Source organism: Micromonospora sp. CNZ297, assembly GCF_007827625.1.
The window spans coordinates 224,739-280,231 of sequence record NZ_VISU01000006.1 but is presented as its reverse complement, the minus strand read 5'-3'; the positions used below and the strand labels follow the sequence as shown (position 1 = coordinate 280,231).

At 73.7% G+C, this 55,493-nt stretch carries 51 protein-coding genes, 3 tRNA genes and 2 pseudogenes (1 of these 56 only partly in view); 19 read left to right on the top strand and 37 right to left on the bottom strand.

The features are described 5' to 3' along the window. Window positions 1-111: 111 nt before the first annotated feature. From FB454_RS14340 to FB454_RS14305, 9 genes are all read right to left on the bottom strand, one after another. Window positions 112-184: transfer RNA gene (locus FB454_RS14340), tRNA-Met, on the bottom strand. Between the two features lie 25 nt (window positions 185-209). Next, window positions 210-282 (bottom strand) — tRNA-Thr (locus FB454_RS14335). 96 nt (window positions 283-378) lie between these two features. Next, complete coding sequence (locus FB454_RS14330; RefSeq protein ID WP_013288653.1) at window positions 379-2,901, bottom strand: putative bifunctional diguanylate cyclase/phosphodiesterase; 2,523 nt, start codon at window positions 2,899-2,901, stop codon at window positions 379-381. 50 nt (window positions 2,902-2,951) lie between these two features. Next, the gene (locus tag FB454_RS34865; RefSeq protein WP_013288654.1) at window positions 2,952-3,089 is read right to left on the bottom strand and encodes a hypothetical protein; all 138 of its coding nucleotides are present in this window, start codon (window positions 3,087-3,089) and stop codon (window positions 2,952-2,954) included. A 422-nt stretch (window positions 3,090-3,511) separates the two neighbouring features. After that, the gene (locus FB454_RS14325; protein WP_235437432.1) at window positions 3,512-3,769 is read right to left on the bottom strand and encodes a hypothetical protein; all 258 of its coding nucleotides are present in this window, start codon (window positions 3,767-3,769) and stop codon (window positions 3,512-3,514) included. Between the two features lie 63 nt (window positions 3,770-3,832). After that, window positions 3,833-4,192 carry a hypothetical protein gene (locus tag FB454_RS14320; RefSeq protein ID WP_013288656.1) on the bottom strand — a complete coding sequence of 120 codons (360 nt, stop codon included), beginning with the start codon at window positions 4,190-4,192 and terminating at the stop codon, window positions 3,833-3,835. A 310-nt stretch (window positions 4,193-4,502) separates the two neighbouring features. Beyond that, window positions 4,503-5,072, bottom strand: a complete 570-nt coding sequence (locus FB454_RS14315; protein WP_145823054.1) for a hypothetical protein — start codon at window positions 5,070-5,072, stop codon at window positions 4,503-4,505. Further along, window positions 5,069-5,257, bottom strand: coding sequence for a site-specific integrase (locus FB454_RS14310; protein WP_486485417.1), 189 nt, complete (start codon window positions 5,255-5,257; stop codon window positions 5,069-5,071). Before FB454_RS14310 ends, FB454_RS14315 begins: the two co-directional genes overlap by 4 nt. Before the next feature lie 222 nt (window positions 5,258-5,479). Next, window positions 5,480-5,563, bottom strand: a tRNA-Tyr gene (locus FB454_RS14305). A 147-nt stretch (window positions 5,564-5,710) separates the two neighbouring features. On the opposite strand from FB454_RS14305, the gene FB454_RS14300 reads away from it, so the two are divergent. From FB454_RS14300 to FB454_RS14285, 4 genes are all read left to right on the top strand, one after another. Then, window positions 5,711-6,205, top strand: coding sequence for a YajQ family cyclic di-GMP-binding protein (locus FB454_RS14300; RefSeq protein ID WP_013288657.1), 495 nt, complete (start codon window positions 5,711-5,713; stop codon window positions 6,203-6,205). Window positions 6,206-6,383: 178 nt separating this feature from the next. Beyond that, window positions 6,384-7,799, top strand: coding sequence for an MFS transporter (locus FB454_RS14295; RefSeq protein ID WP_047894110.1), 1,416 nt, complete (start codon window positions 6,384-6,386; stop codon window positions 7,797-7,799). 65 nt (window positions 7,800-7,864) lie between these two features. Further along, the gene (locus FB454_RS14290; RefSeq protein ID WP_013473722.1) at window positions 7,865-8,371 is read left to right on the top strand and encodes a SigE family RNA polymerase sigma factor; all 507 of its coding nucleotides are present in this window, start codon (window positions 7,865-7,867) and stop codon (window positions 8,369-8,371) included. Then, window positions 8,352-8,867, top strand: a complete 516-nt coding sequence (locus tag FB454_RS14285) for a hypothetical protein (protein ID WP_145753933.1) — start codon at window positions 8,352-8,354, stop codon at window positions 8,865-8,867. The genes FB454_RS14290 and FB454_RS14285 overlap by 20 nt, the downstream gene beginning before the upstream one ends. Window positions 8,868-8,871: 4 nt before the next feature. Here the strand turns inward: FB454_RS14285 and FB454_RS14280 are convergent, their stop codons facing one another. The 9 genes from FB454_RS14280 to FB454_RS14240 form a co-directional block, all read right to left on the bottom strand. Further along, entirely contained in the window at window positions 8,872-10,131 is a 1,260-nt protein-coding gene (locus FB454_RS14280) for an MFS transporter (RefSeq protein ID WP_013288661.1), read from the bottom strand. Window positions 10,132-10,268: 137 nt separating this feature from the next. Further along, window positions 10,269-11,147: a zinc metalloprotease HtpX gene (htpX, locus tag FB454_RS14275; protein WP_030269305.1), complete on the bottom strand. Its 879-nt coding sequence runs from the start codon at window positions 11,145-11,147 to the stop codon at window positions 10,269-10,271. 149 nt (window positions 11,148-11,296) lie between these two features. After that, window positions 11,297-12,763 (bottom strand): NADH-quinone oxidoreductase subunit N, encoded by a 1,467-nt coding sequence (locus FB454_RS14270; RefSeq protein ID WP_145823053.1) that lies wholly within the window; start codon window positions 12,761-12,763, stop codon window positions 11,297-11,299. Continuing rightward, on the bottom strand, window positions 12,760-14,265 hold the full coding sequence (locus tag FB454_RS14265) for an NADH-quinone oxidoreductase subunit M (RefSeq protein WP_145753929.1): 1,506 nt from the start codon (window positions 14,263-14,265) through the stop codon (window positions 12,760-12,762). Before FB454_RS14265 ends, FB454_RS14270 begins: the two co-directional genes overlap by 4 nt. After that, the gene (locus FB454_RS14260; RefSeq protein WP_145753927.1) at window positions 14,262-16,187 is read right to left on the bottom strand and encodes an NADH-quinone oxidoreductase subunit 5 family protein; all 1,926 of its coding nucleotides are present in this window, start codon (window positions 16,185-16,187) and stop codon (window positions 14,262-14,264) included. The genes FB454_RS14265 and FB454_RS14260 overlap by 4 nt, the downstream gene beginning before the upstream one ends. Continuing rightward, on the bottom strand, window positions 16,184-16,564 hold the full coding sequence (gene nuoK / locus FB454_RS14255) for an NADH-quinone oxidoreductase subunit NuoK (protein ID WP_013288666.1): 381 nt from the start codon (window positions 16,562-16,564) through the stop codon (window positions 16,184-16,186). Before nuoK ends, FB454_RS14260 begins: the two co-directional genes overlap by 4 nt. Further along, entirely contained in the window at window positions 16,561-17,109 is a 549-nt protein-coding gene (locus tag FB454_RS14250) for an NADH-quinone oxidoreductase subunit J family protein (protein WP_145753925.1), read from the bottom strand. Before FB454_RS14250 ends, nuoK begins: the two co-directional genes overlap by 4 nt. After that, window positions 17,106-17,696 (bottom strand): NuoI/complex I 23 kDa subunit family protein, encoded by a 591-nt coding sequence (locus FB454_RS14245; RefSeq protein WP_013288668.1) that lies wholly within the window; start codon window positions 17,694-17,696, stop codon window positions 17,106-17,108. Before FB454_RS14245 ends, FB454_RS14250 begins: the two co-directional genes overlap by 4 nt. Window positions 17,697-17,769: 73 nt before the next feature. Next, entirely contained in the window at window positions 17,770-18,192 is a 423-nt protein-coding gene (locus tag FB454_RS14240) for an ester cyclase (protein WP_013288670.1), read from the bottom strand. A gap of 94 nt (window positions 18,193-18,286) precedes the next feature. Between FB454_RS14240 and FB454_RS14235 the strand changes: the two genes are divergently transcribed. After that, the gene (locus tag FB454_RS14235; RefSeq protein ID WP_013288671.1) at window positions 18,287-19,330 is read left to right on the top strand and encodes a glutathione S-transferase family protein; all 1,044 of its coding nucleotides are present in this window, start codon (window positions 18,287-18,289) and stop codon (window positions 19,328-19,330) included. A 197-nt stretch (window positions 19,331-19,527) separates the two neighbouring features. Here FB454_RS14235 and nuoH read toward each other — a convergent pair whose 3' ends face one another. Together nuoH and FB454_RS14225 are read right to left on the bottom strand one after the other, a co-directional pair. Continuing rightward, entirely contained in the window at window positions 19,528-20,490 is a 963-nt protein-coding gene (gene nuoH / locus FB454_RS14230) for an NADH-quinone oxidoreductase subunit NuoH (protein WP_013288672.1), read from the bottom strand. Window positions 20,491-20,750: 260 nt separating this feature from the next. Continuing rightward, window positions 20,751-21,398, bottom strand: a pseudogene (locus FB454_RS14225) (NADH-quinone oxidoreductase subunit C); the annotation flags it as partial. Between the two features lie 103 nt (window positions 21,399-21,501). Between FB454_RS14225 and FB454_RS14220 the strand changes: the two are divergent. Then, the gene (locus FB454_RS14220) at window positions 21,502-22,548 is read left to right on the top strand and encodes a glucose 1-dehydrogenase (RefSeq protein WP_186461598.1); all 1,047 of its coding nucleotides are present in this window, start codon (window positions 21,502-21,504) and stop codon (window positions 22,546-22,548) included. Between the two features lie 31 nt (window positions 22,549-22,579). Here FB454_RS14220 and FB454_RS14215 read toward each other — a convergent pair whose 3' ends face one another. Both FB454_RS14215 and FB454_RS14210 read right to left on the bottom strand, forming a co-directional pair. After that, window positions 22,580-23,896, bottom strand: coding sequence for a DUF2252 domain-containing protein (locus tag FB454_RS14215; protein ID WP_135242104.1), 1,317 nt, complete (start codon window positions 23,894-23,896; stop codon window positions 22,580-22,582). 36 nt (window positions 23,897-23,932) lie between these two features. Continuing rightward, window positions 23,933-24,493 carry an NADH-quinone oxidoreductase subunit B gene (locus FB454_RS14210; protein WP_013288676.1) on the bottom strand — a complete coding sequence of 187 codons (561 nt, stop codon included), beginning with the start codon at window positions 24,491-24,493 and terminating at the stop codon, window positions 23,933-23,935. Between the two features lie 149 nt (window positions 24,494-24,642). Between FB454_RS14210 and FB454_RS14205 the strand changes: the two genes are divergently transcribed. The 3 genes from FB454_RS14205 to FB454_RS14195 all read left to right on the top strand — a co-directional run bounded on the left by FB454_RS14205 (window position 24,643) and on the right by FB454_RS14195 (window position 27,424). Next, complete coding sequence (locus tag FB454_RS14205) at window positions 24,643-25,200, top strand: RNA polymerase sigma factor (RefSeq protein ID WP_013288677.1); 558 nt, start codon at window positions 24,643-24,645, stop codon at window positions 25,198-25,200. Beyond that, the gene (locus FB454_RS14200; RefSeq protein ID WP_145823051.1) at window positions 25,193-26,383 is read left to right on the top strand and encodes a hypothetical protein; all 1,191 of its coding nucleotides are present in this window, start codon (window positions 25,193-25,195) and stop codon (window positions 26,381-26,383) included. Before FB454_RS14205 ends, FB454_RS14200 begins: the two co-directional genes overlap by 8 nt. Window positions 26,384-26,482: 99 nt before the next feature. Next, on the top strand, window positions 26,483-27,424 hold the full coding sequence (locus tag FB454_RS14195) for a hypothetical protein (RefSeq protein WP_145823050.1): 942 nt from the start codon (window positions 26,483-26,485) through the stop codon (window positions 27,422-27,424). Window positions 27,425-27,473: 49 nt separating this feature from the next. Here FB454_RS14195 and FB454_RS14190 read toward each other — a convergent pair whose 3' ends face one another. Continuing rightward, window positions 27,474-28,952 (bottom strand): aminotransferase class V-fold PLP-dependent enzyme, encoded by a 1,479-nt coding sequence (locus FB454_RS14190; protein ID WP_145823049.1) that lies wholly within the window; start codon window positions 28,950-28,952, stop codon window positions 27,474-27,476. A gap of 35 nt (window positions 28,953-28,987) precedes the next feature. After that, window positions 28,988-30,400, bottom strand: coding sequence for an MFS transporter (locus tag FB454_RS14185; protein ID WP_145823048.1), 1,413 nt, complete (start codon window positions 30,398-30,400; stop codon window positions 28,988-28,990). Between the two features lie 123 nt (window positions 30,401-30,523). Here FB454_RS14185 and FB454_RS14180 point away from each other — a divergent pair, with 123 nt between their 5' ends. Together FB454_RS14180 and FB454_RS14175 are read left to right on the top strand one after the other, a co-directional pair. Next, window positions 30,524-30,880, top strand: coding sequence for a hypothetical protein (locus FB454_RS14180; RefSeq protein WP_013475204.1), 357 nt, complete (start codon window positions 30,524-30,526; stop codon window positions 30,878-30,880). After that, window positions 30,880-31,536, top strand: coding sequence for a nucleotidyl transferase AbiEii/AbiGii toxin family protein (locus FB454_RS14175; RefSeq protein WP_145753916.1), 657 nt, complete (start codon window positions 30,880-30,882; stop codon window positions 31,534-31,536). Before FB454_RS14180 ends, FB454_RS14175 begins: the two co-directional genes overlap by 1 nt. Window positions 31,537-31,593: 57 nt before the next feature. Here the strand turns inward: FB454_RS14175 and FB454_RS14170 are convergent, their stop codons facing one another. Then, on the bottom strand, window positions 31,594-31,905 hold the full coding sequence (locus FB454_RS14170) for an MGMT family protein (RefSeq protein ID WP_047894270.1): 312 nt from the start codon (window positions 31,903-31,905) through the stop codon (window positions 31,594-31,596). A 13-nt stretch (window positions 31,906-31,918) separates the two neighbouring features. Here FB454_RS14170 and proB point away from each other — a divergent pair, with 13 nt between their 5' ends. Together proB and FB454_RS14160 are read left to right on the top strand one after the other, a co-directional pair. Next, complete coding sequence (gene proB / locus FB454_RS14165; protein ID WP_145823047.1) at window positions 31,919-33,076, top strand: glutamate 5-kinase; 1,158 nt, start codon at window positions 31,919-31,921, stop codon at window positions 33,074-33,076. Between the two features lie 74 nt (window positions 33,077-33,150). Further along, window positions 33,151-34,392 (top strand): glutamate-5-semialdehyde dehydrogenase, encoded by a 1,242-nt coding sequence (locus FB454_RS14160; RefSeq protein ID WP_013288684.1) that lies wholly within the window; start codon window positions 33,151-33,153, stop codon window positions 34,390-34,392. A gap of 621 nt (window positions 34,393-35,013) precedes the next feature. On the opposite strand, the pseudogene FB454_RS35375 reads toward FB454_RS14160, so the two are convergent. From FB454_RS35375 to FB454_RS14130, 6 genes and pseudogenes are all read right to left on the bottom strand, one after another. Further along, window positions 35,014-35,883 (bottom strand): annotated as a pseudogene (locus tag FB454_RS35375) (hypothetical protein); the annotation flags it as partial. Window positions 35,884-36,012: 129 nt separating this feature from the next. Further along, window positions 36,013-37,260: an adenylyltransferase/sulfurtransferase MoeZ gene (gene moeZ / locus FB454_RS14150; RefSeq protein WP_030269268.1), complete on the bottom strand. Its 1,248-nt coding sequence runs from the start codon at window positions 37,258-37,260 to the stop codon at window positions 36,013-36,015. A 41-nt stretch (window positions 37,261-37,301) separates the two neighbouring features. Then, on the bottom strand, window positions 37,302-38,126 hold the full coding sequence (locus tag FB454_RS14145) for a DUF3152 domain-containing protein (protein ID WP_145823045.1): 825 nt from the start codon (window positions 38,124-38,126) through the stop codon (window positions 37,302-37,304). A gap of 79 nt (window positions 38,127-38,205) precedes the next feature. Further along, the gene (locus FB454_RS14140) at window positions 38,206-39,069 is read right to left on the bottom strand and encodes a DUF3152 domain-containing protein (protein WP_071097711.1); all 864 of its coding nucleotides are present in this window, start codon (window positions 39,067-39,069) and stop codon (window positions 38,206-38,208) included. Between the two features lie 5 nt (window positions 39,070-39,074). Next, window positions 39,075-40,073, bottom strand: coding sequence for an alpha/beta fold hydrolase (locus FB454_RS14135; protein WP_030269264.1), 999 nt, complete (start codon window positions 40,071-40,073; stop codon window positions 39,075-39,077). Window positions 40,074-40,113: 40 nt separating this feature from the next. Further along, a complete protein-coding gene (locus tag FB454_RS14130; RefSeq protein WP_145823044.1) occupies window positions 40,114-42,930 on the bottom strand; it encodes a hypothetical protein in 2,817 nt (938 codons plus the stop codon). Between the two features lie 149 nt (window positions 42,931-43,079). On the opposite strand from FB454_RS14130, the gene FB454_RS14125 reads away from it, so the two are divergent. Both FB454_RS14125 and FB454_RS14120 read left to right on the top strand, forming a co-directional pair. After that, the gene (locus tag FB454_RS14125; RefSeq protein WP_145823043.1) at window positions 43,080-43,718 is read left to right on the top strand and encodes a TetR/AcrR family transcriptional regulator; all 639 of its coding nucleotides are present in this window, start codon (window positions 43,080-43,082) and stop codon (window positions 43,716-43,718) included. Between the two features lie 65 nt (window positions 43,719-43,783). Beyond that, entirely contained in the window at window positions 43,784-44,011 is a 228-nt protein-coding gene (locus FB454_RS14120) for a DUF3107 domain-containing protein (protein WP_013288692.1), read from the top strand. 46 nt (window positions 44,012-44,057) lie between these two features. Here the strand turns inward: FB454_RS14120 and FB454_RS14115 are convergent, their stop codons facing one another. Beyond that, window positions 44,058-44,729 carry a ferritin-like fold-containing protein gene (locus tag FB454_RS14115; RefSeq protein WP_145823042.1) on the bottom strand — a complete coding sequence of 224 codons (672 nt, stop codon included), beginning with the start codon at window positions 44,727-44,729 and terminating at the stop codon, window positions 44,058-44,060. A gap of 282 nt (window positions 44,730-45,011) precedes the next feature. On the opposite strand from FB454_RS14115, the gene FB454_RS14110 reads away from it, so the two are divergent. Further along, entirely contained in the window at window positions 45,012-46,673 is a 1,662-nt protein-coding gene (locus FB454_RS14110) for a DEAD/DEAH box helicase (RefSeq protein ID WP_145753904.1), read from the top strand. 185 nt (window positions 46,674-46,858) lie between these two features. Next, window positions 46,859-48,007: a class I SAM-dependent methyltransferase gene (locus tag FB454_RS14105; protein ID WP_145753902.1), complete on the top strand. Its 1,149-nt coding sequence runs from the start codon at window positions 46,859-46,861 to the stop codon at window positions 48,005-48,007. Between the two features lie 41 nt (window positions 48,008-48,048). Here FB454_RS14105 and FB454_RS14100 read toward each other — a convergent pair whose 3' ends face one another. Next, window positions 48,049-48,474, bottom strand: a complete 426-nt coding sequence (locus FB454_RS14100; protein WP_071097700.1) for a hypothetical protein — start codon at window positions 48,472-48,474, stop codon at window positions 48,049-48,051. A 180-nt stretch (window positions 48,475-48,654) separates the two neighbouring features. On the opposite strand from FB454_RS14100, the gene FB454_RS14095 reads away from it, so the two are divergent. Continuing rightward, the gene (locus FB454_RS14095) at window positions 48,655-49,074 is read left to right on the top strand and encodes a helix-turn-helix domain-containing protein (protein WP_026268433.1); all 420 of its coding nucleotides are present in this window, start codon (window positions 48,655-48,657) and stop codon (window positions 49,072-49,074) included. 22 nt (window positions 49,075-49,096) lie between these two features. Here FB454_RS14095 and FB454_RS14090 read toward each other — a convergent pair whose 3' ends face one another. From FB454_RS14090 to FB454_RS14075, 4 genes are all read right to left on the bottom strand, one after another. Then, window positions 49,097-50,251, bottom strand: coding sequence for a hypothetical protein (locus FB454_RS14090; protein WP_145753900.1), 1,155 nt, complete (start codon window positions 50,249-50,251; stop codon window positions 49,097-49,099). Beyond that, window positions 50,244-50,474 (bottom strand): heavy-metal-associated domain-containing protein, encoded by a 231-nt coding sequence (locus tag FB454_RS14085; RefSeq protein ID WP_013288699.1) that lies wholly within the window; start codon window positions 50,472-50,474, stop codon window positions 50,244-50,246. Before FB454_RS14085 ends, FB454_RS14090 begins: the two co-directional genes overlap by 8 nt. A gap of 165 nt (window positions 50,475-50,639) precedes the next feature. Continuing rightward, window positions 50,640-52,757, bottom strand: a complete 2,118-nt coding sequence (locus FB454_RS14080; RefSeq protein ID WP_186461597.1) for a DEAD/DEAH box helicase — start codon at window positions 52,755-52,757, stop codon at window positions 50,640-50,642. After that, a complete protein-coding gene (locus FB454_RS14075; RefSeq protein ID WP_145823041.1) occupies window positions 52,754-54,592 on the bottom strand; it encodes a BTAD domain-containing putative transcriptional regulator in 1,839 nt (612 codons plus the stop codon). Before FB454_RS14075 ends, FB454_RS14080 begins: the two co-directional genes overlap by 4 nt. A gap of 141 nt (window positions 54,593-54,733) precedes the next feature. Between FB454_RS14075 and FB454_RS14070 the strand changes: the two genes are divergently transcribed. Further along, on the top strand, window positions 54,734-55,493 hold the 5' portion of the coding sequence (locus FB454_RS14070; RefSeq protein WP_013288702.1) for a hypothetical protein. It continues 65 nt past the right edge of the window; 760 of the gene's 825 nt are visible here — the first part of the coding sequence; its start codon is at window positions 54,734-54,736; the stop codon falls past the right edge of the window.

Below are 55,493 nucleotides of genomic sequence, written 5' to 3'. Positions count from 1 at the left end.
CGGATATCAACTACGGCGTGTCAGCCGTACGCGCTGACGACGCGGACATGCAAAGTGGGCGCCTGTGGCGCCCATCCCACCGGCCACCGGGCTGGGCCCGGAGGACGAGAGTAGCGGTGGCCGGACTTGAACCGGCGACACAGCGATTATGAGCCGCTTGCTCTGCCATCTGAGCTACACCGCCGTGGCGGGTCCAGCCGGACCCTCTGAGCCCCCTTACGGAATCGAACCGTAGACCTTCTCCTTACCATGGAGACGCTCTGCCGACTGAGCTAAGGGGGCCTGCCCGATCACCCCGGGGGGTGTCGCGCAGGGGAAACAGTACACGACCGCGTCGCGCAGGTGAAATCGGATCCCCCGAGTGCGTGTCCGCCCTGGTCAGGGCACCACTCGCAGGCGCGGCAGCTCCCCCGCGACCACCGTCTCCGGGTCGACCTGGGCGCCGAACCAGGCCTCCAGCCGCTCGTACGGCAGAGGGCGGCTGAACAGGAATCCCTGGCCGATCTCACAGCCGATGTCCTGGAGCAGCTCCAGCGTCAGCTCGCTCTCCACGCCCTCGGCCACCACCGCGAGGCCGAACTGCTGCGACAGCGTCACCACCGCGTTGACGATCGCCAGGTCGCCCGGATCGGTCGCCATGCCCTGCACGAACGACCGGTCCACCTTCACCTCGTGCACCGGCAGCCGGCGCAGTTGCGCCAGCGACGAGTTACCCGTGCCGAAGTCGTCCACCGAGAGGCGGACACCGAGGTCACGAAGGCTGCGCAGGGTGGGTATGGGACGTTCGGTGCCGTCCAGGACACCGGCCTCGGTGACCTCCAGCGTCAGCCGCTGCGGCGGTACCCCGTACTCGGCCAGCAGGTCGCGTACCAGCGCCGGGAAGTGCTGGTCGGTGAGCGTACGCGCGGCGAGGTTGACCGCGACGGACAGCGGCTGTTCGCCGTGGCTCCAGTCGCGGCTGCGCCGCAGGCTCTCCCGGAGCACGAACTCGGTGAGCCGGCCGAGCTGGCCGGTGTGCTCGGCCACCGCCACGAAGTCGTCCGGGGCGACACTGCCGTGCGCCGGGTGCTCCCACCGGGCCAGGCACTCCACGCCCACCAGGCGGCGGTCCCGCAACGTGACCTTGGGCTGGAAGTAGACCTCCAGCTCGCCCTCGTCCAGCGCGCGTTGCAGGTCGCCGGCGAGGCCGAGCCGGCGCAGCGACCGCGACTCCAGCGCCGGGCTGTAGAGCTGCACGCTGCCCGGTACCGACTTGGCCGCGGTGGCGGCCAGGTCGACGCGTTGCAGCAGCGCCACCGCGTCGCTGCCGTGGTCCGGGTGCACGGCCACCCCGACGACCGTGTCCACGTCCAGGGTGAGCGCGTCGAAGACCATCTCGTCGCGGATCTGCTCCCGCAGCTGGGCCGCCAGTTCCAGGGCCGCCTCGGTGCTCTCCAGCCGCAGCGTCACCAGGAACTCGTCACCGCCGGCCCGGCCGACGAGCGCCGAGGAGGGCGCGCAGGAGCGCAGCCGCTCGGCCACCTCCATGAGCACCTTGTCGCCGGCGGCGTGACCCAGCGACTCGTTCACCTGGCGGAGCCGGTCCACGTCGAAGAGCAGCAGCGCCACCACCTCACCCGGGGCGCGGATCTTGACCGCCTCCGCCACCGACGAGGTGAGGCGCCGCCGGTTGGGCAGGCCGGTGAGTGCGTCGTGGTCGGCGTCGTGCCGCAGCCGGTCGACCAGGCGGGAGTTCTCCAGCGCCACAGCGGCGTGCGCGGCGACCGTCTCGAAGACGGGGATGTCGCCGGGGGCGAAGTGGCCGATGTCGCTGAGCCGGTTGGTCACCTCCAGCGTGCCGATCACAGCCTGGCCGGAGCGCAGCGGCACCACGATGGCGTCCTTGACCCGCTCCTCCCCCGCGGCCTGCCGCAACGCCGGATCGCCGCCGAGCCAGCGGCCGATCGAGAGGGTACGACCCTTCTTGTGCACCTGCTGGCGCAGGCTCGCCGGGGTGGGCGCCAGGTCCAGCAGGCCGGGGGTGTCCACCCGGGCGGTGAGCAGCACCTCGGGATGCCGGCCCTGGGCGGGCAGCCAGAGCGTCGCGTACTCGGCCTGCATCAGCGCGCGTACCCGGTCGAGGAGGATGTCGGCGAGTGACCGCTCGGTGCCGGAGGCGAGAAGGCGGGTGAGCTCGTACATCCCGGCCAGCGTGCGGTGCTGGCGGAAGAACTGGGAGTAGGAGCGGTAGACCAGGACCAGGCCGCTGAAGAGGGCGGCGAGCAGCAGCGCCGACCACCACGTCGTCTTCAGGGCGATCAGGACGAGCAGGCCGATCGCCACGTTGATGGCGGCGGTGAGCAGAGCGGTCGGCATGCTGCGCAGCGCGTCCCGCCCGGCCTGCCAGCCCTGGAGCAGCACGTGCACGCCGACCACGCTCACGAGGCTGACCAGCGTGACCACGCAGACGGCGAGGAACAGCGAGCCCCAGGTCCCCGGCCCGACACCGCGCAGCGGCGGCAGCGCCAGGAGTACGAGGCTGGCCAGCGAGGTGGCGGCGGCGGCCTTGGCGACGTTGAACCAGAGCTTCGCCGCGCCGAAGCGGTGCGAGGCACTCCAGATCAGCACCGAGAGCGTGTAGATCAGTACGACACTCAAGGGCGGCAGGAAGTAGAGCGCCACGATCAGTGGCACCTCGGTGAGCGTCACGCCCACCGACTGGCGCCGGACGTAGACGTTCAGCACCGCGAAGCTGATCCCCGCCATGACGACGAAGAACACGAAGGCGAGCGGCCACTTGCCGAACGGGTGGTCCGCCACCAGGGCGATGCAGGTGCTGAAGACCACCGCCAGCAGCGCCAGAGGGGCGGTGACGAGCCAGGCACGTTCCGTTGACCTACGAGGTCGGCCCTGGCTTGCCATGCCCCTCCTACCCGAGACGTCGTCCGCCGGCCGGCGGACGACTCGATGATTCAGCGCGGGGCGTCCATCGTCCAGACGATGTCGGCGAGTTGCGCGCTACTGGTGCCGGGGAGGATGCCGAAGGCGCCTGCGATGGCGGCGAGCACGAGGAGCGAGCCAAGCAGCCGGCCCAGCGTTCGACCAGACATGATTGCTCCTGTCGGGAGATTGCCACAGGGATGGTGAAGGTTTCCCGATCGTGCCACAAGCCTGAGGGGCAGAAAAGCGGAGAGGACCCGCCCAGCCCGAGTAGCTGTCAGGTTCCGCCGTTCGGCCCGGCCACCCACGACACGCAGCCAGGTCATGGGGGTGAAGGGACGTCAGCCGCTTCGTCCATTGCGGATTCCCACCTTCACCCACGAAGGGGATCAAGTCACGCGAAACCCCACACCACCAACCCTGGGTCGCCCGGCCGGCTCGACCTGGCCGATCCGCCCGGTGGACCACCACCGGACCCGCGGGCATTGACCACCATACCTGCCCCTGTCATGAACACCAGAGGATGATTCCCTCATTCACGCCGGAACCGTTCAGTGGGCTCACCAGGGGCGTCCAGCGCCTTCGGCGTACGTCACCTGAGCATGTCCGCCACGCCGGTGTCCGGATCGACCGCCACGCTGAGCTTGCAGTGTCCCCCGGCTCGGGTCTCGCCACGGGGGACGAAGTCGACGACCAGCAGGCGCTCGGTTCCGCGGAGTCCTCGCACCTGCGCTTCGTACGGCTCGGAGAGCTGCCAGTCGTCGATCTGGAACCCGCCTCGGGGCTTGCCGGCGCGCATCCGTCTGGTGAACTCGGCGGTCGCCAGCACCCGAACCTCGTCCTGATCCACGACCCAGTATCGATCTACCGGCCCGTCCGCCGGAGGACGCGGCCCGGCGGACCGGTCGCGCGGCTACTGGCCGAAGGTGTACCGCAGATTCGCGTTGATCAGCTCGTTCAGTCGCCTACGCAGATGCCCGAGCAGCGAGGGGTCGGGAAGAGGCTCGGCGAGCAGCAGCGTCCACCGAAGCAGGGTGCCTTGATGCCCGTCGGACGCGAGATCGAAGCGCACCTGCGCGTCGGGTCGCTTCGACCACAGCGATGACCAGACGACCAGGTTCGGGCGTTCGCGGCGCAGGATCTGCGGTCGCTGTTCGTCGTCGAGCAACCGAAGCCACGGGCGTGCCGGGTCGCGGTCGGGCTCGGTCAGCGCCTCGAAGACGACGGCGGGCGGAGGCGCTTGACCGCGCATGCGACTGCCCGCTTCGATCATGGCTCAGCTTAACGGCGCAAGCCGACAGGGCTGACGAGCAAAGTACGACCTGAACGAGAATGGCCCCGGAGCGCGTTTCGCAGCTCACGGGGCCGTTCTTGCACCTGGTAGCGGGTAGAGGATTCGAACCTCTGTAGCTTTCGCGACGGATTTACAGGGTGTCAACGATCTTGCACGCCTCAACCTCGTTGAGCTGCTGTTTCTCTTCCCCATGCAACGATTGGTTGACCAACTGCCCACCATGTGCCCACGACGGGAGACAGCTCGGCGGTCGCACGACTGTGGCCGCGGGCAGGGCACCGGTTGCTAGCTATTGGGCCGGAGGCGGCGATATGTCCGTTGGGCAGTCCTTGGCGTGGTGGGAGTACTGGGCGCCGTTACGGTCAGACCAGTACACCTCGAAGCGGATGCAGGTGGTCACCGTGGCGCCCTTGGAAAACACGCTGTCAGATGACGTGCGGGTAAGAGCAACATCGACCCAGCCGACCACCGGCCCCGGCTCGGCCATGCCTGAGCTGCTCCAGGAGTCCAACACCTGCCCGTTTGACTTCGCGAGATGCTCGCGCAAGTAGCGCACGGATCCGTTGCCGAGTTCAGTGCGACTGATCGCGGCGACCTCGGCGTCGCGGGTATAAGCCTCGGCGTCCCGCAGCGCCATGTCCTTAGCCTCCTGTCGACCTTGCTCGGTTGAGTCAGCGCAGCCGACGAGGGTGAGCAGGGCGGCAGCCAGTGCCAAACCTCGGCGGCAGCGTCGGGCGGCCGGGCGATCGTGCGATCGGGCCCCGTGTTGGCTCATGACGGCGAGGGTATCGGCGCACAGCAATGTCGTGTTGATGGCGTAGCCCTGGAGCAATGAGATTCGCCGGGTGTGACGGGTCATCCGAGCGCATCGCTGATCTTGTCGTTCATGGTGTCGTCTCCGCCGTCGATGCAGTTGGCGTAGACGCGGAGCAGGACGGCGACGTCGTGACCCAAGCGCCGGGCGACCTCGGTCGGCGGGACGCCGGCATTCAGCCAGAGCGAGGCCGCCGCGTGCCGGAGGTCGTAGGGCCGGCGACACCTCACCGCGGACCCCTCAGCCGATCGCCACACGCACGGACTCTGCCACGTCGGCCCAGCCACCAACCCAGCGTTCGCAGCCCCCAGAAGAGCCCTCAGCGGCAAGATCGACCTGCCCACCATCTGCCCACAACGAGTCGTAGACGGCTGGACTCAGCCGGACTCCCCCAGACGTACGAGAACGGCCCCCGATCAGCATCTCTGCTGGTCAGGGGCCGCATCTGCACCTGGTGGCGGGTAGAGGATTCGAACCTCTGAAGCTTTCGCGACGGATTTACAGTCCGCTCCCATTGGCCGCTCGGGCAACCCGCCAGGGCACACCGCCGCGTCGCAACGCGGCAGCGGAAGCAAGGATAGCGGTTGCCCCCGGCACTGCCGCAACCGGGTACCGTCAGGAGGTCCCACGCTGGTCAGCGCGGGACGGACCAGGACAGACCGCCGGACAGCAGGAGCATGAGCATGGCAGCGAACCCGTCGTTCGACATCGTGAGCAAGGTCGACCGGCAGGAGGTCGACAACGCCGTCCGCCAGTCGGAGAAGGAGCTCTCGACGCGGTTCGACTTCCGCGGCACCGGCGCGGAGATCTCCTGGTCGGGCGAGGAGGCGATCAGCCTCCAGGCGGAGACCGAGGAGCGGGTCCGGGCCGCGCTGGACGTCTTCAAGGAGAAGCTGGTCAAGCGGAACATCTCGCTGAAGTCGCTCGACGCCGGCGAGCCCCGTCAGTCGGGCAAGATTTTCAAGATCGACGCCAAGGTGGTGCAGGGCATCGACTCGGACAAGGCCAAGGCGATCAGCAAGAAGATCCGCGACGAGGGCCCGAAGGGCGTGCAGGCGCAGATCCAGGGCGACCAGCTCCGCGTCACCGGCAAGAAGAAGGACGATCTCCAGACCGTCATCGCCCTGCTCAAGGGCGAGGACTTCGGTCTGGCGCTCCAGTTCACCAACTACCGGTAGGCACGACGATCGAGTCGCGTGGCAGGTGACCGGCATGGTCACCTGCCACGGTGCGGGATCAGGCATCCGCAGTGGCCGGAACGCGCGGCCTGCATCTCGGCCGCGAACAGCTGCGGTTCCTTCTGCCGTCAGGCGACTTCCTTGGGGTACGGGCCGGTCGTGAGGTCGGCTGGGAGCCATGACCCCCGCGATGCTCCTCCCCTATCGCCCGGTGCTCGGTCAACCGGTACTGCGTCGGCTGCTGCCCGGTCTCGCGACATCCGCTCTCGGTGACGGGCTCGCCCTGGTCGCGGTGACGTGGCTGGCTCTGCAACTCGCCCCCGCCGGGCAACGCGGCACGTGGACCGCATTCGCGGTGGCCGCGTACACGCTGCCGGGCGCCGCCGGCACGCTGTTGCTCGGGCGGTGGCTGGGTGCACGGAGCGGGGCTCAGCTCGCCGGCTGGGACGCGACGGTGCGGGCCGCCGCGTTGGGGGCGATCCCCGTCGCCCACCTCGCCGGGGTGCTGGACGTCGGTCTCTACGTTGCCCTGCTGGCGGTGTCCTCGCTGCTGCACCCGTGGGGGTCGGCCGGTCGGTTCACGCTCGTGGCCGAGCTGCTGCCGCAGCGGCACCACCTGGCCGCGAACGCGCTTCTCGGCGTGTTCGGCCAGGCCGCGACGATCGTCGGACCGCCGCTGGCCGGCCTGCTCATCGCCTGGGTCGGCGCGGTGTGGGTGATCGCCGTCGACGCCGCCAGCTTCGCCGTGCTGGCCGTCAGCTACCGCCTGGTCGTCCGCGATCGCGAAGCCGCGGCCGTCAGTGAGCGAGACACCGCCGCCGTCCGTGACCGAGAAGCCGCAGCCGTCCGTGACGGAGACACCGCGACCGTCCACGACCGGGACACCAACGGTCGGTACCGGAACGCCCCGGCCGGGGCGGGGCCGTCGCGTACGTCGGGGTTCCGGATCATCGGGCGGGACCGGTCGCTTCTCGGACTGCTGGCGCTGACCTTCGCGTTCTTCTTCCTCTTCGGGCCGTTCTACGTCGCCATGCCGGTGCACGTCACCGACGACCTGCACGCCTCCGCCGGAACGCTCGCGGCCTACTACACCGCGTTCGGCGTCGGCTCCCTGCTCGGCGGGCTGCTCACGGGTCACCTGCGCGGACGGCCGCTGCGGACCACGCTCGCCGGCATCGTGGTGCTGTTCGGCGCCGCGCTGATGCCGCTCGGCCTGGGCGCGCCGGTCGTCCTGTCGCTGCCCGCGTTCGCGCTCGCCGGCCTGGTCTGGGCGCCCTACCAGCCGACCGCGACGGCGTTGTTCCAGCGCCGTTCCGGCACCGTGGACCTCCCCCGCGTGCTGGCGGCCAACGGGGCGGTCACGGTGCTTGCGGTGCCGCTGGGCACCATGCTCGGCGGTCCGGCGACGGCACTGCTCGGGGCACGCCCCACGCTCCTGGCGTGCGCGGTGACGATCCTCGCGCTGGGTCTGGTCGCCGCGGTGTCCGCCGCGCGCCCCGGAGCGCAGAACACAGAGCGAACCGGGCCGGCGGGCCCGCACGACCGGCCCGACCGGGTGAAGGCGCCGGATCGGGTACGACCCGGAGCGTCCTGATCCGGGTGCAACCGCCGGAGCCGCATCGGGGTGTCGAGTGGTGAGAGCGGACACGGGAGGTGGGCATGGACGGCCCCGAGGACTTCGACGCCTTTTACACGGCGACCGCGCGGCGGGTCGTGCACCACGTCTACGCCCTCTGCGGCGACCTGGCCGAGGCCCAGGACGTGACGCAGGAGGCGTACGCGCGGGCCTGGCAGCGCTGGTCGACAGTCGGGGCGTACGAGGATCCGGAGGGCTGGGTCCGGACGGTGGCCTGGCGCCTGACGGCCAACCGGTGGCGCGGCCTGCGGCGCTGGTTCGCCGCGCGGGCCCGGCTGGGCCGGGAGACTCCGGCGCCCGGGCCCAACCCGGACCGGGTGGCGTTGCTGGCGGCGTTACGGCGACTGCCCGACGCGCAACGGCTGGTCGTCGTCCTGCACCACCTCCACGACCTGCCGGTGGCGGAGATCGCCCGGACCACCGGCATGCCGGAGGGGACTGTCAAGTCGTACCTGTCCCGGGGTCGTGCCGCGCTCGCCGTTCTACTGACCGACGACAAGGAGGAAGTCGATGTCGGCACGCATTGGTGAGGCTCTGCGTGAGTTGGAGCAGGACATGACCGGGCTGCGGCTCAGCCCGGCGGCCGAGGTGCGCGCACGGGGGCGTGCCAGGAGCCGGCGCCGGGCCGCGGTTCTGGCGGGGGTGGCCGCTGTGACGGTCACCGGCGGTGCCGCGACCATGGCGGCACTGTCCGGACCGGCGACGCCGATGCCGGCCGGCGGCGGCGCGGCCACCCCGTCCGCCGCGGCGTCGGCCGCGTGTCAGGCCGACCCTCCGGTACGGCTGGACGTCGTCTTCCGGCCGGGCGCCGGCACGCCGCAGATCGGGGAGGTCGACTACCGGATCGGGCAGGCGCGCGGGGACACCGGGCTGCGCTGCGGTGGCAGGACGGTCGCGGCCCGGCCGGACGGCGACGGCCGGGTCGTCCTGTCGGTGCTGCTCGCGCAGGGTGAGGACCCGGCGCCGATCCGGGCCGCGGTGGAGAAGCTGCCCGGGGTGGAGCGGGTGGTGACCGCCGGCGGGTGAGCGGTCAGGCGGCGAGCGTCTGCTCGGCGCGTACCGCTGTGGCCTCGGCCCGGGCGATCGGGCCGCCGGGCAGCGCGGCGACCGCGGCTCCGACGGCGACCGCCACCCCGGCGAAGACGAACGCCCAGGAGACGCCGCCGGCGTGGTCGATGATCAGGCCCGCGATCGAGCCGCCGGCGGCGCTCGCCGCCACCGACATGGTCACCACCCAGGTGTACGCCTCGTTCAGCATGCCGGCCGGGGTGATCCGCCCGACGAGCGTGTTCTCCAGGGTGAGCGCGGGGGCGATGGCCGCGCCGCCGAGCACCAGCGCGACGCCGAGCGCGGCCGGGCCGGGCATCACCGCGAAGACGGCGAAGCTGGCCGCGACGGTGCCGAGCAGCCAGGCGAACTGGCGGGTCATGTTGGCGGCGGGCTTGCGTACGCCGAACCAGAAACCGCCGATGGCGCTGCCGATGCCCCAGACGGCGAGCAGCACGCCGGCAAGGCTCTCCGGGTCGTCGGCGCCGGAGTTCCCGGCGAAGGCCGGGACGATGACGCCGGAGGCGCCGAACGCGATGCCGAGGCTCGCCACGCAGAGCAGCAGCGCGGGGAAGCCGCCGAGCCGCAGCGGGCCGAGGCCCCTTGCGTGGTGCTCGCGGGGGTGCGGGCGCCAGCCGCGCATGACCCGTCCGAGCGCGACGGTGCCGGTGCCGATCAGGGTTACCACCGCGGCGCCGACGAGCGCGGCGGAGGCGTCGGCGAGCAGCACGAAGCCGGCTACCAGCAGCGGCCCGATCACGAACACGACCTCGAAGAGGGTGGTCTCGGCGGCGAGCGCGGTGTTGCGCAGGTGCGCCCGGCCGGTGGCGGGGGCGGTGAGGTCGTTCCAGGCGCCCCGGATCGCGGCGGTGAGCGGCGGGTACGTGGCTCCGGCGACGCCCGAGGCCAGGTAGATCAGCCCGAGGTTGCCGCTGTCGGAGCGGGTGGCGACGAGCAGCCCGATCAGGGCGAGCGGGTGGGTGACCGCGGTGAGCAGCAGGACGGGGGTGGGTCCGACCCGGTCGGCGATCCGGCCGGCGACCGGGCTGAGCGCGGCGCCGGAGAGCGCGTAGATGCCGCCGGCGACGGCGGCCAGGGAGTACCGGCCGGTGACCTGCTCGACGACGAGCAGCAGCGCCAGCGGGGTCATGCCGATCCCGAGCCGGCCGATGATGCCGAGGATCAGCAGCATCGGCGCGCCGGGGATCCGCCAGACGCCCTGGTACTGGCGCAGTGCGGCCACAGTCGACCTCCAGGAGGGTAATGAGCGGGAGACGTTTCGACCCTAACGGCGTGACCTGACCGGGGGAAACGCATTGTGCCCGGACACACCACCGCGCCCGCGTCGTGGGACGCGGGCGCGGTGGGGAGTACGGCGGGTCAGCGCTGGAACTGCACCGGCCCGGAGTTGCGGGCCATCTGCTCCAGGCGGGCCACCCGCTGCTCCATCGGCGGGTGGGTGGCGAACATCGCGGCGATGCCGCCGCCCCGCTTGAACGGGTTGTCGATCATCAGGTGGGCGGTGCTGGCGAGCTGGCCCTGGGGCGCCAGCGGGCGCGCCTGCGTACCCATGTGGATCTTTCGGAGGGCGCTGGCCAGGGCCAGCGGGTCGCGGCTCAGCTCGGCGCCGGACTGGTCGGCCTGGAACTCCCGGCTCCGGCTGATCGCGAGCTGGATCACCGTGGCGGCGATCGGGCCGAGGATCAGCGTGAGCAGCAGCACGGCCGGGTTCGGGGCGTCCTCGTCGTCCGAGGAGCCCAGCGGGATGAACCAGGCCAGGTTGGCCAGCATGGTGATGATGCCGGCCAGGCCGGCAGCCACGCTGGAGATCAGGATGTCCCGGTTGTAGACGTGGGACAGCTCGTGGCCGATCACGCCACGCAGCTCCCGGTAGTCCAGGATCTCCACGATGCCCTGGGTGACGCAGACCGCCGCGTTCTCCGGGTTACGACCGGTGGCGAACGCGTTGGGCTGCGACGTCGGGCTCACGTAGAGCCGCGGCATCGGCTTGCCGGCCTGCGTGGAGAGCTCCCGCACCATCTGGTACAGCTCGGGGAACTGTGCCTCGCTGACCGGTTGCGCCTTCATCGAGCGCAGTGCGAGCTTGTCGGAGTAGAAGTAGGTGACGCCGTTCATCAGCAACGAGACGACGACGGCGATGACGAGACCGCCGCTACCGCCGAACCAGTAGCCGATCGCGAGGATCAGCGAGGTCAACAGGCCGAGCAGCGCTGCGGTCTTGAGACGGTTGTGATGCACGATCTCTCCTTCGGTGCACGGGCCCTTGCGGGAGGCCCGCTGACCGGTTCAACACACCGGTACCCGTCAACCATCCGGCTCATGGCTGAAAGTTGCCTGGATGTTGCTGTGCGCAGGCTGAAGCGGTCGCCCATCCGGGCAGGAACCGGTCAGCGCGCCGCCACGTCCAGCACGAGCTGCGGTGCGAAACCGATCACCACCGCGGCGACGGTGGCCGCGCCGAGCGCCAGCACCACGGTCCGGGCGGGCCGGACCGTCGCCACGCCGGCCGGCGTCGCGTAGAGGGAGGCGGTGACCCGCAGGTAGTACGCCAGGCCGATCACCGCGTTCAACGCCACCACGAGCGCCAGCCAGCCCGCGTGCCCGGCCAGCAGCGCGCGTACCACCGTCACCTTGGCGAACAGCCCGGCCAGGCCCGGCGGCAGCCCGGCCAGCCCGATCAGCGCCAGCGCGAACGCGCCGCCCACCCAGGGGTGCCGCCGCGCCGCGCCGCGCAGGTCGGCCAGCGTGCCGCCGTCGCCGTCCGCCGGGCGCAACGCCACCACAGCGGCGAACGCGGCCAGCTCCAGCAGCACGAAGAAGATCGCGTACGCGACGGCTGCGGCGTACGCGGCCGCCCGCGCGTCGCCGGTGCGGCCCGCGGTCAGCGCCAGCGCGCCCAGCGGAGCGAGGATGTACCCCGCCTGGGCCACCGACGACCAGGCGAGCAACCGCACGGTACGCCGCTGACGCAGCGCCACCAGGTTGCCGACGGTCATGGTCAGCACCGCCAGCGCCGCCAGCACCGGGCCGGTCAGGTCACCCGGCAGCGCCCGCTGCACCACAGCCAGCAGCGCCACCACGCCACCGAGCTTCGAGGCGGTCGACAGGTACGCGGCCACCGGCAGCGGCGCGCCGTCGTACGTGGCAGGGGCCCAGGCGTGGAACGGCACGGCGGCGACCTTGAACGCCAGCCCGGCCACCACGAGTGCCACAGCGACTGTGGTCAGCGGCAGATCGGTCAGGTCGTCGCGGGCGGTCAGGGTGGCGCCGAGCCGGTCCAGGTGCAGCGTGCCGGTGACCGCGTAGAGCAGCGCCGCGCCGAGCAGCGTCACTGTGGTGGCGACCACGCTGACCACGAAGAACGTCACAGCCGCCTCGGCACCGGCGAGGCTGCCCCGGCGCAGGCCGACCAGCACGTACAGCGGGAGCGTCAGCGTCTCCAGCGCCACGATCAGCGTGATCAGGTCACCGGCGGCGCCGAGCACCACGCCGCCTGTCATCGCGCAGGCGAGCAGGAAGCAGTACTCGCCGACCGGGGTACGCCCGGCGCGCAGCAGCGGACCGGACAGCGCCAGCACGCCGAGCGTGAGCAGGGCGATCACGGCCCCGACCAGCGCGGCCCGGCCACCCCACACCCAGGAGCAGTCGTCGCCGACGCAGAACGTGCTCCGGGTGCCGGCCGCGCCGACGAGCGCCGCGCCGGCCGCGGTGCCGGCCGCGCCGAGCGCCGCCACGGCGACGGTGACGGCGGGCCGCGCCACCAGCAGGTCCACCAGCAGCACCAGCACGGCCGTGCCGGCGGCCAGGTACGCGGGCAGCATCGCCACGTTGTCGACACTCTGCACCAGGCTCATGGGACGACCCCCAGCAGCGCCTCCACCGGACCGGAGGCGTACGACAGCACGAGCGCCGGGGCCAGGCCGACCGCGAGCGCGAGCAGCACCAGCGGCGCCCAGGCGGTCAGTTCCGCCCTCGCCAGCCCGGGTGCGAGCCCCGCCACCGCCGGGCTGGGCCGCCCGTGCGTGACCCGGCGCAGCAGCCGCAGGAAGTACGCGGCGGTGAGCGCCCCGCCCAGCGCCGCGAGCACGGCGAGGGTCAGCCAGAGCGGGCCGCCCCGCTGCACGGCGGCCACCACGGCGAACGCCTCACCCCAGAACCCGGCCAGGCCGGGCAGCCCCAGCGAGGCGACAGCCGCGAAGCCGAGCAGCCCGGCCAGCCGGGGCGCGGTCTCCCGCAGCCCGGACAGCTCGGCCAGCGAGCCGGTGTGCGCGCGGTCCTTGACCGCCCCGGCCAGGAAGAACAGCAGGCCGGTGATGACACCGTGGGCGATGTTGCCGATCAGCGCGGCCTGGATCCCGGTGGCGGTGAGCGTGGCGACCCCGAGCAGCACGAAGCCCATGTGTCCGACGCTGGAATACGCGATCAGCCGCTTCAGGTCGTCCTGCGCGAGGCAGACCAGGCCACCGACCAGGATCGCGGCGACGGCGAGCACGCCGAGCACCGGCGCGGCCCAGCGGGCGCCCTCCGGGGCCACGCCGACGGCGACCCGGATCAGCCCGTACGTGCCCATCTTGAGCAGCACCCCGGCGAGGATCACGCTGCCCACGGTGGGCGCCTGGGTGTGCGCGTCGGGCAGCCACGAGTGCAGCGGCCAGAGCGGGCTCTTCACCGCGAACGCCAGCGCCAGCAGCGTGAACGCGGCGAGCTGGGTGCCCCGGGACAGCCCGGCGCCGCCGGTGAGCGCGACCAGGTCGGCGGTGCCCGCGGCGGCCACCACCACGTAGACGCCGACCAGCAGCAGCACCGAGCCGAACAGCGTGTAGAGCGCGAACTTGCGGGCCGCCCGACGACGGTCCGCGCCGCCCCAGCCGGCGATCACCGCGTACATCGGCAGCAGGACGACCTCGAAGAACAGGAAGAACAACACCAGGTCGAGCGCGAGGAACGTGCCGAGGATGCCCACCTCGACCACCAGCAGCAGCGCCACCAGCGCCCGCCCGCTGCCGCCGCCGGGCGGCACCCGCCACAGCGTGTACGCGCAGCACAGCAGCGTGAGCAGCGCGGTCAGCACCACCAGCGGCCAGGAGATGCCGTCCACACCGAGGTGGAAGCGCAGGTCGAGCCCGGGCACCCAGGTCAGGTCGACCTGGTGCCACGGCTGCACCGCCGGGCGCGGCCCGTACCCGAACCAGCCGTGGTCGCCGCCGACCAGCGGCAGCGTCGCCAGCAGCGTCAGCGCGGCCGCAACGGTGCCGACCACCCGGCCGGCCCGGTCGCCGGGCACGACGGCTGTGGCCAGCGCGCCGAGCGCCGGAACCGCCACCACGGCGACCAGCAGGACCTGCCCGAACGTCATGAGGTCACTCCGATCAGCGCGACCGCGAGGCCGATCAGCAGCGCGCCCGCGAGCACCCCGGCCGCCGCGCGCGGCAGCGCCGCCCGGTGCAGCGCGGCCAGGCCGCCGCCCACCTCGACCGCCGCCCGGCCGCTGCCCTCGACCAGCCCGTCCACGCCCAGTTCGTCACCGGTACGCACGACCCGCGCGAGCGCGCCCGCCGGGCGTACGACGAGGGCGTGCTGGACGTCGTCGAGCCGGAACGCGCGGGCGAAGACCGGCCGCAGCGGGCCCAGGAAGCGGGCCGGGTCGGCGGCCGGGTCGCGGCGCCAGCCCGCCCAGGCGACGCCCGCGCCGGCGAGCAGCAGCAGGAACGGCAGGATCAGGTTCGGCGCCAGGTGCACCAGCTCGACCGCCTCGCCGGTGTCGTCGCCGGGCACGCGCAGCCGGTCGGCGAACCAGGGCGCGAACGCGGCCAGGCCGAGCAGCGCGGCCGGGGCCGTGAGCAGCAGCACCGGCCAGCGCAGCAGCGCGGGCGGGTCGTGCGGGCGCAGCAGCGGCGTGCGTGTCCGGCCGAGGAACGTGCGCAGCAGCAGGCGGGTCGCGTACCAGGCGGTCACCGCCACGCCGACCAGCCCGGCCAGCCAGACCAGCCAGCCCACCCAGGCGGCGGTCGGCCCGGCGCCGTCGAGCGCGGCCGCCTCGGCGGCGGCGAGCACGCCGTCCTTGCTCCAGAAACCCGAGAGCGGGGGTACGCCGGCGAGCGCGCCCAGGCCGACCACCATGCACCAGAACGTGACGGGCATGGCGGCACGCAGGCCGCCCATCCGGGACATCAGCGTGGTGCCGACGGCGTGGATCACCGCACCGGCGGCGAGGAACAGCAGCGCCTTGAACGCGGCGTGGGTGAGCAGGTGGAACAGCGCGGCAGCAGGTGCGCCGACCGCCAGCGCGCCGGTCATGTAGCCGATCTGCGACACGGTCGACCAGGCGAGCACGCGCTTGATGTCGTCCTGCGCGGTGGCGGCGAACGCGCCGAGCAGCATGGTGATCGCGGCCATCACGCCCAGCACGGCGAGCGCGGCCGGTGCGCGCTCGAACAGCGGGAACAGCCGGGCCACCGCGTACACCCCGGCGGCGACCATGGTGGCGGCGTGGATCAGCGCGGACACCGGCGTCGGACCGGCCATCGCGTCGGGCAGCCAGGTGTGCAGCGGGAACTGGGCGCTCTTGCCCGCCACCCCGGCGAGCAGCAGCAGACAGGCGGCGGTGAGCGTGCCGGTGCCGTAGTCGTGCGCCAGCACGTCGGCGATCCGGAAGCTGCCCGCGCCCACGCCGAGCAGCGCGATGCCGAGCAGGAAGCCGACGTCACCCACACGGGTGACCAGGAACGCCTTGACCGCCGCGCCGGGTGCCTCGGGCAGCCGCCGATCGTGGGCGATGAGCAGGTACGAGCAGACGCCCATCACCTCCCAGCCGACCAGCAGCATGATCAGGTCGCCGGACACCACCACAGTGAGCATGGCGGCGGTGAAGAGGCTCAACTGCGCCGCGTACGGCGGGTAGCGGTGGTCGACGTCCACGTCGTCGTGCGGACCCCGGCGCAGGTAGCCGATCGAGTAGACCTGCACTGCCAGCGCGACGGCGGCGACGGCGGTGGCGACGAGCACCGCCACGCCGTCGAGCCGCAGGCCCAGCGTGACCCGCAGCCCGCCCAGGTCGACCCAGGTGGTGGACGCCTCGACCGGGGCGTCCACGCGGACCAGCAGCGCCAGCGCGGCCAGCAGCGACACGGCCGCCCCGGCCACGCCCAGCGCGACAGCCGACCGCCGGGCCGCCGCCCGGTCCTGGCGCGGGGCGGGCGGCAGCAGCAGGCCGAGCAGCCCGGCGACCAGCGGCGCCGCCGGCAGCACCGCGGCGAGCCACAGCGTCGGCGTGCTCACCGGACCGCTCCTTCCGTGCCCGGCGCTTCCGGCGTCGGCAGCCCGCCCGGGGCCACCGCGACCGCCGGCGCCGGCTCGTCGAGCGGCACGTCGTCGACCGTGACGCTGGCGCGCAGCCGGTAGAGCTGGAGCACGATGGCGAGCCCGACACCGATCTCGGCGGCGGCCAGCACGATCACGAACAGCGCGAACACCTGCCCGGAGTGCGGCAGCACGGCCTTGACGGTGGTGTCGGCGGTGACCAGCACCAGGTTCACCGCGTTCAGCATCAACTCCACCGCCATCAGCACCAGGACGGCGTTGCGGCGGCGCAGCACGCCGTACACGCCGAGGCCGAACAGCAGCGCGGCGGTGACGTACGGGATGACCGGCCTCACGGGCGCCTGCCCTCGTCGGCTGGTTGCGCCGCGCTGGTGTCGGTGGACCGGCGGCCGATGTCCGGGCGGGACAGCACGATCGCGCCGACCAGCGCGGCCAGCAGCAGCACCGACAGCACCTCGAACGGCAGCACCCAGGAACGGAACAGTTGCTCGCCGAGGCGCTCGGCGGTGCCGGCGGCGGGCAGGTCCACCCGGGACCAGCGGAACGCGTCGATCAGCAGCACCGCCAGGCCGAGGCCGCTGCCCGCGCCGACGAGCGCTGCGGCCCAGCCCGGCCGGTCCAGGTCGTCCGACGGGCCGATCGGCGCGCGGGTCAGCATCACCGCGAACAGCAGCAGCACCACCACCGCGCCCACGTAGATGAGCACCTGCACCCAGGCCACCAGCTCGGCGGTCAGCACCAGGTAGTCACCAGCCAGCGCGCCCAGGCACACCACCAGCCACAACCCGGCCCGGACCAGGTGGCGGGTCGCGACCACCAGCGCACCCGCGCCCACCGCCACCGCGCCCAGCGCGAGCAGCAGGACGTCCGCACCGGTCATGAGACGGTGCCTCCGCCCGGATCGGTGGCGGCGTCGGGGCGTACCCGGGAAGGAGCCGGACGGGCCGACGGACCCGCCGCCTTCCGGGCGGCGGTGGTCTCCTCCTTGGAGGGGTCGCCGAGCGGGTCGTGAGCCGGCGGCGGCGGCACGGTGGCCATCCACTCGCCCAGATGGTCCTTGTCGTGCAGCAGGTTCTTGATGTCGTACTCGGCGTACTCGAACTCGGGCGACCAGTAGAGCGCGTCGAACGGGCAGACCTCGACGCAGATGCCGCAGTACATGCAGAGCGAGAAGTCGATGTCGAACTTGTCGAGCACGTTGCGCTGGCGGGGGCGGGCGGCGCCGGGCACCGCCACCTCCTCCTTGTGCGAGTCGATGTAGATGCACCAGTCCGGGCACTCGCGCGCGCAGAGCATGCAGACCGTGCAGTTCTCCTCCAGCAGCGCGATCACGCCACGGGAGCGGGGCGGCAGCTCAGGCTCGACGTCCGGGTACTGCTGGGTGGTCGAGCGGCGGGTCATCGTCTTCAACGTGACCGCCAGGCCCTTCACCAGGCCCCCGCCGGGCACTCCACCGTGCTCGCTCATGCCGCCCATCCTGCCCTGTGGCCCGGGCGCGCGCGACCACCACCCGGCGCTTTGGCCCGCGCGGGCGGCCGGATCACGCCTCGCCGGGTGTGAGCGGAGGCAGCATCTCCACGCCGAGCTGCTGGAGCACCTGGAACAGCTCGTTGACGCTCCACACGTCCACGATCCGGCCGTCGTCGTCGAAGCGCAGGAACGTCGCGCCCGAATAACTGACCACGCGGCCGGTCGGCGGCACCGGGCCGAACTGGCCGGCCTGGGTGCCGGCGGCCCGCCAGCGCACCGCCACCCGCGTACCGGTCGCCACCACGTCGACGATCTTGTAGCGCAGGTCGGGGAACGACGCCCGCCGGTCCCGGTGCCACGCCAGCATCGCCGCCGGGCCGGTGCCGCCCAGGCCCGGGCAGTCCGCCGCCACCAGCTCGTACGCGCTCTCCTCGCGCCCCGCGTTCCACACGTCGGCGACGAAACGCCGGGCTGCCGCCTCCACATCGGTCACGGCGGGCAGCCTATGCCCCTCTCCGGGGCACTCGCCCTGCCGGGAGCCGCCGGAGCGACCATGATGGGAACGAAAGGCGAACTCGGAGGTGGGTGTGGGCAGCGACGACGAGGTCCTGGACCGGACCGGCGGCAAGTACGTGGAGCCGGGTGGTGAGTTCACCCGGGACCAGCGCTACATCGCCACCCGGATCACCGCCGACGAGCGGGACGGCTGGCCGGTGGAGCCGGGGCGCTACCGGCTGGCGGTCAGCCGGGCCTGCCCCTGGGCCAACCGGCTGATCATCATCAGGCGCCTGCTCGGGCTGGAGGACGCCATCTCGATGGCCGTGGCCGGGCCCACCCACGACAAGCGGAGCTGGACGTTCGACCTCGACCCGGACGGCAAGGACCCGGTGCTCGGCATCGAGCGGCTGGCCGACGCGTACTTCGCCCGCTTCCCCGGCTACGAGCGCGGCATCACAGTGCCGGCGCTCGTCGACGTGCCCACCGGGCAGGTGGTGACGAACGACTACGCGCAGATGAGCCTGGACCTCACGACCGAGTGGACGGCGCACCACCGGCCGGGCGCGCCGGACCTCTACCCGGAACCGCTGCGCGGCGAGATCGACGAGGTGAACGGAGTCGTCTTCGCGGACGTCAACAACGGCGTCTACCGGTGCGGCTTCGCCGGCAGCCAGGAGGCGTACGACAAGGCGTACCACAGGCTGTTCGACCGGCTGGACTGGCTGAGCGAGCGGCTCGCCGGGCAGCGGTACCTGGTCGGCGACACGATCACCGAGGCGGACGTACGGCTGTTCACCACGCTCGTGCGCTTCGACCCGGTCTACCACGGGCACTTCAAGTGCAACAGGCAGAAGCTCAGCGAGATGCCGGTGCTGTGGGCGTACGCGCGGGACCTGTTCACCACGCCCGGGTTCGGCGACACGATCGACTTCGACCACATCAAGCGGCACTACTACGAGGTCCACCGGGACATCAACCCGACGGGGATCGTGCCGCTCGGCCCCGACCTGAGCAACTGGCTGATCCCGCACGGGCGGGAGGAGCTGGGCGGTCGTCCCTTCGGCGACGGCACCCCACCCCCGCCCCCACCCCCGTCCGAGCGGGTAGACCCCGCCCACACCCCGTTGCGCTGACCCGCTCCCTCCCCCGCCCCGTCTCGCCCCACCCTCGCCCTGCCCTCGCCCCGTCCTCGCCTCGCCTCGCCGATCTTGCACTTCGGGCCCGGAACCTGGGCGTCTTGCCCCTTTCGCCGGGGCAGGAAGTGCAAGATCGACGGGGACAGGGAGGGGCGGAGGGCGAGGAGAGGGCGGGGAGGGGCTGGGCGGGCGGGCTACAGGGCCAGGCGGACTGCGGCGGTCAGGACGAGCTGGGCCAGGGCCAGGGGGACCAGGACCAGCCAGCAGAGGCGCTGGAGCTGGTCCTCGCGCAGCCTCGGGTAGCTCACCCGCAGCCAGATGATCACGAAGGCGACGGCGAAGACCTTCAGCAGCGTCCACAGCCAGCCGAGCTGCGCGTCGGCGAACGGGCCCTGCCAGCCGCCGAGGAACAGCACGGTGGTCAGCGCCGCGATCACCACGATGCCCACGTACTCGGCGAGCAGGAAGAACGCGAACCGCAGGCCGGTGTACTCGGTCATGTAGCCGAAGACCAGCTCGGAGTCGGCCACCGGCATGTCGAACGGCGGACGGCGGATCTCCGCCAGCCCCGCCACGAAGAAGATCACCATGGCCGGTGCCTGCCACAGCAGCCACCAAGGCTGCCAGGCCTCCACGATGCCGGGCAGGCTGAGCGTGCCCGCCGCCATCGCCACCGAGGCGGCGGCCAGCACCAGCGGCAGCTCGTACCCGAGCAGCTGGGCGGCGCCGCGCAGCCCGCCGAGCAGGCTGTACTTGTTCGCCGACGCCCACGCGGACATGAGCACGGCCAGCACGCCGACGCCCACCACGGCGAGCACGAAGAACAGGCCGATGTCCAGCGGCTGGGCGACCAGGTCACCCGGCCCGAGCGGGATGACGAGCAGCACGAGCAGGTACGGCACCAGCGCCACAGCGGGCGCCAGCCGGAACACCGGCCGGTCCGCGTCGCGCGGGGTGACGTCCTCCTTCTGCACGAACTTGATGCCGTCGGCGACCAGTTGCGCCCAGCCGTGGAAGCCGCCCGCGTACATCGGGCCCAGCCGGCCCTGCATGTGCGCCATCACCTTGTGCTCGGCCTGGCCCACGATCAGCGGCAGCGTGAGGAACGCGACGAGCACGCCTGCCACGCGCAGGACCAGCTCCAACCAGTCCGGCATCAGCTCTCCCCCGCCGCGTCGGGCTCCGGCTCCTGGCGGGGCGGCCCGGTCGGCCGTTCCCCCGGCAGCGGCCGCCCGAGCGGACCCGCGTCGTCGGTCGCCGGAGCAGCAGCGGACCCCGCCCCGGGCTCCCCGGAAACAGCCCGCTCCGGAGCATCCCCGGCAGTCGGCCGCGCCGGGCGCTCAGCGGCAGCAGGCCGCGCCGGACGCTCGCCCGGAGCGGGCCGAGCCGGACGCTCGCCCGGAGCGGGCCGCGCCGGCCGTTCGCGGGCCGGGCGCGCCGGCGTACCCCCTCGGGGGCCCTCACCCGCGCCGGCCGCACCCGCCGGCGTGGGCGTCGTGCCCCACTCACCCGGCGCGGGCACGCCCGGCGGCCGGACCGGCCGGCGGCCGCCGCCCGCCTCCGACTCGCCCGGCTCCTTCGCGCCGGGCCACGGCTTGGCGACCCGGGAGGCGAGGACGAACTCCTTGCGCAGCGGGTGCCCCTCGAACTCCGGTGGCAGCAGCAGCGGCCGCAGCTCACCGTGGCCGGCGAAGTCGATGCCGAACATCTCGTGCGTCTCGCGCTCGTGCCACGCGGCGCCGGGGAACAGGTCGACCACCGACGCGACGACAGGCGTGTCCCGGGGCACCCGGGTGCGCAGCAGCAGCCCGTGCCGGTGCCGGACCGACCAGAGGTGCAGCACCACGTCGAAGCCGTCGGCCAGCTCGTCCACCGCCGACAGCCAGTCCAGGAAATCGAGATCCAGCTCGGCGTCGTCGCGCGCCGCACGCACCGCGTCCGCCCAGCTCGCCAGGGGTACGTCGACGGTGGCGCGGGCGTACCCCTGACCGCCGGAGACCGATGCGGTGGCCTCGACGGGCGCGAGCAGCGCGACCACTCGCCGGCCGACCTCTTCCGGAGTCATGCGCTGATCCTATGGCCGACGGCTGCGGACCGGGCCGGGCCGCCCGTGCCGGGATCGCCGCTTTGCCGGGCGGGCGGGGCGAGCGCGCGGAAAGATGAGGTCCGTGCGCGCTGTGACTGTGACCCCCGGTGTCCCGGACTCGCTGCGGCTCGTCGAGGACTGGCCCGAGCCACCGCCCGAGGAGGGCGCGATCCTGATCGAGGCGCTGGCTGTGGGTGTCTGCGGCACCGACCACGAGATCGTCGCGGGCGAGTACGGCGAGGCGCCGCCGGGCCAGGAGCGGCTGGTGCTCGGGCACGAGTCGCTGGGCCGTGTGCTGGATGATCCGACCGGCACGTTGCACACCGGTGACCTGGTCGCCGGTGTGGTCCGCCACCCCGATCCGGTGCCCTGCGCGAACTGCGCGGTGGACGAGTGGGACATGTGCCGCAACGGCCAGTACACCGAGCACGGCATCAAGGCACTGCCCGGTTTCGCCCGGGAGCGCTGGCGGTTGCAGCCCAAGTTCGCCGTCGGCCTGGACCCGGCACTCGCATCAGTGGGCGTGCTGCTGGAGCCGACGAGCGTGGTGGCGAAGGCGTGGGACCACATCGAGCGGATCGGCCGCCGGGCCGAGTGGAAACCGATGACGGTGCTGGTCACCGGCGCCGGGCCGATCGGGCTGCTGGCCGCGCTGCTGGGTAGCCAGCGTGGGCTGTCGGTGCACGTGCTGGACCGCAACACCACCGGGCCGAAGCCGGAGCTGGTCCGGGCGCTGGGGGCGACGTACCACACGACGACGGTGCCCGAGCTGGACGTGAAGCCGGACGTGGTGATCGAGTGCACCGGCGCGCCCACTGTGGTGCTCGACGCCATGTGCAAGGCCGCGCCCACCGGCATCGTCTGCCTGACCGGCGTCTCCAGCGGCGGCCGGACGATCAACTTCGACGCCGGGGCGCTCAACCGGGAGCTGGTGCTGGAGAACAACGTGGTGTTCGGCTCGGTGAACGCCGGGCGGCGGCACTGGGAGATGGCCGCCGAGGCGCTCGCCCAGGCCGAACAGTCGTGGCTGACCTCGCTGATCACCCGCCGGGTGCCGCTGTCGAACTACCGCGAGGCGTACGCCTCGGTCGGTGAGGACATCAAGGCGGTGCTGGACTTCACGCAGTGAGGCGGGGCGCCGGACCCGGCGCCCCGGCCCCTCAGATGCCTGGTAGCCGGCCGTTGCGGAACAGGTCCACGAAGAGCTGGTGGTCCTCGCGCGCCCGGATCCCGTACCGGTGCCCGAAGTCGACCAGGTAGTCGACGAACGCCTCCGGGTCGGCGTCGACGACCGCGACGATCGCCTCCTCGGTGGAGTAGTCGACCAGGTCGTGGCTGGACTCGTCGTCGGCAACCGAGTGCATCCGGGCCACCGCCCGGCCCAGGTCGGCGAGCACGCCCGCCAGTTCCTCCGGCTCGTTCACGTCGGCCCAGTCCAGGTCCGCCGCGTACGGGGACACCTCGGCGACGAGCTGCCCGACGCCGTCCAGCTCGGTGAAGCCCAGCCACGGGTCGGCGTGCGCCTGCAACGCGCGCTGCGACTCGGCGGTGCGGTGCCCCTGGTGCCGGAAGTACGACCGGACCCGCTCGTCGTCGACGTACCGCGCCACGGCCGGCACCTGCGCCTGCTTCATGTAGATGACGACGTCGTTCTCCAGCGCCTGGGTGTGCCCCTCCAGCAGCAGGTTGTACGACGGCAGCCCGGCCGACCCGATGCCGACGCCCTTACGCAGCACCACGTCCTTGATGCCGGCGGCCACCGGGCGCATCCGGGTGGTCGAGTCCGGCAGCGTGTGCAGGTAGTCGGCGAACGCCGCGCAGACCTTCTCCCGGGTGGCGTCGTCGATCTCGTGCACGCCGTCGCCGAGGGAGAACCGGCGCTCGTAGTTGTCGATGGTGGTCTGCGCGGCGAGCAGGTCCACCCGGGTGTTCAGCCGCGCCTGCTGGAGCACCCGGCGCAGCACGCCGTCGGCGTTGTCGAGCGTGATCGAGCCGATCGCGTCGTCCCCGCCCGCGGCGATGGCCCGCAGTTCGGCCAGGTACGACCGGGCGAAGCCGGTCACCAGCTCGCCGATCACCCGGTCGGAGAGCGCCTTGGCGTAGCCGATCAGCGCCACGCTCGCCGCCAGGCGCTTCAGGTCCCAGGTGAACGGCCCGACGTACGCCTCGTCGAAGTCGTTGACGTTGAACACGAGCTGCCCGGAGGCGTTCATGTAGGTGCCGAAGTTCTCGGCGTGCAGGTCGCCGTGGATCCACACCCGGCTGGTCCGGCCGTCGAGGAACCGGTCGCTGCCGAAGTCGCCGCGCTGGTCGGCGTAGAACAGCGCGGCGCTGCCCCGGTAGAAGGCGAACGGTGACGCCGCCATCTTGCGGAACTTGCGGCGGAACGCCGCCGGGTCGATCGCCATGGACGCGCCGAACTCCTCGGTCAGCACGTCGATGATGAATGCGGAGCGCTCCTCCGCGAGGTCGGTCATGAGCCGCAGGCTAGCCCCGCGCCGCCACCCGGCGGTTCAGCCGACCGGCGGACGTACCGGGGGTGCGGTGAGCGCCTCGACCGGCCGCGCGACGGCGTCCGCCGGTGAGGTGAGCGCGTCCGGCCGGGGTACGCCGCCGATGCCGGACTGCTCGGCGGCGATCTTCTCCTGAAGACGCAGGATGCCGTGCAGCAGCGCCTCCGGCCGGGGCGGGCAGCCGGGCACGTACACGTCGACCGGGATGAGCTGGTCGACGCCCTTCGTCACCGAGTAGGAGTCCCAGTACGGGCCGCCGCAGTTCGAGCAGGCGCCGAACGAGATCACGTACTTCGGCTCGGGCATCTGGTCGTAGAGCCGCTTGACCGCCGGGGCCATCTTGTCGGTGACGGTGCCGCTGACCACCATGAGGTCGGCCTGCCGGGGCCCGTGGGCGAACGGGATCACGCCGAGGCGCATGAAGTCGTGCCGGCCCATGCTGGTGGCGATGAACTCGATGGCGCAGCAGGCCAGGCCGAAGTTGAACACCCAGAGCGAGTAGCGGCGGCCCCAGTTCAGCACGAACCGGATCGGCTCGCCGAGCACGGCCGGCACCTGCACCTCGGGCCCTCCCCTGTCTGCGAAATTCCGCTGTCCCTGAACCGACAGTCAACCACAGCGCCCGGATCGGCAACCCCCGCAACCGGTACGGGCGTCAGGGCGTGTGACCGGCGTGACCGCGTCGGCGGTACGCACACGGGGAGGACCAGGTGACGGTGACGAGGGAGCCGATGCTCGACGAGCCACCCGAGGGGACAGCGAGGCGCGCCGAGAGGCGCGAGGCGGTCGACTTCGACGGGCTCTACCACGCACACTTCCGGTCCCTGACGCTTCAGCTCACCGCCTACTGCGGTGACCTGTCCCAGGCGCAGGACATGGTGCAGGAGGCGTTCTGCCGGGCGTTCGCCCGCTGGTCCCGGGTGTCCCGCTACGACGATCCGGTGGCCTGGGTCCGCCGGGTGGCCTGGAACCTGGCCACCAGCCGCTGGCGGCGGCTGCGGACGGCCCAGGCGTGGCTGCACCGCCAGCGGGAGGAGTACGTGCCGGGGCCGGGGCCGGACCGGGTCGCGCTGACCGCCGCGCTGGCCGAGCTGCCGCCGCATCAGCGCCGCGCCGTGGTGCTGCACTACCTGGCCGATCTGAGCGTCGCGCAGATCGCGGCGCAGGAGGACGTGCCGGAGGGCACCGTCAAGTCCTGGCTGTACCGGGGGCGGACCGCGCTGGCGGCGAAGCTCACCACCACGAGCGAGGTGAACCACCATGACTGAGCCCGACGACATCCTGATCGGCGGCGAGTTCGCCGAGTTCCGCACGGCGTACACGCCCGTGGTGCACCCGGCCGGGACGGCCGCGGTCCGGCGCACGGTCCGGCGCCGCCGCCGACGTACAGCGGTGGTCACCGCGGCGGCCGTGGTGCTTGCCGTGGTGATCCCGGTGGGCGCGAACGCCGCCCTGGACCGGCGGCCCGGACCGCCCCCGGCGCCCGCGCAGACAGTCACCCCGACTCCGTCCGAGAGCACGTCGCCGCCACCGTCGACGCCGCCGCCGAGCACGGCCGGCTCGACCCCGGCCGCTCCGGACGGGCGGATCACGCGGTCCCAGCTGCTCGCGGCCCAGCTCGACCTCGTGTCCTGGCCGGACGCACCGAAGACCTGTGTCAGTGACGACGTCCGCCTCCGGTCCGGCCCGCAGGACGAATCGGTCCCGACGCTGCTCGCCGGGCCGGAGTACGCCGACCTCGACGGCGACGGCGCGACCGAGACGGTCGTCCTCGTCGCCTGCCGCTACGGCGAGGCGTCGGGCAAACAGGTGCTCGCCTTCGACCGGGACGGCGACGGCCGGATCATCACCATGGGCCGGGTGGTCGGCACCCGTGAGGGCATGGATGACATCACCGAGTTCTCGGTGCGGGACGGCGGGGAGGTCCGGGCGCACGTCGCCGACATCCAGCCCTGTTGCGGCACGCCCGAATGGACGCCGCAACGGCAGTGGCGGACGTACGCCTGGAACGGTGAACGGTTCCGGCAGGTCGACGGACCCACGAAGTTCGGCACCGACCCCCGTCTGACCGACCTCACGATGACCGCCCGCGACGTCGTGGCCGGGCCGCCGGACAAGAAGGGGATCCGGAAGGTAACGGTCACCGTGACAGTGGTGAACCGGGGGCCGGTGAGCGTGCGCCAGCTCGGGTTCACCGGTTGGTACGACTACACGAGACCGAACGGGTCCGCCCTGGACCGGTGCCGGAACGTACGGCTCGACGGGGGCATCGCCTGCGTGCTGGACATCCTGTCGGTGGGCGCGAGCAGGACGTACACGTTCACGTTCGACCATCCGGTGACCGCCGACGAGCCGCCGACGCTGCGGGCGATCCACATCGACTCGCAGGAGCGGTACTGGAACGACCTGAACTGGAAGGACAACGAGGTCGAGCTGACCTCCGTCGGCTGACCGACAGATCGCAACCGACCGTCCCGTCTGGACGTGTCACCGGCATCGGACGGGCGGAGATGCCGCCGTCCGGCAACGGGGAATCACGGGAGGAACAGCATGACCACACGTACGGCACGGATCGCCACCGCACTGCTCGGTGGGACCGCCGCACTGATCACCCTGGCCGCGCCGGCCGCCGCCGCGCCGGGCGCCGCCACCGGCCGCGTCGACGTCACGGCCCAGCGGCTCGTCCTCGACCCGACCGACCGGGGGTACGTCGGGACGCTCACCGCGACGGTGACCAACCGGCGGTCGACCGCGACGTCGGTGAGCCTGGTCGTCACCGAGCCGGCGGGGGCGTCGTTCACCTCCATCGAGCCCGGCGGCGGCTGCTTCTACGACCGCCTGGTGGAGAACCGGCTGGTGATCGGCTGCGGCGGCGAGCAGATCGAGGCCGGCAAGAGCCTCACCTTCCGGCTGGGCTTCCACGTCTGGACCACGGCGCGCACGTACCCGATGGTCGCGAACGGCGGGCGGATCGAGGTCGTCCCGGACGGCGCCGCCGCGGCCTCGGACGCCACCGGCTTCACCACCCTCTTCCGCTCCACCACCGGCAGCCTGCGCAAGCCGCGGCCGTACGTGCAGGCCGTCGACACCGACCTCAGCATCCGGGGCAGCGCCGTGACGCTGACCCCGCAGCCGGACGGCACCCTGCTCGGCCGGATGCCGGTCACCGTGCGCTACGGCAACGACGCGCCGACCTTCGCTCTCAACGTCGCCGCCGCCCTGCCCGCGGGGGTGCAGGTCGACCACATCGAGCCGCAGGACATGCCGAGCTTCCCGCTCGGGTTCACCGTGCCGGGCGGCCGGTTCATGCCCGGTGAGGAGCGCACCTTCGACGTCTTCCTCAGCGCGCCCGTCGGCACAGCGGCGGGCGAGCTGGGCACCGGCAGCCTCACCGTGACCGGGAGCTACTTCTGGCAGGCCGAGGACCCGCAGGACGTGGACCCGTCGGACAACACCACGTCGTTCACGGTGACCGCGGCCGCCGCGAGCTGACCCGTCGCCCGCCCGGCCGGCGCCCACGCGCCGGCCGGGCGTCGCGGCGTCACCAGGCCGGACGCTGGAGCAACCCGACGAACTCGGCGAGCAGCCGTTCCCGCAGCCGCGCCGGGGCGGCGTCGAGCAGCGTGTTCACCACCGCCATCCGGTCCGGCACACCGGCGCCGCCGGCCAGGCCGAGGCCGCCTGCCAGTCCGGCCACCAGCTCGGGGGTGAGCGCCTCCGGCGTGAGGCTGCCGGCCAGCGCCATCAGCTCCGGCGGCAGCACGACCGGCCCGGCGGCGCGGGCCGCCGCGACCGCCTCGGCCAGCGCCGGGCCGAACTCGGCCACCCGGGGCGCCACCGCCGCGGTCACCGTGAGGTGCACGCTGGCCGGCAGATCGGCGTACGTGAGCTGGGGCTGGGTGTGCCAGCCACGCGCGGTCAGCTCGTCGACCAGCACGAACAGGTCGAGCCCCGGATCGTCGCTGGTGAAGCAGACCACTGTGGTCTCCGGTTCGGCCATCAGTCGCAGGCCGCCGGTGGCCCGTACCGCGTCGGCCAGCCCGGTTACCGCGTCCCGGGTGGCGGCGGCCAGCCGCAGGTAGCCGTCCTCGCCGAGATGGCGAAGTGTGGCGTACGCGGCGGCGATCGGCCCGCCGGACCGGGTGGAGGCGATCACCGGGTTGACCATCGTGTACCCGGGCCAGTCGGCGTACGCGAAGAACTGCGGGGCGCGCAGCGCCGGATCGCGGTGCAGCAGCACCGAGACGCCCTTCGGCGCGTACGCGTACTTGTGCAGGTCGACCGAGATCGAGGTGACCCCGGGTACGGCGAAGTCGAACGGCGGCACCGGCGCGCCGAGCCGGCGCAGCCAGGGCAGCGCCCAGCCGCCGAAGCAGGCGTCCACGTGGCAGCGCACATCCGCGGCCTGCGCGACGGCAGCGATCTCGGTCACCGGGTCGACCACCCCGTGCGCGTACGACGGGGCGGAGGCCACCACCAGCACGGTCTCCGGGCGGATCGCGGCGGCCACCGCGGCCGGGTCCGGCCGCAGCGTCACCGGGTCGACAGGCACGGTGTCCAGCGTGACCCGCAGGTAGTGCGCCGCCTTGGCGAACGCGGCGTGCGCGCTGGCCGGCGCCACGATCCGCGGCTCGGTCAGGTCGGGGCGGGCGTCCCGGGCCGCCTTGACGGCGAGCAGCAGCGACTCGGTGCCGCCGCTGGTGACGCTGCCGACCACGTCCGGTGCGCCGGTGCCGGGACCGCCGCCGAGCAGACGCGCGGCGGCGCCGACGAGCGCGTTCTCCATCGCCAGCAACGACGGGAACGCGGTCGGGTCGAGGCCGTTGACGTGCGCGCTCTCCGCGTACGCGGCCTGCGCCAGCTCGTCCAGTCCGGCCACGCCGGGGTCGTAGACGTACGCGAACAGCCGCCCGCCGTGGGTCGGCCGGTCGGCGGCCCGCAGCGCGCGGATCTCGCCTAGTACGTCCGCCGCGGGCATCCCCCGCGCGGGCAGCGCACCCACGTCTGCCGTGTCGGTCATCGGGTGGTTCCTCTCGTGGACGGGCCGGACGGTGCTCACGCCCGCGTGACCGGAGCGTCGGCCTCGGTGGTTCCGGACGCGGTGGTTCCGGGCGCGGTGGCCTCGGGCACTGTGGCCCCGGACGCGGTGGCCAGCTGGGCCGGGGTCAGGGTGTAGCCGCGCAGCAGCACCAGCGGGATCGCCACCAGCAGGGCGGGCAGCACTGTGAAGCCGAGCAGCACGCCGAGCCGAGCCGTGTCGGACTGGACGGCGGCGGTGCCGGTGGACGAGGAGACATAGCCGGAGAGCTGGAGCACCAGGCCGTAGATGCCCGGCCCCAGCGCCAGCCCGAACGTCTCCCCTGCCGTCCACAGCCCGGTGAACACGCCCGCCTGCCGCCGCCCGGTGCGCGCCGTGTCGTACGCGATGCAGTCCGGCAGCATGGCCAGCGCGAAGACCTGCTGGCCCGCGTACCCGACGCCGATCACCGCGACCACCGCGTAGGCCGCGGCGGCGGGCAGAGCCGGCGCGGCGACCAGGGCCAGCGCGCCCGCGGCGAAGATCAGCGACGCGGCGACGAGCGACGCCCGCTTGCCCAGCCGGGCGCCGGCCCGGGACCAGAGCGGCATGACCAGCAGCGCGGGCGCGACGAAGCAGGCGAACAGCAGCGTCGGGCCGCTGTCCGGCTCACGCAGCACCTGGTCGGCGAAGTACTTCACCCCGGCCAGCACGGTGGCCACCCCGGCGGACTGGATCACGAAGCAGATCAGCAGCACCCGGAACGGCCGGTTGCCGGTGGCGACAGCGAGCTGCGCGCGCAGACTCGGTTCGCTCTCGCCCACCGTCCCGGTCGGCGCGGATCGGGTGCCGAGGAACACGCCGACGGTGCCGGCGACGATCAGCGCGGCCACGAACAGGCCCATCCACCGGTGGCCGGGGACGCCGTCGCCGCCCGCGCTCACCACCGCCGGGGCCACCGCGCCGGAGACCAGGATGGCCAGCGCCAGCACCGCGATCCGCCAGGTCATCAACCGGGTACGCTCCGCCGGGTCGGCGGTCAGCTCGGCCGGCATGGCCACGTAGGGCACCTGGAAGAACGCGAACGCGGTGGCCGTCGCCAGGAACGCCAGCGCCACGTACGCGGCGGCGGCCGGACCGCTGGCGAACGGCGCGGCGAAGATCGAGGCGAACAGGACGGCGAGTGCCAGCCCGCCACCGAGCAGGTACGGACGGCGCGCGCCCCAGCGGGAGCGGGTCCGGTCGGAGATCCGGCCGGCGACCGGGTTGACGAGCACGTCCCACGCCTTCGGCAGCAGCACCAGCAGGGCGGCCAGCCCGGCGGCGACGCCGAGCGTGTCGGTGAGGTACGGCAACAGGAGCAGCCCGGGCACGGTGCCGAACGCGCCGGTGACCAGGGAACCCAGCGCGTACCCGAGGTGCACCCGGCGGGGCAGGCCCGAAGCTGTCATGGCGCCGAATGTTACTCACGTTATGGTCCGGGTCACATCCCCTCCCGGGGGCTGCTCGTTCGATGCCGACAGGCGCTCGCGAGTCGCGGTGAGGCGCAGGTCGGCACCGCTACCCTGTAGGGCATGGACCCAGCCCGATCCGTCCGCAGCTCGCGGGCACCGTACGAGGCCCGTCCCGGCCGTCGTGCGGTCGTGGTCCCCGACCTGAGCGAGTTGCAGGGCCCGGTCGCCGGCGTGGTCGAGCTGCCCCACCGGCTGTTCTGGCAACCCGACCGGCACGTCGACCTCGACGTCCCGGGTCTGCTCGCGTGGATGTACGAGACGGTGCTCACCGAAGCCGTTCATCCCGACGAGTTGCGCGCCTGGCTGCACGGCCCCACCCTCATCCGCCTGTGGCCCGAGTTGTATGTGCCCCGCGGTGTCCGCCGCGCCTGGGAAGAGAGCCACCCGGTGCTGCGCGCCCGGGACGTCGCCGCCTGATGTCACCGGTGCCGGACCCGTACCAGCACGAGGTCGCCCGTATCGCGCTCGCCGTGGCCGGCCGGCACGGCTTCGCCCTCGCCGGCGGCCAGGCCCTCATCGCCCACGGCGTCGGCGCCCGCCCCACCGAGGACGTCGACCTCTTCACGGATGTCGACGGTGGGGTCACCGCCGCCGCCGAGCTGGTGCGCGCCACCCTGCTCGATGCCGGATTCCAGGTCGAGACCATCGCCGAGCCCACCGAGCTGGACGACGTCTTCTACGGCTTCGAGCACGACATGATCGAGTTCGAGGTTCGCCGCAACGACCGGACCGTACGGCTGCAGCTCGTACGCTTCGCGCGCAGCACCAGCCCGATCGTGCTCGACGTCGGGCCGGTGCTGCACCTGGACGACGTGATCGGCACCAAGGTCGCCGCCATGGTCACCCGTGCCCAACCCCGCGACTACATCGACGTCGCCGCCGCGCTCGGCCGCTACAGCAGGAACGACCTGGTGGACCTCGCGCGGCGGGCCGACCCGGCGCTCACCGACGAAGAGTTCCAGGACTCGTTACAGCGCCTCGACCGCCTGCCCGACACCGTTTTCACGCTCTACCGCCTCGCCCCGGCCGAGATCCGCAACCTCCGGCACGCGTTCTCAGACTGGCCGCGATGACCCGGACTCGTTGAGGGCAGTCACGATCGGTTGGCAGGCTGCCGCCGACCCGTCGGGTCACCCCTCGTCCGGTGACCAGGACGCCGCCGCCAGGTCCACCCGGTCGCCACGCAACGGGCAGCCCTCGGCGAGCAGCCGTTCCCGGGCCTTGCGCTCGTGCCCTGGCGGCATCCGGCCGGCCGCGTTCACCACCCGGTGCCACGGCACCCCGCCCCCGTGCCGCGCCATGATCGAGCCGACCAGCCGTGGCGAGGCCCGTCCCGAGCGGTCGGCGAGCGCGTCGGCCACCGCCCCGTACGACATCACCCGCCCCGGCGGGATCCGCTCGACCAGCGCCAGCACCGCCTCGACGTATTCGTCAGGTGTCACGAGCTGCCACGATATGGGAACGCGCCGCGGCGCGGCAGACCGCAGCGCGCAGAATGGTCGGGTGCGCGAAGCAGTCACCTCGGCCCGGCGGATCGTGGTCAAGATCGGTTCGTCCTCGCTGACCACCGCGACGGGCGGCCTCGACGACGCCCGGGTCGACGCGCTCGTCGACACGCTCGGCGGGCTCGCCGCCTCCGGACGCGAGGTGGTGCTGGTCTCCTCCGGCGCGATCGCCGCCGGGCTCGCCCCGCTGCGGCTGCCCCGGCGCCCGCGCGACCTGGCCACCCAGCAGGCCGCCGCCAGCGTCGGCCAGGGCCTGCTGATCGGCCGGTACGCGGCCGCGTTCGCCCGGCACGGCCGCACCGTCGGGCAGGTGCTGCTCACCGTGGACGACGTGACCCGGCGGGCCCACTACCGCAACGCGTACCGGACGCTGCGCAAGCTGCTCGACCTGCACGCGGTGCCGATCGTCAACGAGAACGACACGGTGGCCACCGAGGAGATCCGGTTCGGTGACAACGACCGCCTGGCCGCGCTCGTCGCCGCGCTCGTCGACGCCGACCTGCTGGTGCTGCTCTCCGACGTCGACGCGCTCTGGACCGGCGACCCGGCCCGCCCGGGCAGCACCCGCATCACCGAGGTGCGCGGCGAGGGCGACCTGGCGGGCGTGGACGTGGGCGGGGCCGGCCGGGCCGGGGTGGGGACCGGCGGCATGGTGACGAAGGTCGAGGCGGCCCGGATCGCCACCGGCTTCGGCATCCCGGTGGTGCTGACCGCCGCGCCGCTGGCCGCGCCGGCGCTGGCCGGGGAGCCGGTCGGCACGTACTTCCACCCGAGCAGCCGCCGCCCCGCCGCCCGTCTGTTCTGGCTGGCGCACGCCACCGCTCCCCGCGGCCGCCTGCACCTCGACCCGGGCGCGGTGCAGGCGGTGGTCGGCCGCCGCAAGTCGCTGCTGCCCGCCGGCATCACCGCCGTCGACGGCGCGTTCACCGCGGGCGACCCGGTGGACCTGGTCGACACCGCCGGCGCGCCGGTGGCCCGAGGGCTGGTCAACTACGACGCGGTGGAGCTGCCGGGGCTGCTCGGCCGTTCCACCTCCGAACTCGCCGCGGCGCTCGGCCCGGCGTACGAACGCGAGGTCGTCCACCGCGACGACCTGGTCCTGCTGTAAGGAAGGGGCCCTTCTTAACAGACGTCTGTTAAGAAGGGGCCCCTCCTTGAACCCCGCCTGAAGGAGTACGCACGATGAGCGTCGTCGAGCAGGCCCGGCGAGCCCGGGACGCGGCGGAAGCCCTGGCCACGGCCACCCGTACCGTCAAGGACGCCGCGCTGCACGCGATGGCCGACGCGCTCGTGGCGCGTACCCCGGAGATCCTGACGGCGAACGCGGCGGACCTGGCGGCAGGGCGCGAGGCCGGGCTGTCGGCGGCCGTGCTGGACCGGCTCGCGCTCGACGAGGGCCGGGTGGCGGCGATCGCCGACGCGCTGCGCCAGATGGCCGCGCTGCCCGACCCGGTGGGCGAGGTGGTACGCGGCTCGACCCTGCCGAACGGCCTGGAACTGCGGCAGGTGCGGGTGCCGTTCGGGGTGGTCGGCATCGTCTACGAGGGCCGGCCCAACGTGACTGTCGACGCCGCCGGGATCTGCCTGAAGTCCGGCAACGCGGCGCTGCTGCGCGGCTCCTCGTCGGCCGCGCACTCCAACGCGGCGCTGGTCGCGGTGCTGCGCGACGCGGTCTCCGGCGCCGGGCTGCCGGCGGACGCGGTGCAGCTGCTCGACTCCAGCACCCGCGACTCGGTGAAGGAGCTGATGCGCGCCCGCGGCCTGGTCGACGTGCTGATCCCGCGCGGCGGCGCGTCGCTGATCCGCGCCGTGGTCGAGGAGTCGACGGTCCCGGTGATCGAGACCGGCGTGGGCAACTGCCACGTGTACGTGGACGCCGCCGCCGACCTCGGCAAGGCCCTGGCGATCACGCTGAACGCCAAGACGCAGCGCCTGTCCACCTGCAACACCGCCGAGTCGCTGCTGGTGCACCGGGACGTCGCGGACGCGTTCCTGCCGGCGGTGCTGGCCGCGTTCGCCGACGCCGGGGTGACTGTGCACGGCACGCCCGAGGTCGCCGCCCACTCCGACGCCGTGGTCGCGGCCACCGAGGAGGACTTCGGCACCGAGTACCTCTCCGCCGACATCTCCGTCGCAGTGGTCGACTCGCTCGACGCGGCGGTCGCGCACATCCGCCGGTACGGCACCGGCCACACCGAGGCGATCGTCACCGACTCGCAGCGGGCGGCCCGGGAGTTCGTGGCCCGGGTGGACTCGGCAGCGGTCATGGTCAACGCGTCCACCCGCTTCACCGACGGCGGCGAGTTCGGCTTCGGCGCGGAGATCGGCATCTCGACGCAGAAGCTGCACGCACGCGGGCCGATGGGCCTGCCGGAGCTGACCAGCACCAAGTACGTGGTCACCGGAGACGGTCACCTGCGCTGATCGGTCCGGTCCTCTGGGCGGCCACCAGTACGGGGTGGTGGGGGCATCATGGTGCCTCCGATGCCACCATCTCGCCGAACTGGTGTTGATCAACTGGCCGGGCTAGGCGATCTGGAGTGGATCCCCGTCCGCCGTTGGCGGTGTGACGAGCGGAGGCAGCCCCGGGGGCACCGGAGCAGCGGGCGGCACCGGGCCGGACGGCGGGTCCGGCACTGACGGCGCAGCCGGCACGGTGCTCCCGTCGGGGAGCAGGTCGGGCGTGACGATCCAGGCGGACCACGGCCCCTGCCCGCCGTCCGGACCGGCCGACGAAGCGGGCGCAGTCCCCGGCCCGGCCGACGAAGCGGGCGCAATCCCCGGCCCGGCCGACGACACGCCACCCGGCCCCGGCGAAGGGTCGGAGCCGAGGCGGTGCGACGGCGGCCCGGCATCGGGAGCCGGGGCGGGCGACGCAGGCGCGGGCGCGGTTACCGGCGGGGCGGGCGACGCAGGCGCGGGCGCAGGCGGCGATGTGGGGAGGCGGCGCGGGCGCGGGGCCGGTACGGCCGGCGGCGCGGGCAGCTCCGCGGCCTGCGGCACCACGAACGGCGCTCCGGAGGCCGGGGCCTCGGGCGTGTTCGGGCGGCACGCGCGGATCGCCCGCAGCGTGGTGTGCACGTCGAACTGGTGGCCGTCGTCGCTGTCCCAGCCGCCGTCGCTGCGCTGCGTCTCGGCGAGCCGCCTGCGCGCGGAGACCAGCAGCCACTGCTCCTCGCCCACGTCGACCCGGCGCAGCGTGGCGGCCAGCCAGGCCACGTCCGCCGGGGACATCCGGGGGATCCGGTCGGCCAGCACCGCCTGGATGCGCGCCGACTCGTAGTACATCTGCTGGCGGTGCAGCACCGCGGCGGCGAGCCAGCCGGCGGGCAGGAAGGACGGCCAACTGCCGTCCGGGGCGAGCTGGGCGGCGAGCGCCTGGGCCGCCGCCTGCACCACACCGGCGTACGCGCCGCCGACCCGGTGGTCGAGCGGACCGGCGGCCCGCGCGTCAAGACCGGCCACTGTCAGCCAGAACCCGGCGTTGGCTGTCTGGTAGAGCCGGGCCTCGGGGTCGCCCGGGGCCGCCCACTCGGGGGCGAGCCCGGCCAGCGAGGGGTCCTCGTCCCAGCCGCCGTCGGGCAGTTGCCGGGCGGCCAGCCAGTCCAGCGCGTGCCGGGCGGCCGGGCGGCCCAGCGCGCCGAGGTCGTCCAGCTCGGCCAGGCGGAAGCAGGTCGCGTCGATCGAGGCGACCTCGCCGTCGAGGACCGCGGGCCAGCCGCCGCCCGGCGCCTGCCCGGCCTCGGCGGCGTCGAGCACGTCGGGCGGCACCGGAGCGCCGGAGCGCAGCCGGGAGAGACGGGCGCGGTCCACCGCGTCACCGTGAGCGACGACGAATCCGATCGCCGCGTCCAAGTCGACCACGGCACTGACGGTACTGGCGCGGCCGAGGTTACGCCTCGGCAGCTCGGTCAGGGCCGGTACCGCCCACCGGTCGTCGAGGGCATCCGCCGGAGGGTTGCCCGACCCGGCGTTTGCCCACGCCAGGGGCGCGGAAAGCACGACGGGCCCGCCCGGAGCGCCGGGCGGGCCCATCGACACGACTCAGTACGCGGGCAGCGACGGGTCGACCTGCTTGACCCAGGAGAGCACACCGCCCTGGAGGTGCACCGCGTCGGAGAACCCGGCCGCCTTCAGCGCGGCCAGCGCCTCGGCGGAGCGGACGCCGGACTTGCAGTGCAGCACGATCTGCCGGTCCTGCGGGAACTTCGCCAGCGCCTCGCCGGACAGGATCTCGCCCTTGGGGATGAGCGTCGCGCCGGGGATGCGGACGATCTCGTACTCGGCGGGCTCGCGCACGTCGACCAGGAAGATGTCCTTGCCCGAGTCCTGCCAGTCCTTCAGCTCCAGCGCGGTGATGGTCGAGTCGACCACCGCCTCCTGCGCCTCGTCGGAGACGGCGCCGCAGAAGTCCTCGTAGTCCTCCATCAGGTCGGTGAGTGTCGGGTTCTCGCCGCAGAGCACGCAGTTCGGGTCCTTGCGAACCTTGATCTTGCGGTAGCTCATCTCCAGAGCGTCGTAGACCATCAGCCGGCCGACGAGCGGCTCACCGATGCCGGCGAGCAGCTTGATCGCCTCGTTGACCTGGATCGACCCGATCGACGCGCAGAGCACGCCGAGCACGCCGCCCTCGGCACAGGAGGGGACCATGCCGGGCGGCGGGGGCTCCGGGTAGAGGCAGCGGTAGCAGGGGCCGTGCTCGGCCCAGAACACCGACGCCTGGCCGTCGAAGCGGTAGATCGAACCCCAGACGTACGGCTTGCCGAGCAGCACCGCCGCGTCGTTGACCATGTAGCGGGTGGCGAAGTTGTCGGTGCCGTCGACGATCAGGTCGTACCGGGAGAAGATGTCCCGGACGTTCTCCCGGTCCAGCGCGGTGTTGTGGATCTCCACGTTGACCAGCGGGTTGATCTCGCGGATCGACGCCGCGGCGGACTCGGCCTTGGACCGGCCCACGTCGGAGACGCCGTGGATGACCTGGCGCTGGAGGTTCGACTCGTCGACGGTGTCGAAGTCGATGATGCCGAGCGTGCCGACACCGGCCGCGGCCAGGTAGAGCAGCGCCGGCGAGCCGAGGCCACCGGCACCCACACAGAGCACCCGGGCGTTCTTCAGCCGCTTCTGCCCCTCCACCCCGACGTCCGGGATGATCAGGTGGCGCGAGTAGCGGCGGATCTCGTCTACGGTCAGCTCGGCGGCGGGTTCGACGAGCGGGGGCAACGACACGGTGGACTCCCCGGGATCGGCGGTGTGACCGCGCCATTGTCGCTCGCCCGGACGGGGATCGGCCATGATGAGGGACACTCGGCCCGAACTGCGGGACCGGGAATAACTCAGACGCCGTCGGTGGGCTCGCCCTCGTACCGCATTCCGCCGATATACGGCCAGGCGTTCGGCAGGCAGCCGTCCAGCCCGTACGTCTGCTGCTGCATCACCGGGGCGGGCGCGCCGGGCTCGGGGCACGCCTGGTGCAGCTCGCCGAACTCGTGCCCGACCTCGTGGTTGATCACGTAGGTGCGGTAGACCTCCAGCGGGGCGCCGTAGTCGGGCACCGCCGTCATCCACCGGGCCAGGTTGAGCACGACCCGGCCGGGCAGCCGGCAGGAGGTGTACCGGTCGGTGCGCAGGCCTCCCTCGGCGCACATCCGCTCGGAGGTGACGGGGGTGGCGAGGTAGACGGTGAAGTCTGCGGCGGCCGCCTCGGGCACCCGCTGCACCCGCAGGTCCCCCGACGCGATCCAGCTGCGCGGGTCGCCCAGTACCGCGTCCACGGTGGCGGCGAACTCGTCGGCGTCCTGCCCCGTGTCCTGCTCGACCTCGACCCGGTAGCGGCGCAGCGGGCCCTCCTGTCCGCGTACCGGAGATCGGCCCTGGGCCACCGCGAACGTGCCGGGACCGGCGGTGGGGTAGCCGGTCGGCGCCGGGGCCGGGACGTCGGCCTCGGCGCCGCGCGCCAGCGACGGTTCGGCGGCGAGCGACGTCCCACCGTGCCCGGGCGACGGCGCGTTCAGCCGGGTGATGCCGACCGCGCCGCCGACGGCCGCGAGCAGCATCGCCAGCAGCAGCACCGAGCGGCGGCGCCGCCGTCGCATCCGGCGCAGGGTGGGACGCTCGGACGGCGGCGCGGCAGGGTTGTCGTAAGGGGACGACGACGTCATGACCTCAGCGTGCCATGCAATTCGGGCATTTAGCTGCTTTTGCCGCCTATGCCGCGAATGTTCTTCACAAACCGGGTGGTCAGAGGGCCGGCCCGGTGTACCGCTTCCCGCCCACGTAGGGCCACGGGTTCGGCCGGCAGCCCTTGAGGAAGAGCGTCTGCTGCTGCATCACCGGCGCCGCCCGGCCCGCGCCCGGGCACCCCTCGTGCCGGTGCCCGAGCTGGTGCCCCACCTCGTGGTTGACCACGTAGAGCCGGTACGTGTCCAGCGGCATCCCGGCGTCGACCAGGTGCGGCGCCGAGGTCCGCCACCGGTCCAGGTTGATCACCACCTTGCCCGGCACCCGGCACGACGTGTACGGCACCCCGCCCACCCGGATGTCGATCCCGCCCGCCCCGCACAGCCGCCCGGCCGTGTCCCGGGTCGCGAGGTAGATCGTGAAGTCGTACCGGTCGTCCGCGCCGACCCGCTGCAACCGCAGCCTGCCGCCGTCGACCCAGCTACCCGGGCCGGCCAGGGCGCGCTGCACCGCCTCGCCGAAGGCGCGGACCTCCTCGCCGGAGCCGTTCTCCACCGCCACCCGGTAGCGGCGCAGCGTCCCCGAGCGGCCGAGCACGCCGCTGGTCCGGTCGTCGTACGCGAAGCTGCCCCGGCCCTTCGCCGGCCCCGGGTCGGACAGCGTCAGCACCGGCGCGGCCGGCGAGCTGGGCGTCACCGCCGGCGGCGGCGCGACGCTCGGCGTGGACGGCTCCCGCGTGGGCGCCGGAGGCTGAGCGACGAACCCGTCGGTGATCCGCGTCCCCGCACCCGCCGACGGCAGTTGCACCGCCACGCCGACACCGACCGCGGCGGCGGCAGCGAAGGCGCAGACCACGAGCGCGGTACGCCAGTGACGAAGCGAGGAACGGGAGCGGGCGGCACGAGGACGGCGGGAGCTGGGCATCCGGCTCAGCCTGCCATGTCACGCTCCGTTCCGCTCTCCCCCATGCCGGTGGTGAGCGACTGTGTCGCCTCGGCGAGCAGGCCGAGCACCGCCCGCGCCACGGTCCGGGGCACCTCCAACTGGGCCACGTGCCCGACGCCGTCGAGCATCAGCAGCCGGCTGTCCGGGATGACCCGGGCCGCCTGCGGCGCCACCCGCACGTCGACCAGCCGATCCTGCCGCCCGCCCACCACGAGCGTGGGCGCCCGTACCGCCGCCGCCTGCCGCCAGAGCGCGCCCTCCCCCGGCAGGTACGAACGCAGGAAGCTGCCGACCAGGCCCCGGAACGTCCGCACGTACGCGGCGGCGTAGTGGGCCGCCTCGTACCGGACCCGGATCTCGTCGATCGCCTCCTGCCGGCGCTGATCGCTGATCCGGGTCAGGTCCGCCACGCACGCCTCCATCACCTGCTGCGCCGTCACCTCCGGGCTGAACTGGGCCAGCCGCCAGGCGGCCAGCCGTTCGCCCCGGGGGATCGCCAGCAACGGGAGCATCCGCCCCTGCAACGAGCGGCGGAAGTCCAGGAACGGCAGCGCGGGCGAGACCAGTGTGAGCGTGCGGACCAGGTCCGGGCGCAACGCCGCCACCCGCACCGAGATCGCGCCGCCGAGCGAGTTGCCGAACAGGTGCACCGGACCCCGGTCGCTGTGCTCGATCCAGCGGATCACCCGCTCGGCGAAGGACGGGATCGTGTAGCGCGGCCCCGGCTCGCTGCGCCCGAATCCGGGCAGGTCGATCGCCTGGCCGTCGAGCCGGTCCGCGAGCAGCCCGGCCAGGTCGGTCCAGTTCTGCGCCGACCCGCCGAGGCCGTGCACGTACAGCGCGGGCTCCGCGCCGGGACCGGTGGCCGGGGTGTCGCGGACGTGTACGAGCGTGCCGTCGAGGCGTACGTGCCGGCCGGGCCAGGGCGGCGGGACGTGGTGGGTGGGAAGGCTGTGCTCCGGCCACAGTGCGGCGCGCTTCATGCCTCCAGTCTTCCCCGCACACGCCGTACCGCACACCGGCTCAGGAGAGCAGCGCCTCCAGCCGCCGGTTCACCGCCGCGAGCGTGGCCCGCACGACCGCCTGCCGGGGATCCCCGGCCACCAGCGCCGAACCGGCCAGCTGCTCCACCCAGCCGTCGCAGACCAGCAGCACCACCACTGTGGCGACCTCGCAGTTGCCGAACGGCACCACGGCGGCGTGCTCCACGAAGCACCGGCCCCGCTCGCCGGCCGGGACGACCCGGCCGAGCAGCTCGTCCACCGCGGCGGCCGCGGCCACCGCGCAGAGCCGCAGCACGTACCCGTCGACAGCCGGGCCGGTCGCGTGCCCCTCGGCCGTCCGGTCGCCGGCGACCAGGCGCACCTCGGTGGTGGCGTCCAGGCCGAACGTGCTCACCAGGACGTGCTCGATCACCACCCGCGGCCCCGGCACGCCGCCGGTGTCCAGCGGTCGCGACGGCGCGGTCTCCGTCGTGGTCATCTGCCCACCGGAGTACGACGTACCGAGCGTGACCGGGCTGCCGGTGGACATGCCGGTCGGCGCGGAGGCCAGCGACGTCTCGTCGACAGCGGCCCGGCCCCGGTGGGTGGCCTGCCGGCGGCGGCGCGGCGGCTCGTCGCCGTCGCCGGGCGCCTCGGCCGGGCGCGTGGCGCGGTCCGCACCGAACCGCGCGTCGCCGGAACGGTTCGCGGCCGGACGTGCCACACCGGCACGCGCCGGCATCTCGTCGCCGCCCGTCTCCTCACCGTTACGGGCCTCGCCCGGCTCCGCCTGCGGGGCACGGGCCTCGACCGGTGCCGGCTGCGTCCCGGGTGCTCGTGTCTCGCCCGCGCGCGTCTCACCGGAGCGGTCCAGCCGGGCCGACCGGCGGCGCAGCGGGGCCGGGGGCGGTACGGCGGGCGCGCCGGGCAGGTTCTGCGGGGCGGCGGCCAGACCCATCCGCTCCTGGAGCAGCCGGGCCACCATGCGGCTGACCTCGGCCGGGTCCGCGCCGTCGGCCAGGTCGAGCCGGAGGCTGTGCGCGCCGGCCGGGGTACGGCGCAGCGCGGCGTCGCGTACGCCCGCCACCTCCCGGACCGCGTCGAGGATCGCGTTGACGTCGAAGCCCTCCGGCCGCTCCCGCAGTGGCGCGGGTTCGTCGTCGCGGCGCAGGTGGGTGGCGATGCGGGCGAGTTCGGGGGTCTCGGCGGACGGTTCCACTGCCGGTGGCTCCGGCACGACGGGCACGTCCGGTTCCGAGGGGACGCGCTGCGGCAGCACGGGGGACGGTTCCTCCGGTCGGGGCTCGGCGACCGCGTCGGCGGCCGGCACCGGTTCCGGTGCGGACCGGCGGGCCGCGTAGGGAGGGGCGCTCGTCGGGTGGGGCGCGGGTGCGCGGTCGAGACGTTGCGCGCCGCCCTGGGCGGGAACGCCCGAGGTCGGCGGGGCGACGGCAGCCGCGTCGGCGGGCGGGGCGGGGGCGTACCCACCGGCCGGGGCGGGCGGGGCGCTGGACACCGGCGGGGCGCCGGGCGCGGGCGGGGCACTCGCCGGCGGGGGACCAGGGGGCGTGATCAGCGGGGCGACCGGAACCGGCGGCCCGGCCCAGGAGGGCCGCTCGTAGCCGTGCGGTGGTTCGGCGTCGCCCCGGGCCAGGCGGAAGGGACGGGTCGGTTCGGGCGTCGGCTCCGGCGCGGCCGGCGGCTCGTACCGGCGCGCCGGCTCGGGCCCGGCACCCGGCTCGTACTGCCGGGGCGCCTCGGACTCGGCGGACGGCGGGTACTGCCGCGTCGTCTCCGGGCCGAGGGCCGGCTCGGCGCGCAGCGGCTCGTACGGCCGTACCGCCTCGGGCCGGGGTGGCTCGTAGGCGGCGGGCGGCTCGACCCGGGCCGGCTCGTACGGCCGCACCGGCTCGGGCGCCCACTCGGCCGCGCGGTCCTCGCGGGCGCTGCGTTGGGCGGCGCTGTCGTCCTCCCACTCCCGCCGCTCGGCGACGGGCTCCTCGGCGCGGCGGGCCGGCGGCTCGTCGGGCCGGGCCCACGGCGGGGCCCAGCCGTCACCCCAGCTCGGGCGGTTCCAGGACGGCCCGGACCAGTCCGGTTCGGCGGCCCTCGGGTCGTCGGCCGCCGGAGTCTCGGCCGCGGCCCGCGGCTCGGCGCCGGCCGCCCGGCCCTCGGGCGGGTGGACCTCGCCCGGTGCGTGCTCCGGCCGGCTCACGGCCGGCGGCGAGGTGACCGGCCGGTCGGCCCAGCCGTGGGACAGCGACGGGGTGGATTCGGTGTTCGGCGCGTGAAAGCCCGGCGGCACCTCGAACCCGGAGGCGGCGGCGCCGACCGGCGGGACCTGGAGCGCCGGGGGCGCGGAGGTCGGCCCGCTCTCGGCCCAGCGCGGGGGCCGGGCGGCCGGGTCGTCCGCGGCGTGCCGGGAACCGGCGGGCTCCCCCGGGTCGGTCGGCTGCTCGATCGCCGGCGCCGGGCGCGGGGCCGGTACGGCCAGCCGTTCGCCGTCGGCAGGCCGGAGCGGCTCGTCCGCGGGCGGGGCACTGACCGGCGCCTGGCGGGTCACTGGCGACTCCTCCCCGGCGTGGTGCACGCCGTTGACGTGGCGGCCGTTGACGCGGCCCGGTTCCGGCGCGGAGTGGCCGGGCAGCGGGGCCGGCAGGTCGCCGTGCCGGGGCGAGGAGGCGGCCCAGCCGCCGAGGTCGCCGTAGGGCCAGCCGCCGGGCGCCGGAGCGCCGCGGGACCAGCCGTTCGGCGGGGGCGCCCAACCGCCGCCGGTACGGGCCGGGTCGTCCTGCTGGCCCGTCCCGTCGCCGTGCTCTCCCGGGGTGGCGGCTCCGGGTTGCCCTGTTTCACTCACCGCGCGCTCCTTGGTCGCCCCCGCTGAGGCTACCGTGTGGTGACAGTGGCGATAAGTTACAGCGGCGGGCCAATTCCGCGACGGGTTCACGAACCCGGACCGGTTCGGGTGATACGTGCCGGCTCGTACGCAGATACTCGGAGGATCCGATGACCGCAGTGGGGAACGGTGCACAGACCGCCGGTCGGCCCACCCGCCTGCCCCGCTCGGCGCGCCGTAAGCAGCTGCTCGCCGCCGCCCAGGAGGTGTTCGTCGCGCAGGGCTACCACGCCGCCGCGATGGACGACATCGCCGAGCGGGCCGGTGTCTCCAAGCCGGTGCTCTACCAACACTTCCCCGGGAAGATGGAGCTGTACCTCGCGCTGCTGGACACGCACTGTGACGCGATAGTGGCCAACGTGCAGGACGCGATGAGCGGCACCAACGACAACAGGGAGCGCGTCGGCGCCGCGGTGCGCGCGTACTTCGACTTCGTCGACCACGAGAGCGAGGCGTTCCGGCTGGTCTTCGAGTCGGACCTGCGCAACGACCCGGCGGTGCGGCAGCGGGTGGAGCGGGTCGAGCAGGGCTGCATCGCGGCCATCACCGACACGATCATCTCGGACACCGGGGTCAGCCGCTCGCACGCCGAACTGCTCGCCTCGGGCCTGGTCGGCGCCGCCGAGACGGCCGCCCAGTTCTGGCTCGCCGGCGGCCGTCAGGTGCCCAAGGCGGAGGCCGAGGCGCTGGTCGCGGCCCTGTCCTGGCGCGGCATCGCCAGCTTCCCGCTGCAAGGTGAGTCAGCCTGAACATCGGGCCGCCGGATCGGATAGCCTTCCCACGGTGGCTTTTTCGCCCCAGTTGAGGAGGCACAGTGGAGGTCAAGATCGGCGTGCAGTACGCGCCGCGGGAGCTGGTCCTGGAGAGCGCGCAGTCGCCGGCCGAGATCGAGCAGATCGTGACCGACGCCTTCGCCAAGAGCGAGGGCACCCTCTCCCTGACCGACGAGAAGGGCCGGCGCGTGATCGTGCCGGTCGGCAAGGTCGCCTACGTCGAGATCGCCGAGGCGTCGCCCCGCGCGGTCGGATTCACCGTTCGCTGATTCCCGCGGCACCGGCCGCCGTGGCGGGCCTCCCCGCCACGGCGGCTCAGTTGTTCAACCCGACCGACGTCATCCGCGCGGTGTGCGCCTCGGTCAGCCGGCGCAGCAGCTCCGGCACGTCCCCGCCGGTCCGCCCGATCAGCGCGACGAGCGCGCCCCGGTCGGCGGCGGCCACCCGGCCCGCCTGGGAGAGCGCCTCACCGAGCAGCCGCCGCGCCCACATCGACAGCCGCCCGGCCGCCCGGGGATCGGCCTCGATCGCGGCCCGGATCTCGGCCGCGGCGAACTCGGCGTACCGGGAGTCGTGCAGCACGTCGAGCAGCAGCGTCCGGTCCGGCCCGTCCAGGCCGTCGGCGATCCCGCGCAGGAAGTCGTCGGTGATCGCGTCGCCCACGTACGCCTTCGTCACCGCCTCCGCCCAGTCCCGCGGCTCGGTCGAGTCGTGGTACGCCCGCAGCGCCTCGACGTAGGGGGCCATCGCCTCCTCCGGCGTGACGCCCCACGCGGCGAGCCGGTCGGTGAGCCACCTGTAGTGCGCGATCTCGGCGGCGGCCATCTCGCTGAGCGCGGCCCGGCGGCGCAGGTCGGGCGCGAGGCGCGCGTCGGCGGCGAGGCGGTCGAACGCGAGCAGTTCGCCGTAGGCGACGAGCCCGAACAGGTTGGTCGCGGCGGGATCGGCGGCGGCAGGGTCGGTCGCGGCGGGGTCGGGGGCGGACACGAGCGCAGGCTACCGACGTTGTGACTGTGACTCAAGTCACAGCGAACCGCCCCGCGTGCACGGCCACCACCTGGGAATCGGGACGACTCAGGGACCGTTCAGGTACGATGAGACAGTTGCCGTGGGCACCGAATCGGTCACTTGCTGATCAACGCCGGTCCCCGACGCGCGTGCGGCCCGGTCCGGCTCGGCGAAATCGCCCCTGACCGCGTGGCCCGCGCCACACCGATCGCGCCCTGAGGACCTGAGGGGCGCACCACGAGAGGGCACCCCCAAATCCATATGAGCGAGCAGATTTCCGGCCAGCCACTGGCCCCCACCGCTCCGGTCCCCCCGGAGGCACCCACGTTCGCCGCGCTCGGTGCGCGGCAGGAAACCGTCGAGGCGCTGGCCGCCGCCGGCATCACCCGCGCCTTCGCGATCCAGGAGTACGCGCTGCCGATCGCGCTGCGCGGCGTCGACCTGATCGGGCAGGCGCCGACCGGCACCGGCAAGACGCTCGGCTTCGGCATCCCGCTGCTGGAGCGCGTGTTCGCCCCGTCCGAGGGCAGCGACGGCGTCCCGCAGGCGCTCGTCGTCGTACCCACCCGTGAGCTGGGCATCCAGGTCGCCAAGGACCTCGACGCCGCGGGCCGTACCCGGGGCGTCCGGGTGCTGCCGATCTACGGCGGCGTGGCCTACGAGCCGCAGATCGAGGCGCTGCGCAAGGGCGTCGAGATCCTGGTCGGCACCCCGGGCCGCCTGCTGGACCTGCAGAAGCAGAAGCACCTGCGGCTCGACCGGGTCCGCGCGCTCGTCCTCGACGAGGCCGACCGCATGCTCGATCTGGGCTTCCTGGACGACGTCGAGAAGATCCTGGCGATGCTGCCGGAGGACCGGCAGACCATGCTGTTCTCGGCCACCATGCCGGACCCGATCGTCGCGCTGTCCCGGCGCTTCCTGCGCCGCCCGGTGACCATCCACGCCGGGCACACCGCCGAGACCGGTCCGTCGCCGCAGACCACGCAGCTCGCGTACCGCACGCACTCGCTGAACAAGGTCGAGATCGTGGCGCGCATCCTCCAGGCCGAGGGCCGTGGGCTGACCATGATCTTCACCCGTACCAAGCGGGCCGCCGACCGGGTCGCCGAGGATCTCGACTTCCGCGGCTTCGCCGTCGCCGCCGTGCACGGTGACCTCGGTCAGGGCGCGCGCGAGCGGGCGCTGCGGGCGTTCCGGGCCGGCAAGATCGACACGCTGGTCGCGACCGACGTGGCGGCGCGGGGCATCGACGTCACGGGCGTCACGCACGTGATCAACTACGACTGCCCGGAGGACCAGGACACCTACACCCACCGCATCGGCCGTACCGGCCGGGCCGGGGCCACGGGTTCCGCGGTGACGTTCGTCGACTGGGACGACATGCCCCGCTGGCGGATCATCGACAAGACGCTCGGGCTGGACATGCCCGAGCCGCCGGAGACGTACCACACCTCCGCGCACCTCTACACGGACCTGGCCATCCCGACGGACGTCAGCGGCACGCTGCCGACCGCCGAGCGCACCCGCGCCGGCCTGTCCGCCGAGGTCGAGGAGGACCTGGGCGGCGTCGGCCGGTCGCGCCGGGGCGCACGGCGCGGCGACAGCCGGGGCCGCGAGCGCGGCGACCGCGACCGCGGTCGTGGCCGGGGCGGCGAGGGCGGTTCGTCCGCCGGTTCGCCCGCCGCACAGGCCGACGCCGGGGACGACGAGACCCCGCGTACGCCGCGTCGTCGGCGTCGCCGCCGGGCCGGCGAGACGGTGGCCGGTGAGCCGACCGCGGTGATCGGCACCGAGGGCGCGGCCGAGACCGCCGCCGCACCGCAGCAGGCCGCGGAGGGTGAGGCGGCGAGCAAGCCGCGTCGCCGTCGCCGTCGCCGCAGCGGCAGCACCGGCGCGCCCGCCGAGGCCACCAACGCCGACTGACGAACACCAACGGATACGGCCTCCCGGACCCCGGTCCCGGAGGCCGTCCCCATCCCCGGGCCCTCTCGCTCACTCGCCGACTGCGACGATCATGAAGTTGACGGCGCGACACGCCGTGCTCACGGCCGCCAACTTCATGACCGCCGGGGCGAGGGCGAGGGCGGGAAGCAGGAAGGTAGGTACTGATGCCGGAAGCGTTGGACTCGGCGCTGGCCGAGGTGCGGGCGCTGCTGCTCGCGCCGGGGCTGACCCGCGCGGTCGCCGCCGGGCGCCGTCGTGGGCAGCGTCCCTCGGTGGTACGCGCGGAGCTGCGCCCGGTCACGCTGAAGGCCGGTCCGCGGTTGCAGATCGCCGTCTCCGACGGATCACGGCCGCACACCCGCAACGTGGCACCGGGTACGGAGGCCGGCGCGGCTGTCGACGAACTGCTCGCCGAGCCGTTCGGCAACTGGCACGTCGAGACCGCCGACGCCACGCTCCAACTCCGGGTCACCAAGTCCGGCGAGGCGCAGGTGCACCGCGCGGCGGCCAGCCGTCCGGCCGCCGAGCCGGGCGGGCACGACCGGGCGAAGGAGTGGCTGCTCGACCCCGGTGATCCCCTGTTCCGGGAGATCGGCGGCTCGGCGGCCAAGCGCCGCCAGGTCGACGCGTTCCTGCGCGCGCTCGCGGCCACGCTGCCCGACGACCTCACCGGCCCGCTGCGGGTGGTGGACCTGGGCTGCGGCAACGCGTACCTGACCTTCGCCGCCTACCGCTACCTGGTCCAGCGCGGCCTGGACGTGACGCTCGTCGGGGTGGATGTGCGCGAGGACCAGCGCCGCCGCAACACCGAGCTGGCCGAGCGGCTGGGCTGGGCCGACCGGGTGGGCTTCGTGGCCGGCACCATCGCCGAGGCGCCCGTCGACCCGGCGCCCGACCTGGTCCTGGCGCTGCACGCCTGCGACACCGCCACCGACGAGGCGCTGGCCCGGGCGGTGCGCTGGGGCGCCCGCTGGGTGCTGGCCGCGCCCTGCTGCCACCACGACCTGGCCGCCCAGCTCCGGAGCGGTCAGGCGCCCGCGCCGTACGAGCTGCTGACCCGGCAGGGCATCCTGCGGGAACGGTTCGCCGACGTGCTCACCGACTCGCTGCGGGCCGCGCTGCTGCGGCTGCACGGGTACCGCGCCGAAGTGGTGGAGTTCGTCGACTCCCAGCACACGCCGCGCAACCTGCTCATCCGGGCACGGCGGACGGCAGGCGCGCCCACCGACGGGCAGCGCGCCGAGTATCGCGAGCTGGTCGGCCAGTGGGGTGTCACGCCCCGGCTGGAGACGCTGCTGGCCGAGGCGCGCTGAGCCGAGGCGCGCTGAGCCGAGGCGCGCTGAGCGGGCCGGTCCTACCGCCCGCGCTCGCCCCGGTTGCGGTCGCCCCGGTCCAGCACCGACACCCGCTCACCACGGGTCGGACCTCGCTCGCCGTCGTGTGACGCGCTCCGGAACGGCACCACCTTCCCGGCATGCTCGGCGTTGCCGGCGGCGGCGAAGGCGTTCCACGAGATGTCCACGAGCAACCGCTTCACCTCGGCGTGCCGGACGGCCGCGTTGCGCTGCAACGCCATCCGCGCGCCGAGCACCACAGCGGCCAGTGTGGTGCAGATCGCGCCGGTCGCGGCGATCAGGTGCACGCCGGTCGCCTCGCCTCCGCGTACCGCCAGCACCAGCAGCCAGATCCAGAAGCCGAGCGCGAACACGGCGGCCTTGGCCACGAAGAAGAGGCTCACCGCGCCGGGGCGATGCGGTACGGGGCGGTCCGGCTCGGCCATGCTGTTCCTCCATCGACATCCGGGATTCCCTCAGCTTAGTTGACCGGCGGCAACTTTCCGTAGTCGGGCGGTCCCGCCAATGAGACCTCCGGACCGATCAGTCAGTTACTTCTCCGGCCCGGCGTACTAGGCTCGGTGCGCGAGCCGGGCCACCGGAGGAAGGGGACAGATCCACCAGGGATGGGTTCCGCAGACGTTTCGCCACAGATGGCCTTCGCGCGCTTCGTACGACGGGCCATCGACGCCGCGCGCGAGGAGCGCGGCTGGACGGTGACCGACCTCGCCACCCACACCGGCGTCGGCCGCTCCACTGTGTTCCGCTGGCTGGCCGGCGACTGGCAGGACTACCCCGAACTCGCGAAGGTCCGCGGCTTCTGCGCCGCCCTCGACCTGCCCGTGGCTGCGGCGTTCCGCGCGCTGGGCCTGCCCGACGCCGGGCCGGTGCCCCGCCGCCGGGGCGCCGAGGACGGCCCGGTGGAGGCCGACGTGCGCGTCATCCTGGATCGGCTCGCCGACCCGAACGTGCCCGCCGAGGAGAAGCACCACATCCGCGATCTGCTCCGCTACCTGGCCCGCCGCCCGGTCCGCCGGGCCGGCTGAGCGCCGGTCGGGCGACGAGGGCTCAGGCCACCGTCAGCGTGAACTCGGCGGTCCGCACCACGCCGCCGACCTGGAAGTCCAGGAACATCCGGTAGCTGCCCGGCCCCGGCGCGGTCAGCCAGAACGTCACGTCGTCGCCGTCGCGCACCGGCTCCGGGTGCACGTGCAGGTAGCCGAGATCGCCCTCGCGCAACGCCACCAGGTGCCCGTACGCACCGAGGTACGGCTCCAGCGCCGCCGCCGTGCCGTCCGCGCCGGTGACCCGGAACCGCAGCGGCACCGACTTCCCCACCTCCGGCGTGCCCGCGTACCCGACGGTGAACCCGTCGACGGTGGCCGACGTGGCGGCGGCGGGCAGCGGCCGCGGCCGGTACGCGCCGGACGCGGTCAGGTCGGCGCCGAGCACCACGGCGACCTGGCGGCCGTCGTCGGCCACCGCGGTGAAGTCCGCGTACATCCGCCAGGGGCCCGCCTCCGGCGCCGTGATCGGCACCGACCAGGTGCCGTCGGCGGCCATCGTCGGGTGCAGGTGCCGGTAACCGCCGAGGTCACGCCGGACCATGATCACGTGCATCGGCTTGTCGTGCACGACGGCGAACCGGGTGACCGCCCGGCGCTGGTCGTCGCGGATCTGGAAGCGCAGCTCACCGGCGCGGCCCGCGACCAGCTCGGTCGACGGCACCAGCGTGTAGCCGGCCGAGGTGATCGACAGTCCGGTCGCGCCGTCGCCGCCGCCCTGGGTGACTGTTGCGCCGTCGTGCGTGTGCGCGCCGGTCCCGGGTGAGTGGGCGTGCGCGCCGCCGTCGGCGCCGCCCGTGGCGACCCCGCCGGCCGTCGCGCCGGCGGGCCGGGCCGGGTCGGCCGGCGCGTTCATCCGCCCGAGGCCGAAGCCGAGCAGGACGGCGAGCACCAGGCCGCCCACCACCAGGGCCAGCCGCAACGTCTCCCGGTCGACAGCGACGGGCCCGGCCGAACCGGCCGAACCACTCGCGCCGTCCCCGGCCAGCGCCGCGTCCCCGGGCAGAGCCGCGTCCGCAGACCGTCCCGCGCCCTCGGACGGAACAGCGTCACCGGGCCGCGCGGCGTGGCCGGGCTGCGCCGCGGGAACGCCGGAACCGGCCTCGGAGTCGTCGGGGACGACGCCGGTGCCGGACGTGACGGACGACGACTCAGGCACCGCCGCCGACCAGCTCGTACCCCGCCTCGTCCACAGCGGCACGCACGGACTCGACGGGCAGCGGCGCCGCGCTGGTGACAGTGGCGGTGCCGCTCGTCAGATCGATCCGGACCTCGTCGACACCGGGCAGCGCGGACAGCTCCTCGGTCACCGCCTTGACGCAGTGTCCGCAGGTCATCCCGGTCACGGTGTACGTCTGGACGACGGGTCGCTGCTCGGTCATGACCCCACGGTACCGCCGCCCGGGTCCGGGCCCGACGACGGTCCGCCGACGGTGGTGACGCTCGCATTCCGCCCGGCCCGGGAACTTTCCGCGCAGCCCGGGAACTGCCGCGCCGACCGGCGGCACGCCACGCCGGGACTCCCGTCAGGCAGGCCGAGGGACGGGTCAGCCGGCCACCGCGAGCGCCAGCGGCAGCACGTCCGGCGCACCGGCCCGGCGCAGCAGCCGCGCCACAGTGCCCATCGTCCAGCCCGAGTCGACGAGGTCGTCCACCAGCAGCACCGGGCCGTCCAGCCCCGCCAGCGCACCGGCCAGCTCGTCCGGCAGGCGGAAGGCGTCGTGCAGCGCGCGTACCCGCTGGGCGCTGTTGCCGCGCGGCCCGCCGCCGCCAGGCCCGGCCGGGACGACCTGGCCGAGCAGCGGCAGCCGGCCCACGGCGGCGATCCGCTCGGCCAGCGAGCCGACCAGCAGCGGTCGCGTCCGGGAGCCGACCGCGACCACGCCCACCGGCCGCCGGGGCCACGGGTCGTCGCCGTGCGCCCACGCCTTCAGCACCTCGACCACAGCGGCCACCACGTCGTCGGGCACCGGGCCGTCCGGCGCCTCCGGCCCGACCAGCCCGCGCAGCCGCCCACCCCACCCCAGGTCGGACAGGCGGCCCACGGCCCGGCCGGGCAGCGCCTGCTCCGCCGGGGGGATGCGGCCCTTCAGGGGTACGCCGACCGACTCCAACCCGGTCGGCCAGAGCTTCTTCGGCGGGATCGGCACGCCGGGCCGCCCGAGGAACGTCTGCGCGGCGGTCAGCGCCTGGTCGGAGACAGCGGCGTCGAACAACGGGCCGGCGCAGTTGTCGCACCGCCCGCAGTCCTGCGCCCCCGTGTCGTCCAGCCCTTCCCGCAGGTAGCGCATCCGGCAGCCGGACGTCGAGGCGTACTCCCGCATGGCCCGCTGCTCGGCGGCGCGCGCGTCGGCGACGCGCCGCAACCGGGCCTCGTCGTAGACCCAGGGTTCGCCGGTGGCGAGCCAGCCGCCACGCACCCGGCGGACCGCGCCGTCCACGTCGAGCACCTTGAGCATCAGCTCCAGCCGGGCCCGGCGCAGGTCGACCACCGGTTCGAGGGCCTGGGTGGAGATCGGCCGTTCGGTGTCCAGCGCGGCGAGCACGGCGCGCACCTGCTCCTCGGGCGGGAAGGCGAGCGAGGCGAAGTACCGCCAGATCGCCGCGTCCTCCACGCCGGGCAGCAGCAGCACCTCGGCGTGCTCGACGGCCCGGCCGGCGCGGCCGACCTGCTGGTAGTAGGCGATCGGCGAGGGCGGCGCGCCCAGGTGCACGACGAAGCCCAGGTCGGGCTTGTCGAAGCCCATGCCGAGCGCGCTGGTGGCGACCAGCGCCTTGATCTTGTTGTCCAGCAGGTCCTGCTCGGCGGCCCGCCGGTCGGCGTCCTCGGCCTGCCCGGTGTAGGAGGCGACTGACCAGCCCCGGCCGCGCAGGAAGTCGGCCGTCTCGGTGGCCGCCGCGACGGTGAGCGTGTAGACGATCCCCGAGCCGGGGAGCCGGTCCAGGTGGTCGGCCAGCCAGGCCAGGCGGTGGGCCGGGCTCGGCAGATCGAGTACGCCGAGGCGCAGCGACTCGCGGTCCAGGGTGCCCCGCAGCACCAGGGCGTCACCGAGCTGCTCGGCCACGTCCTGGGTGACCCGGGCGTTGGCGGTGGCGGTGGTGGCGAGCACCGGCGTGCGCTCGGGCAGGTTGGCCAGGAACGTGCGCAGCCGCCGGTAGTCGGGCCGGAAGTCGTGCCCCCAGTCGGAGACGCAGTGCGCCTCGTCCACCACGAGCAGCCCGGTGGTGGCGGCGAGCTTCGGCAGCACGCCGTCGCGGAAGTCCGGGTTGTTCAGGCGTTCCGGGCTGATCAGCAGTACGTCGACGGCGCCGGCGTGGATCTCGGCGGTGATCTCGTCCCACTCGTCCAGGTTCGCCGAGTTGATGGTGCGTGCGCGGATGCCGGCGCGGGCGGCGGACTCGACCTGGTTGCGCATCAGCGCCAGCAGCGGCGAGACGATCACGGTCGGCCCGTGCTGATTCCCCTCACGCAGCAGCGCGGTCGCCACGAAGTAGACGGCCGACTTGCCCCAGCCGGTGCGCTGCACGCAGAGCACCCGCCGCCGGTCGACCACGAGCGCCTCGATGGCCCGCCACTGGTCCTCGCGCAGCCGGGCGTGGTCACCCGCCAGCCGCCGCAGCACCGCCTCGGCACGCTCCCGGACGGCCATCCGATCCTGGCTCATCCGGCATTTCTACCAGGGACCACCGACGTCACCGGCGGACCGGGCGGCGACGTGGGCGGCGGTACGGGTGTCGGTGCGGGCGGCAGGAAGATCAGCAGCTCGCGCAACGAGTCCGTCGCCGCCGCCGGCAGCAGGCACCGCGAGGCCAGCTCCTCCATCGACGTGTACGGGCCGCGCATCCGCCGGTCGACCACCACATGCTGCGCCTGCGACCGGGTCAGTCCCGGCAGCCCGCTGATCACGTGGTCCGGCACCGAGTTGACGTCCACCAGTCCGCCGTCGTCGTACGCCCGGGGCAGGTCGGGGCGGCCGATGCGCAGGTCCTCCCGCGCCGACGGGTACTGGTAGAGCAGGTAGCGGGCGTACTCCCGGCGCAGCCGGTTGCGGTCGGCGTACGGCCGGCCACGCCAGAGCCCGCGCAGCCAGGCGAGCAGCCGGCCGTTGAGCAGCACCACGTGCGGGACGCCCGAGATCCAGGTGGTCAGCCAGATCAGGATCATGGCGCCCTCGGGTCCGCTGACCTCCTCCGTCTCGCTGCCGCCGACGACCACCACGAACGTCACGGCGACGGTCAAATAGCAGACCGCGGCGAGGATGCTGCCCCAGCCCCGCCGCCAGATCCCGTATAGCAGCACCACCAGCCAGGTGAGCATGCCGAACGAGAGCAGGGCGATGAACGCGCCGCCCACAGTCGCGACGACGCTCAACCACCCGGGCACTCCGGCCGGACGCCGGGACGGCGGCACGGCACCGAACAGCGGCGCGACAGGGGGCGCGACCCAGGCCGGCAGGCCGGTCGGCGACTCACCCGGGCCGGCCGGTGGCGGCGGGAACGCACCACCCGGCTGCGCCGAGACGGTGAACTGCACCGGAACGGTGAGTTGAGCCGAGACCGTGGGCTGGGCCGGAGCGGCGGGCTGGGGCGGCGCCGTGAGCGGAAGCGGGCTCTCGGCCGGGCTGGTGGGCAGCAGCCGGGCCGGTGCCTCGGCGGGGGCCGGAGACGGCTCCGGGCCGCCGACCGCCCACCTGTCGCCGGGTCCGGCCGGACGACGCGGCGCCTGCGCGAGGAGATCCGGGTCGGCGCGCAGAATGCGCCGGTGCAGATCCTGGAGCGGCTCCCCCGGCTCGATGCCGTACTCGTCCCGGAGCAGCCCGGCGTAGTCACGGTAGGCGGCCAGCGCCTCGGCCTGCCGTCCGCTGCGGTGCAGCGCCAGCATGAGCTGGTGACGCAGCCGTTCCCGGACCGGGAACTCGGCGACCAGCTCGACCAGCCGGCCGACCAGCTCGCCGTGCCGGCCGTCGGCCAGCTCCAGTTCGGTACGCGTCTCCAGCGCGACCGCCCGCATCTCCACGAGGCGGTGCCGGGCCGTCTCGAAGTACGCGCCGCCGAACCCGGTGAACGGCTCCCCCTGCCACAGCTCCAGCGCGGCGCTCACCTCGGTCAGCGCCTCCGCCGTACGCCCGGCCGCCTGTGCCGCCCGCGCACGCCGCACGCCGCGCTCGAAGCGCGCCACGTCCACCGCCTCGGGCGGCACGCGCAGCAGGTAGCCCGCGTCGGTGAGGGTGAGCACCCGGGCCGGCGTACGCGGCGACCGGTCGGGTTCCAGCATCCGGCGCAGACCGGCCACGTGCTTCTGCACCACGTTGAGGCCGTTCACCGGCGCCTCGTCCGGCCAGACCGCCTCGACGATCTGCCCGGTCGGCACGGGACGGCCCGCGGCGAGCAGCAGCACGGCCAGCACGGCCCGCTGCTTGGCCGCGCCGAGATCGAGTGGTCGGCCGGCGTACCAGGCCCGCTGCGGGCCGAGGAGTTCGAAGCGCAGCGCCTCTGACATGCGAGTTTCCGCCCCCGTACCGACTGCCCCCGCCCACCGTGGCCGACGGCAGTCGGACGGCAGCATAACGGCAGCGGGAACGCCGTGACGGCTGGCGATACTTCCCCGGCAACAATCACCTGGGAAAGCGAGTCGAACACCATGACGCAGCGAATCGGTTCCGCCGCGAGCCTCCGGCGGATCGCGGCTCTCGCGACGGCCGTGCTGGCCACCACCGTCCTGTCCGCGGGGTGCGGAACCGGCGACGCCTCCGAGGGCACCGGAGCGGCGCCCAGCCCGTCGGCCGACCCGAAGGCCGCGCTGCTGGCCGCCGTGCCGGACGAGAAGGACCCGGCCTTCCGGTTCTCCACCATCGAGGGCGCGGAGAAGTTCGACGGGGTGGTCGACCCGGCGGCGCAGGGCCTCGAGTTGTCCATGTCGGAGAAGATCAAGGACCCGGAGTTCACCATGGCGATGACCTTCCGGGTGATCGAGGAGGACATCTGGGTCCGGGTCAAGCTCACCGGCATCCCCGGTCTGCACGACATCATGAAGCTGCCGAAGCGCTGGATGCTCCTGGACCGCACCAAGCTCGACGACGCCTCCGACGTGCCGGTCTACCAGAACGCCGACCCGGCCAACACGGCCGCGGTGATCCGGACCGCGGAGACGGTCGAGGACCGGGGCAACGGCACGTACGGCGGGTTCGCCGACCTGACCGCGAACGCCGACATCCGCGAGAACTTCAGCACCGTGGACGTGGACGCGCTCGGTGACGCGGCGAAGAAGGTGCCGTTCACGGCTGTGGTCGGGCCGGACGGGAACCTCACGTCGCTGACCCTGGACGTGCCGGCCGCGGGCAAGAAGAAGGCGATGAAGCTGGTCGCCAAGTACTACGACTTCGGCAAGGCGCCGAAGCTCA

Bases quoted from the DNA above. Each gene is read 5' to 3' on its own strand.
- FB454_RS14270 (WP_145823053.1), bottom strand. From the start codon at position 12,763: ATGAGCCTGGTGCAGAGTGTCGACAACGTGGCGATGCTGCCCGCGTAC.
- FB454_RS14085 (WP_013288699.1), bottom strand. From the start codon at position 50,474: ATGACCGAGCAGCGACCCGTCGTCCAGACGTACACCGTGACCGGGATG.
- FB454_RS14180 (WP_013475204.1), top strand. From the start codon at position 30,524: ATGGACCCAGCCCGATCCGTCCGCAGCTCGCGGGCACCGTACGAGGCC.
- FB454_RS14175 (WP_145753916.1), top strand. From the start codon at position 30,880: ATGTCACCGGTGCCGGACCCGTACCAGCACGAGGTCGCCCGTATCGCG.
- FB454_RS14285 (WP_145753933.1), top strand. From the start codon at position 8,352: ATGTCGGCACGCATTGGTGAGGCTCTGCGTGAGTTGGAGCAGGACATG.
- FB454_RS14250 (WP_145753925.1), bottom strand. From the start codon at position 17,109: ATGACCGGTGCGGACGTCCTGCTGCTCGCGCTGGGCGCGGTGGCGGTG.
- FB454_RS34865 (WP_013288654.1), bottom strand. From the start codon at position 3,089: ATGTCTGGTCGAACGCTGGGCCGGCTGCTTGGCTCGCTCCTCGTGCTC.
- FB454_RS14080 (WP_186461597.1), bottom strand. From the start codon at position 52,757: ATGAGCCAGGATCGGATGGCCGTCCGGGAGCGTGCCGAGGCGGTGCTG.
- FB454_RS14100 (WP_071097700.1), bottom strand. From the start codon at position 48,474: ATGGCCGAGCCGGACCGCCCCGTACCGCATCGCCCCGGCGCGGTGAGC.
- FB454_RS14215 (WP_135242104.1), bottom strand. From the start codon at position 23,896: ATGACCGACCTCGCGGAGGAGCGCTCCGCATTCATCATCGACGTGCTG.
- FB454_RS14110 (WP_145753904.1), top strand. From the start codon at position 45,012: ATGAGCGAGCAGATTTCCGGCCAGCCACTGGCCCCCACCGCTCCGGTC.
- proB (WP_145823047.1), top strand. From the start codon at position 31,919: ATGGGAACGCGCCGCGGCGCGGCAGACCGCAGCGCGCAGAATGGTCGG.
- FB454_RS14290 (WP_013473722.1), top strand. From the start codon at position 7,865: ATGGACGGCCCCGAGGACTTCGACGCCTTTTACACGGCGACCGCGCGG.
- FB454_RS14295 (WP_047894110.1), top strand. From the start codon at position 6,384: ATGACCCCCGCGATGCTCCTCCCCTATCGCCCGGTGCTCGGTCAACCG.
- FB454_RS14320 (WP_013288656.1), bottom strand. From the start codon at position 4,192: ATGATCGAAGCGGGCAGTCGCATGCGCGGTCAAGCGCCTCCGCCCGCC.
- FB454_RS14190 (WP_145823049.1), bottom strand. From the start codon at position 28,952: ATGACCGACACGGCAGACGTGGGTGCGCTGCCCGCGCGGGGGATGCCC.
- FB454_RS14245 (WP_013288668.1), bottom strand. From the start codon at position 17,696: ATGAGCGAGCACGGTGGAGTGCCCGGCGGGGGCCTGGTGAAGGGCCTG.
- FB454_RS14195 (WP_145823050.1), top strand. From the start codon at position 26,483: ATGACCACACGTACGGCACGGATCGCCACCGCACTGCTCGGTGGGACC.
- FB454_RS14135 (WP_030269264.1), bottom strand. From the start codon at position 40,073: ATGAAGCGCGCCGCACTGTGGCCGGAGCACAGCCTTCCCACCCACCAC.
- FB454_RS14185 (WP_145823048.1), bottom strand. From the start codon at position 30,400: ATGACAGCTTCGGGCCTGCCCCGCCGGGTGCACCTCGGGTACGCGCTG.
- FB454_RS14200 (WP_145823051.1), top strand. From the start codon at position 25,193: ATGACTGAGCCCGACGACATCCTGATCGGCGGCGAGTTCGCCGAGTTC.
- FB454_RS14330 (WP_013288653.1), bottom strand. From the start codon at position 2,901: ATGGCAAGCCAGGGCCGACCTCGTAGGTCAACGGAACGTGCCTGGCTC.
- FB454_RS14125 (WP_145823043.1), top strand. From the start codon at position 43,080: ATGACCGCAGTGGGGAACGGTGCACAGACCGCCGGTCGGCCCACCCGC.
- FB454_RS14160 (WP_013288684.1), top strand. From the start codon at position 33,151: ATGAGCGTCGTCGAGCAGGCCCGGCGAGCCCGGGACGCGGCGGAAGCC.
- FB454_RS14095 (WP_026268433.1), top strand. From the start codon at position 48,655: ATGGGTTCCGCAGACGTTTCGCCACAGATGGCCTTCGCGCGCTTCGTA.
- nuoH (WP_013288672.1), bottom strand. From the start codon at position 20,490: ATGCCGGACTGGTTGGAGCTGGTCCTGCGCGTGGCAGGCGTGCTCGTC.
- FB454_RS14140 (WP_071097711.1), bottom strand. From the start codon at position 39,069: ATGCCCAGCTCCCGCCGTCCTCGTGCCGCCCGCTCCCGTTCCTCGCTT.
- FB454_RS14300 (WP_013288657.1), top strand. From the start codon at position 5,711: ATGGCAGCGAACCCGTCGTTCGACATCGTGAGCAAGGTCGACCGGCAG.
- FB454_RS14145 (WP_145823045.1), bottom strand. From the start codon at position 38,126: ATGACGTCGTCGTCCCCTTACGACAACCCTGCCGCGCCGCCGTCCGAG.
- FB454_RS14315 (WP_145823054.1), bottom strand. From the start codon at position 5,072: ATGACCCGTCACACCCGGCGAATCTCATTGCTCCAGGGCTACGCCATC.
- FB454_RS14265 (WP_145753929.1), bottom strand. From the start codon at position 14,265: ATGACGTTCGGGCAGGTCCTGCTGGTCGCCGTGGTGGCGGTTCCGGCG.
- moeZ (WP_030269268.1), bottom strand. From the start codon at position 37,260: ATGGCCGATCCCCGTCCGGGCGAGCGACAATGGCGCGGTCACACCGCC.
- FB454_RS14105 (WP_145753902.1), top strand. From the start codon at position 46,859: ATGCCGGAAGCGTTGGACTCGGCGCTGGCCGAGGTGCGGGCGCTGCTG.
- FB454_RS14075 (WP_145823041.1), bottom strand. From the start codon at position 54,592: ATGTCAGAGGCGCTGCGCTTCGAACTCCTCGGCCCGCAGCGGGCCTGG.